The sequence below is a fragment of the Aeromonas sp. sia0103 genome (assembly GCF_963895295.1).
In the GTDB taxonomy this organism is placed as follows: Bacteria; Pseudomonadota; Gammaproteobacteria; order Enterobacterales; family Aeromonadaceae; genus Aeromonas; species Aeromonas encheleia.
In genome coordinates, this window is sequence record NZ_CAWQKG010000003.1 from 1 (window position 1) to 55,957 (window position 55,957).

53 protein-coding genes, 1 tRNA gene and 1 pseudogene (1 of these 55 cut by a window edge) are annotated in these 55,957 nt (G+C 63.2%); 31 read left to right on the forward strand and 24 right to left on the reverse strand.

Going from position 1 to position 55,957, the window contains the following annotated elements; genetic code table 11:
• The first annotated feature begins 8 nt into the window (after positions 1-8).
• A tRNA-Asp gene (locus tag AACW18_RS01045) sits at positions 9-85 on the forward strand.
• Between the two features lie 118 nt (positions 86-203).
• On the opposite strand, the gene AACW18_RS01050 is transcribed toward AACW18_RS01045, so the two are convergent.
• Complete coding sequence (locus AACW18_RS01050) at positions 204-536, reverse strand: cupin domain-containing protein (protein WP_042653433.1); 333 nt, start codon at positions 534-536, stop codon at positions 204-206.
• A gap of 214 nt (positions 537-750) precedes the next feature.
• On the opposite strand from AACW18_RS01050, the gene AACW18_RS01055 reads away from it, so the two are divergent.
• The 4 genes from AACW18_RS01055 to dhaM all read left to right on the forward strand — a co-directional run bounded on the left by AACW18_RS01055 (position 751) and on the right by dhaM (position 4,776).
• Entirely contained in the window at positions 751-2,109 is a 1,359-nt protein-coding gene (locus tag AACW18_RS01055; protein WP_218389900.1) for an NCS2 family permease, read from the forward strand.
• A 239-nt stretch (positions 2,110-2,348) separates the two neighbouring features.
• Positions 2,349-3,419 (forward strand): dihydroxyacetone kinase subunit DhaK, encoded by a 1,071-nt coding sequence (gene dhaK / locus AACW18_RS01060; RefSeq protein WP_218389901.1) that lies wholly within the window; start codon positions 2,349-2,351, stop codon positions 3,417-3,419.
• Between the two features lie 9 nt (positions 3,420-3,428).
• A complete protein-coding gene (gene dhaL / locus AACW18_RS01065) occupies positions 3,429-4,058 on the forward strand; it encodes a dihydroxyacetone kinase subunit DhaL (RefSeq protein ID WP_218389902.1) in 630 nt (209 codons plus the stop codon).
• A gap of 1 nt (position 4,059) precedes the next feature.
• Positions 4,060-4,776 carry a dihydroxyacetone kinase phosphoryl donor subunit DhaM gene (dhaM, locus tag AACW18_RS01070; RefSeq protein WP_218389903.1) on the forward strand — a complete coding sequence of 239 codons (717 nt, stop codon included), beginning with the start codon at positions 4,060-4,062 and terminating at the stop codon, positions 4,774-4,776.
• A 100-nt stretch (positions 4,777-4,876) separates the two neighbouring features.
• Here dhaM and dhaR read toward each other — a convergent pair whose 3' ends face one another.
• Both dhaR and AACW18_RS01080 read right to left on the reverse strand, forming a co-directional pair.
• Complete coding sequence (dhaR, locus tag AACW18_RS01075; protein WP_218389937.1) at positions 4,877-6,778, reverse strand: dihydroxyacetone kinase operon transcriptional regulator DhaR; 1,902 nt, start codon at positions 6,776-6,778, stop codon at positions 4,877-4,879.
• Positions 6,779-6,851: 73 nt separating this feature from the next.
• A complete protein-coding gene (locus AACW18_RS01080; RefSeq protein WP_339381437.1) occupies positions 6,852-7,124 on the reverse strand; it encodes a LysR substrate-binding domain-containing protein in 273 nt (90 codons plus the stop codon).
• Positions 7,125-7,129: 5 nt separating this feature from the next.
• On the opposite strand from AACW18_RS01080, the gene AACW18_RS01085 reads away from it, so the two are divergent.
• From AACW18_RS01085 to AACW18_RS01095, 3 genes and pseudogenes are all read left to right on the forward strand, one after another.
• The gene (locus AACW18_RS01085; protein WP_256351991.1) at positions 7,130-7,279 is read left to right on the forward strand and encodes a hypothetical protein; all 150 of its coding nucleotides are present in this window, start codon (positions 7,130-7,132) and stop codon (positions 7,277-7,279) included.
• 51 nt (positions 7,280-7,330) lie between these two features.
• Complete coding sequence (locus AACW18_RS01090; RefSeq protein WP_218330053.1) at positions 7,331-7,471, forward strand: hypothetical protein; 141 nt, start codon at positions 7,331-7,333, stop codon at positions 7,469-7,471.
• 52 nt (positions 7,472-7,523) lie between these two features.
• Positions 7,524-7,772: pseudogene (locus tag AACW18_RS01095) on the forward strand (agmatine deiminase family protein); the annotation flags it as partial.
• Positions 7,773-7,839: 67 nt separating this feature from the next.
• Here AACW18_RS01095 and AACW18_RS01100 read toward each other — a convergent pair.
• The 3 genes from AACW18_RS01100 to AACW18_RS01110 all read right to left on the reverse strand — a co-directional run bounded on the left by AACW18_RS01100 (position 7,840) and on the right by AACW18_RS01110 (position 11,215).
• Entirely contained in the window at positions 7,840-8,544 is a 705-nt protein-coding gene (locus tag AACW18_RS01100; RefSeq protein ID WP_218292735.1) for an SDR family oxidoreductase, read from the reverse strand.
• 204 nt (positions 8,545-8,748) lie between these two features.
• On the reverse strand, positions 8,749-9,837 hold the full coding sequence (ydiK, locus tag AACW18_RS01105; protein WP_042653424.1) for an AI-2E family transporter YdiK: 1,089 nt from the start codon (positions 9,835-9,837) through the stop codon (positions 8,749-8,751).
• 10 nt (positions 9,838-9,847) lie between these two features.
• Entirely contained in the window at positions 9,848-11,215 is a 1,368-nt protein-coding gene (locus AACW18_RS01110; protein ID WP_218389904.1) for a bifunctional NUDIX hydrolase/phosphatase PAP2 family protein, read from the reverse strand.
• Positions 11,216-11,400: 185 nt separating this feature from the next.
• On the opposite strand from AACW18_RS01110, the gene AACW18_RS01115 reads away from it, so the two are divergent.
• Positions 11,401-11,781 (forward strand): hypothetical protein, encoded by a 381-nt coding sequence (locus AACW18_RS01115; protein ID WP_042653423.1) that lies wholly within the window; start codon positions 11,401-11,403, stop codon positions 11,779-11,781.
• Between the two features lie 80 nt (positions 11,782-11,861).
• On the opposite strand, the gene AACW18_RS01120 is transcribed toward AACW18_RS01115, so the two are convergent.
• The gene (locus AACW18_RS01120) at positions 11,862-12,944 is read right to left on the reverse strand and encodes a hypothetical protein (RefSeq protein ID WP_218389905.1); all 1,083 of its coding nucleotides are present in this window, start codon (positions 12,942-12,944) and stop codon (positions 11,862-11,864) included.
• 223 nt (positions 12,945-13,167) lie between these two features.
• Between AACW18_RS01120 and AACW18_RS01125 the strand changes: the two genes are divergently transcribed.
• Positions 13,168-13,485, forward strand: coding sequence for a YnjH family protein (locus AACW18_RS01125; protein ID WP_042653421.1), 318 nt, complete (start codon positions 13,168-13,170; stop codon positions 13,483-13,485).
• Between the two features lie 502 nt (positions 13,486-13,987).
• Here the strand turns inward: AACW18_RS01125 and AACW18_RS01130 are convergent.
• Positions 13,988-15,433: a catalase gene (locus AACW18_RS01130; RefSeq protein ID WP_218389906.1), complete on the reverse strand. Its 1,446-nt coding sequence runs from the start codon at positions 15,431-15,433 to the stop codon at positions 13,988-13,990.
• Positions 15,434-15,596: 163 nt separating this feature from the next.
• On the opposite strand from AACW18_RS01130, the gene AACW18_RS01135 reads away from it, so the two are divergent.
• A complete protein-coding gene (locus AACW18_RS01135; protein ID WP_218389938.1) occupies positions 15,597-16,085 on the forward strand; it encodes a GNAT family N-acetyltransferase in 489 nt (162 codons plus the stop codon).
• Entirely contained in the window at positions 16,082-16,957 is an 876-nt protein-coding gene (locus AACW18_RS01140) for an AraC family transcriptional regulator (protein ID WP_218389907.1), read from the forward strand. Before AACW18_RS01135 ends, AACW18_RS01140 begins: the two co-directional genes overlap by 4 nt.
• 161 nt (positions 16,958-17,118) lie before the next feature.
• On the opposite strand, the gene AACW18_RS01150 is transcribed toward AACW18_RS01140, so the two are convergent.
• Positions 17,119-18,030, reverse strand: coding sequence for a DMT family transporter (locus AACW18_RS01150; RefSeq protein WP_042653417.1), 912 nt, complete (start codon positions 18,028-18,030; stop codon positions 17,119-17,121).
• A 318-nt stretch (positions 18,031-18,348) separates the two neighbouring features.
• Positions 18,349-18,789, reverse strand: coding sequence for a DUF2214 family protein (locus AACW18_RS01155; RefSeq protein WP_218389908.1), 441 nt, complete (start codon positions 18,787-18,789; stop codon positions 18,349-18,351).
• Between the two features lie 167 nt (positions 18,790-18,956).
• On the opposite strand from AACW18_RS01155, the gene AACW18_RS01160 reads away from it, so the two are divergent.
• Positions 18,957-20,519, forward strand: a complete 1,563-nt coding sequence (locus AACW18_RS01160) for a sensor domain-containing diguanylate cyclase (RefSeq protein ID WP_218389909.1) — start codon at positions 18,957-18,959, stop codon at positions 20,517-20,519.
• Between the two features lie 15 nt (positions 20,520-20,534).
• Here AACW18_RS01160 and AACW18_RS01165 read toward each other — a convergent pair whose 3' ends face one another.
• The 6 genes from AACW18_RS01165 to AACW18_RS01190 form a co-directional block, all read right to left on the reverse strand.
• Positions 20,535-21,194 (reverse strand): HAD family hydrolase, encoded by a 660-nt coding sequence (locus AACW18_RS01165; RefSeq protein ID WP_218389910.1) that lies wholly within the window; start codon positions 21,192-21,194, stop codon positions 20,535-20,537.
• Between the two features lie 73 nt (positions 21,195-21,267).
• Positions 21,268-22,275, reverse strand: coding sequence for an ABC transporter ATP-binding protein (locus AACW18_RS01170; RefSeq protein ID WP_218389911.1), 1,008 nt, complete (start codon positions 22,273-22,275; stop codon positions 21,268-21,270).
• Positions 22,276-22,281: 6 nt separating this feature from the next.
• Positions 22,282-23,058 carry an ABC transporter permease gene (locus AACW18_RS01175; RefSeq protein ID WP_218389912.1) on the reverse strand — a complete coding sequence of 259 codons (777 nt, stop codon included), beginning with the start codon at positions 23,056-23,058 and terminating at the stop codon, positions 22,282-22,284.
• Positions 23,051-23,947 carry an ABC transporter permease gene (locus AACW18_RS01180; protein WP_218389913.1) on the reverse strand — a complete coding sequence of 299 codons (897 nt, stop codon included), beginning with the start codon at positions 23,945-23,947 and terminating at the stop codon, positions 23,051-23,053. Before AACW18_RS01180 ends, AACW18_RS01175 begins: the two co-directional genes overlap by 8 nt.
• A complete protein-coding gene (locus AACW18_RS01185; protein WP_218389914.1) occupies positions 23,947-24,786 on the reverse strand; it encodes an alkaline phosphatase family protein in 840 nt (279 codons plus the stop codon). Before AACW18_RS01185 ends, AACW18_RS01180 begins: the two co-directional genes overlap by 1 nt.
• A gap of 9 nt (positions 24,787-24,795) precedes the next feature.
• Complete coding sequence (locus tag AACW18_RS01190; RefSeq protein ID WP_084228333.1) at positions 24,796-25,842, reverse strand: ABC transporter substrate-binding protein; 1,047 nt, start codon at positions 25,840-25,842, stop codon at positions 24,796-24,798.
• Between the two features lie 239 nt (positions 25,843-26,081).
• Between AACW18_RS01190 and AACW18_RS01195 the strand changes: the two genes are divergently transcribed.
• Complete coding sequence (locus AACW18_RS01195; RefSeq protein ID WP_218389915.1) at positions 26,082-26,867, forward strand: UTRA domain-containing protein; 786 nt, start codon at positions 26,082-26,084, stop codon at positions 26,865-26,867.
• Positions 26,868-27,022: 155 nt separating this feature from the next.
• On the opposite strand, the gene AACW18_RS01200 is transcribed toward AACW18_RS01195, so the two are convergent.
• A complete protein-coding gene (locus tag AACW18_RS01200) occupies positions 27,023-27,787 on the reverse strand; it encodes a helix-turn-helix domain-containing protein (protein ID WP_042653407.1) in 765 nt (254 codons plus the stop codon).
• 442 nt (positions 27,788-28,229) lie between these two features.
• Positions 28,230-29,144 (reverse strand): LysR family transcriptional regulator, encoded by a 915-nt coding sequence (locus tag AACW18_RS01205; protein ID WP_218389916.1) that lies wholly within the window; start codon positions 29,142-29,144, stop codon positions 28,230-28,232.
• Between the two features lie 255 nt (positions 29,145-29,399).
• Between AACW18_RS01205 and AACW18_RS01210 the strand changes: the two genes are divergently transcribed.
• The 9 genes from AACW18_RS01210 (at position 29,400) to AACW18_RS01250 (ending at position 42,935) form a co-directional block, all read left to right on the forward strand.
• Positions 29,400-29,732: a hypothetical protein gene (locus tag AACW18_RS01210; RefSeq protein WP_218330031.1), complete on the forward strand. Its 333-nt coding sequence runs from the start codon at positions 29,400-29,402 to the stop codon at positions 29,730-29,732.
• A 30-nt stretch (positions 29,733-29,762) separates the two neighbouring features.
• Entirely contained in the window at positions 29,763-30,449 is a 687-nt protein-coding gene (locus tag AACW18_RS01215) for a pirin family protein (RefSeq protein ID WP_218389917.1), read from the forward strand.
• Positions 30,450-30,533: 84 nt separating this feature from the next.
• Positions 30,534-30,926, forward strand: a complete 393-nt coding sequence (locus tag AACW18_RS01220; protein ID WP_218292719.1) for a DoxX family protein — start codon at positions 30,534-30,536, stop codon at positions 30,924-30,926.
• Positions 30,927-31,155: 229 nt separating this feature from the next.
• Positions 31,156-34,551 carry an exodeoxyribonuclease V subunit gamma gene (gene recC, locus AACW18_RS01225; RefSeq protein ID WP_218389918.1) on the forward strand — a complete coding sequence of 1,132 codons (3,396 nt, stop codon included), beginning with the start codon at positions 31,156-31,158 and terminating at the stop codon, positions 34,549-34,551.
• A complete protein-coding gene (recB, locus tag AACW18_RS01230; RefSeq protein WP_218389919.1) occupies positions 34,551-38,171 on the forward strand; it encodes an exodeoxyribonuclease V subunit beta in 3,621 nt (1,206 codons plus the stop codon). The genes recC and recB overlap by 1 nt, the downstream gene beginning before the upstream one ends.
• Positions 38,168-40,237 carry an exodeoxyribonuclease V subunit alpha gene (gene recD / locus AACW18_RS01235; protein ID WP_218389920.1) on the forward strand — a complete coding sequence of 690 codons (2,070 nt, stop codon included), beginning with the start codon at positions 38,168-38,170 and terminating at the stop codon, positions 40,235-40,237. The genes recB and recD overlap by 4 nt, the downstream gene beginning before the upstream one ends.
• Before the next feature lie 20 nt (positions 40,238-40,257).
• The gene (locus tag AACW18_RS01240) at positions 40,258-41,016 is read left to right on the forward strand and encodes a tetratricopeptide repeat protein (protein WP_218389921.1); all 759 of its coding nucleotides are present in this window, start codon (positions 40,258-40,260) and stop codon (positions 41,014-41,016) included.
• A gap of 409 nt (positions 41,017-41,425) precedes the next feature.
• Positions 41,426-41,905 carry a GNAT family N-acetyltransferase gene (locus AACW18_RS01245; protein WP_218389939.1) on the forward strand — a complete coding sequence of 160 codons (480 nt, stop codon included), beginning with the start codon at positions 41,426-41,428 and terminating at the stop codon, positions 41,903-41,905.
• A 379-nt stretch (positions 41,906-42,284) separates the two neighbouring features.
• Entirely contained in the window at positions 42,285-42,935 is a 651-nt protein-coding gene (locus AACW18_RS01250) for a hypothetical protein (RefSeq protein ID WP_218389922.1), read from the forward strand.
• 100 nt (positions 42,936-43,035) lie between these two features.
• Here AACW18_RS01250 and AACW18_RS01255 read toward each other — a convergent pair whose 3' ends face one another.
• Entirely contained in the window at positions 43,036-43,434 is a 399-nt protein-coding gene (locus AACW18_RS01255) for a VOC family protein (RefSeq protein ID WP_218389923.1), read from the reverse strand.
• A gap of 75 nt (positions 43,435-43,509) precedes the next feature.
• Here AACW18_RS01255 and AACW18_RS01260 point away from each other — a divergent pair, with 75 nt between their 5' ends.
• The 3 genes from AACW18_RS01260 to AACW18_RS01270 all read left to right on the forward strand — a co-directional run bounded on the left by AACW18_RS01260 (position 43,510) and on the right by AACW18_RS01270 (position 46,151).
• Complete coding sequence (locus AACW18_RS01260) at positions 43,510-44,412, forward strand: helix-turn-helix transcriptional regulator (RefSeq protein WP_218389924.1); 903 nt, start codon at positions 43,510-43,512, stop codon at positions 44,410-44,412.
• A 184-nt stretch (positions 44,413-44,596) separates the two neighbouring features.
• Positions 44,597-45,604, forward strand: coding sequence for a sensor domain-containing diguanylate cyclase (locus AACW18_RS01265; RefSeq protein ID WP_218330023.1), 1,008 nt, complete (start codon positions 44,597-44,599; stop codon positions 45,602-45,604).
• 127 nt (positions 45,605-45,731) lie between these two features.
• Positions 45,732-46,151 (forward strand): hypothetical protein, encoded by a 420-nt coding sequence (locus AACW18_RS01270; protein WP_218292712.1) that lies wholly within the window; start codon positions 45,732-45,734, stop codon positions 46,149-46,151.
• Positions 46,152-46,314: 163 nt separating this feature from the next.
• Here the strand turns inward: AACW18_RS01270 and AACW18_RS01275 are convergent, their stop codons facing one another.
• Positions 46,315-46,671, reverse strand: coding sequence for a hypothetical protein (locus tag AACW18_RS01275; RefSeq protein ID WP_218292711.1), 357 nt, complete (start codon positions 46,669-46,671; stop codon positions 46,315-46,317).
• Between the two features lie 201 nt (positions 46,672-46,872).
• On the opposite strand from AACW18_RS01275, the gene AACW18_RS01280 reads away from it, so the two are divergent.
• Together AACW18_RS01280 and AACW18_RS01285 are read left to right on the forward strand one after the other, a co-directional pair.
• A complete protein-coding gene (locus AACW18_RS01280; RefSeq protein WP_218389925.1) occupies positions 46,873-47,595 on the forward strand; it encodes a response regulator in 723 nt (240 codons plus the stop codon).
• Between the two features lie 10 nt (positions 47,596-47,605).
• The gene (locus tag AACW18_RS01285; protein WP_042653434.1) at positions 47,606-48,991 is read left to right on the forward strand and encodes an ATP-binding protein; all 1,386 of its coding nucleotides are present in this window, start codon (positions 47,606-47,608) and stop codon (positions 48,989-48,991) included.
• A 291-nt stretch (positions 48,992-49,282) separates the two neighbouring features.
• Here the strand turns inward: AACW18_RS01285 and cspE are convergent, their stop codons facing one another.
• Entirely contained in the window at positions 49,283-49,495 is a 213-nt protein-coding gene (cspE, locus tag AACW18_RS01290; RefSeq protein ID WP_025328559.1) for a transcription antiterminator/RNA stability regulator CspE, read from the reverse strand.
• Positions 49,496-49,893: 398 nt separating this feature from the next.
• Positions 49,894-50,178, reverse strand: a complete 285-nt coding sequence (yjbD, locus tag AACW18_RS01295) for a DUF3811 domain-containing protein (protein ID WP_042653393.1) — start codon at positions 50,176-50,178, stop codon at positions 49,894-49,896.
• Positions 50,179-50,724: 546 nt separating this feature from the next.
• Here yjbD and AACW18_RS01300 point away from each other — a divergent pair.
• Positions 50,725-50,847 (forward strand): hypothetical protein, encoded by a 123-nt coding sequence (locus AACW18_RS01300; protein WP_126623417.1) that lies wholly within the window; start codon positions 50,725-50,727, stop codon positions 50,845-50,847.
• 48 nt (positions 50,848-50,895) lie between these two features.
• Here the strand turns inward: AACW18_RS01300 and AACW18_RS01305 are convergent, their stop codons facing one another.
• Positions 50,896-51,666: a substrate-binding periplasmic protein gene (locus AACW18_RS01305; protein ID WP_218389927.1), complete on the reverse strand. Its 771-nt coding sequence runs from the start codon at positions 51,664-51,666 to the stop codon at positions 50,896-50,898.
• A gap of 170 nt (positions 51,667-51,836) precedes the next feature.
• A complete protein-coding gene (locus AACW18_RS01310) occupies positions 51,837-52,418 on the reverse strand; it encodes a single-stranded DNA-binding protein (RefSeq protein ID WP_218330020.1) in 582 nt (193 codons plus the stop codon).
• A gap of 517 nt (positions 52,419-52,935) precedes the next feature.
• On the opposite strand from AACW18_RS01310, the gene AACW18_RS01315 reads away from it, so the two are divergent.
• Positions 52,936-53,574: a LuxR C-terminal-related transcriptional regulator gene (locus tag AACW18_RS01315; protein ID WP_218389940.1), complete on the forward strand. Its 639-nt coding sequence runs from the start codon at positions 52,936-52,938 to the stop codon at positions 53,572-53,574.
• Positions 53,575-53,669: 95 nt separating this feature from the next.
• Positions 53,670-55,957 carry the 5' portion of an excinuclease ABC subunit UvrA gene (uvrA, locus tag AACW18_RS01320; RefSeq protein ID WP_218389928.1) on the forward strand. 541 nt of this gene lie beyond the right edge of the window, so only the first 2,288 of its 2,829 coding nucleotides appear in the window; the start codon lies at positions 53,670-53,672; its stop codon lies off the right edge, out of view.

Genomic DNA, 55,957 nt, shown 5'->3' on the forward strand with positions numbered 1-55,957 from the left:
CAAATTGCGGAGCGGTAGTTCAGTTGGTTAGAATACCGGCCTGTCACGCCGGGGGTCGCGGGTTCGAGTCCCGTCCGCTCCGCCAATGATTAAGAAGCCCAGTCGAAAGACTGGGCTTTTTTTCATGCCTGCAATTTGCCAAATCCCCCTCGATTTCACCTTCACACTGCCTTGCTTGGCGGCACGTTTGCCTCGACCGCCCATCAGTAGAATACGCAGAGCCAGATGGTGGGCGTCTCGGGGTGGGTCCACTCCACCCGATGTTTCTGGCGGGCGGGAATATTGATGTGATCGCCCGGCCCCAGCAGCACCAGCTGCTGTTCATCGGTTTGCGGATCGGAAAACAGCAGGCTGGCCTCACCCTGCACGATCAGCACCCATTCGTGTTCATCTTGATCGTACCACTCGCCAGGTGCGGTCTGATGCCCCAGGGAGACGATGCGCTCTATCCGCAGATGATTGGTGCTCACCAGATCCTGAAAGAGTTCGGCAGGCAGAGGGGAGGGAATATCGTTCAGCAGATTGCGAGTGTGCATGGGTCATCTCCAGTCTGGCGGAAGGGGTCCTTGCAGTATAGGAGTCTCTTTCTGGCGGATCAGTCCATTCAGGGGATGGCAATGAGTGACGACTGGCACCCTTCTTCTCGACTTTGTGGAAAAAGTCGGAGAAGTCGCTGCAATCTGGGTGAATTCTTGCTATTTTGCGCAGCCATAAAAGCAAACGATTTCCTTCACACTTTTAGGATGAGTTATGGCAACGCAAGATATGGCCGCCCAAGCAGGAAGAGGCAGCTTTTTGGATTCCTATTTTTCCATTTCCGAGCGCGGCAGCAGCGTGCGTCAGGAACTGTTGGCCGGGCTGACTACCTTCCTGGCCATGGTGTACAGCGTCATAGTGGTACCCAATATGCTGGGTGTCGCGGGCTTTGAGCAGGGGCCTGTGTTCGTCGCCACCTGTCTGATCGCCGCCTTTGGCTCCCTGCTGATGGGGCTCTGGGCCCGCCTGCCGATGGCCATCGGCTGCGCCATCTCCCTCACCGCCTTTACCGCCTTCAGCCTGGTGCTGGGGCAGGGGCTGAGCATCCCGGTTGCGCTGGGTGCCATCTTCTGGATGGGGGTGCTGTTTACCCTGATCAGCGTCACCGGTGTGCGTCAGTGGATTCTGGCCAACCTGCCATCCGGCATCGCCCACGGCACCGGCATCGGCATCGGCCTGTTCCTGCTGCTGATCGCCACCAACGGCGTCGGCATGGTGATCAAGAACGAGGGGGCCGGTCTGCCGGTGCAGCTCGGTGAGGTGACCTCCTTCCCGGTCATCATGACAGTGCTGGGGCTGGCCGCCATCTTCGGGCTGGAGCGCCGCAAGGTGCCGGGCGGCATCCTGATGGTAATAGTCGCCATCTCTGTGCTGGGTCTCTTCTTCGACCCCAAGGTGACCTGGCAGGGCTTCTTCGCCATGCCTAGCCTGACCGGCGAGAAAGGTTCCCTGGTCGGTAGCCTGGATCTGATGGGGGCACTCAACCCTGTCGTCATCCCGACCGTGCTGGCCCTGGTGATGACGGCCGTGTTCGATGCCACCGGCACCATCCGTGCCGTCGCGGGTCAGGCGGGTCTGGTCAACGAGCGTGGCCACATCATCAGTGGCGGCAAGGCCCTGACCGCCGACTCCGTCAGCAGCATGGTGGCCGGTATGGTGGGCGGTGCCCCTGCCGCCGTCTACATCGAATCGGCCGCCGGCACCGCCGCCGGTGGCAAGACCGGCCTGACCGCGACCCTGGTCGGCGTGCTGTTCCTGCTGATGATCTTCCTCTCCCCGCTGAGCTATCTGGTGCCGGCCTACGCCACCGCACCGGCGCTGATGTACGTCGGCCTGCTGATGCTGGGTAACGTCACCAAGCTGGACTTCAGCGACTCGGTCGATGCGCTGGCGGGCATGCTGTGCGCCGTCTTCATCGTGCTCACCTGCAACATAGTCACCGGCATCATGCTGGGCTTCGTGGCATTGGTGATTGGCCGCCTGTTTGCCGCCGAGTGGAAGAAGCTCAACGTCGGCACCGTCATCATCGCCCTGGCGCTGGTGACCTTCTACGCCGGTGGTTGGGCCATCTAACCTACCCAGATATCTCCAGATATAGCGAAGGGCCCTGCGGGGCCCTTTTTCATGGCTGTGAGACGGCTAACAATTTTCTCCCTGCTTGCTTCATGGGGTTTCAGAGTGAAACGCCGGGCCCGCTTTTTCTGTTTCAGATCCGAACCGAACGGGCCGTCATTTTTATCCCGCACTATCCCGTTAGACTGGCTCCATCAACCATTTGCCCACCCGTGTGGTGGCAAGCCAAGGAGTGAGCGATGAAGAAGCTGATCAATGCCGTCGATGCCGTGGTCCGTGAACAACTGATGGGGATGGCCGCCGCCCACCCCGAGCTCAAGGTCCGTATCGAACCCCACTACATCACCCGTGCCGATTCCCCCGTGCCGGGCAAGGTGGCGCTGGTGTCCGGTGGTGGCAGCGGCCATGAGCCGATGCACGGCGGCCTGGTGGGCAAGGGGATGCTGGATGGCGCCTGCCCCGGCGAGATCTTCACCTCCCCGACTCCGGATCAGATGTACGAGTGCGGTCAGGCGGTCGACGGTGGCGCCGGGGTGCTGTTCCTAGTGAAGAACTACACCGGTGACGTGCTCAACTTCGAGACTGCGGTGGAGTTGCTGCACGGCGATGGCATCCAGGTCGGCTTCTCCCTGATCGATGACGACGTGGCGGTGAAGGACAGCCTCTATACCGCCGGCCGTCGTGGCGTCGCCACCACAGTGCTGTGCGAGAAACTGGTGGGGGCCGCCGCCGAGGCTGGCTATGACCTGGCGCGCTGCGAGGCGCTGGCCCGCCGCATCAACAACCAGAGCCGTACCATAGGCGTGGCCCTGCACGCCTGTACCGTGCCTGCCGCTGGCAAACCCTCCTTCACCCTGGGGGACAACGAGATGGAGTTCGGGGTCGGTATCCACGGTGAACCCGGCATAGCGCGTCGTCCCTTCACCGATCTCGATACCCTGGTGGATGAGATGTTCAGGGAGCTGGCGGACAACAGCCCCTATGGCCGCACCCTGCGCCACTGGGACAGAGCCTCCGGCAGCTGGCAGGAGGAGCACAGCTTCATCGAGCCGCTGAATGAGGGAGACAGGGTCATAGTGCTGGTCAACAGCCTGGGGGGCACCCCCCTCTCAGAGCTGTACGGCGTCTATGGCCGACTCGCCACCCTGTGTGAGGCGGCGGGTATCCATCCGGTGCGCAACCTGATCGGCCCCTACTGCACGGCCCTCGACATGACCGGCATCTCCATCACCCTGCTCAAGGTGGATGACGAGCTGATGACCCTGTGGGATGCTCCCGTCAATACCCCCGCCCTGCGTCGCGGCTGCTAAGGAAAGTCCATGTTAAGCAAACATCAAATCGTCAACTGGCTGCTCGATTGCGAGCACATCTTCACCGAGCAGCGTGACTATCTCACCGCCCTGGATACCGACATCGGCGATGGCGACCATGGCCTCAACATGCAGCGCGGTTTCACCAAGGTGGCCGAGAAGCTGCCCGCGGTGGCGGACAAGGATATCGGCCAGGTGCTCAAAACCACCGGCATGACCCTGCTCTCCTCCGTGGGGGGCGCCAGCGGCCCGCTCTACGGCACCTTCTTCATCCGGGCGGCGGCCAGCGCCGACGCCTGCCAGAGTCTGACCCTGAGCCAGCTTGGCAAGATGCTGGCCGACGGGGTGGAGGGGATAGTCTCCCGCGGCCGTGCCGAGCCCGGCGACAAGACCATGTGCGATGCCTGGTGGCCGGCGCTGGCGGCCCTGCAGCTGGCGCAGCAGCAAGCGCTGCCGCTGGCCGAGGCGCTGGACAAGGCGGTGGTGGCCGCAGCGGCCGGTGCCGAGGCGACCATACAGATGCAGGCCCGCAAGGGGCGCGCCAGCTACCTTGGCGAGCGCAGCATAGGCCATCAGGATGCCGGGGCCACCTCGACCCTGCTGCTGCTGACCGCCCTGCGTGACAGAGCGAGGCTGTAGCATGATAGGCATAGTCGTAGTCTCCCACAGCGCCACCCTGGCGGCCGGATTGCAGGAGCTGGCAGCACAGCTGGGCAGCCCGGCGCGGCTGCTGCTGGCGGCCGGGGTCGATGACCCCGCGCACCCCATAGGCACCGACGCCATCGCCGTGATGAGTGCGATAGAACAGGCGGATGACGGCAGCGGCGTGCTGGTGTTGATGGATCTCGGCAGCGCCCTGCTGAGCGCCGAGACAGCCCTCGAGCTGTTGCCCCCCGAGCTGAGCGCCCGGGTGCGGCTCTGCCCGGCGCCGCTGGTCGAGGGTACCCTGGCCGCCGTGGTGGCGGCTGGCGCCGGTCTGGGTCTGGATGAGGTGGCGGCCGAGGCGCTCGGGGCATTGGGCCCCAAGCAGGCCATGCTGCCCGCCAAAGAGGCTTCGGCAGTGATCGAGGCGGCACCGCTGGCCGATGAGGGTTGGCTGCGTTGCGAGGTGGTGGTCGACAACCCCCATGGCCTGCATGTGCGCCCGGCCGCCCGTCTGGTGGCGGCCCTCAAGCCCTTCGCCGCCGAGTTGCGCCTCCTGCGCGGCGACAAGGAGGTCAATCCCCGCAGTCTGACCCGGCTGGCCATGCTCAACGTACGCCAGGGGGACAGGCTCAGCCTGCTGGCGCGGGGGGAGGATGCCGACGCCGCCCTTGCCTGCTTCCGGCAACTGGCCGACGAGCGCTTCGGCGACTGACTCTCACCGCCTATCCTCTTGCTCAGGCCCCGCCACCGCGGGGCCTTTTTTTGCTCTCTCTGCCGGTTGTTACCGGGCCGAATCGCGACCCGAGCCGCCGTCAGCCGTGATAGTCGGCGGGATCCAGGCCGATGAGCTTGAGCCGCCGCCAGAGGGTGGTGCGGCCGATGCCCAGCTGCTGCGCCATCAGGCTGACCTGGCCCTTGCAGGCGTGGGCGCAGCGCAGGATGGCCTGGCGCTCCAGCTCTGCCAGGGTGAGTCGCGGCTGTCCCACCACCTCGTCTTCCTGTTGCTGATAGCCGTGACGGATGGCCGCCGGCAGCGCCTCCGGCGGGATAGGCCCGCCGCTGCCGTGGAGCTGGGCGTGCTCGACGGCACTGCGCAGCTCCCCCAGGTTGCCGGGCCAGGGGTAGGCCAGCAGGCAGTCGAGGGCCGCCGGGCTGAACTGGCGGACGGGCTCGCTCCCCTGCGCCGCCAGCTGCTGGCGGATGAGGGCGGGCAAGTCGGCCCCGCGCTCGCGCAGGCTCGGCAGCCACAGCTCGCACCCTTGCAGGGCGTAGAGCAGCTGGCGACCGAAGAGCCCCTCCTGCACTCGTTGCTCCAGCGCTGCGCTACTGGTGGCGATGATCCGCACCTTGAGCGGCAGGATACGGGCCGAGTCGAAGCGCTGGATGCGGCCGGTCTTGAGCAGTTGCAGCAGGGCCGCCTGCATGGGGGCGGGCAGATACTCCACCTGCTCCAGCACCAGGGTGCCACCGTGGGCCAGCTCGAACTTGCCGGCCCGCTCCTGCCCCGCCTCATCGGAGCCCATCAGCTCCAGCGCCATCCGCTCGCTCGGCAGCGCCTGGCAGTTGAGGCTGATGAGGGGCCCGGCGGCCCGCTCGCTGCCAAAGTGGATGGCCTCCGCCAGCTGCGCCTTGCCCACCTCTTCTTCCCCGCGCAGCAGCATGGGCCCCTGACTGCGGGCCGCCTGGCGGGCGTGGCGCAGCAGCTTGCGCATGGCGCTCGACTCCCCCACCAGGGCCGAGAGCTCGGGCACCGTCTGGCGCAGCTGGTTGATGGCGCGTAGCCTGTCGATGGGATGGAACAGGGCGATAAAGCTGACCCCGTCGGGCCCGGGCAGCGGCTTGAGGCTTATCAGCGCACTGATGAACTCCCCTGTCTGCTCGCCTAGCCGCTCCAGAGTCACCTCCACGTGGCTGAGCGGGGTCTGGCCCTGGATGGCGAGCAGCAGGCGCTGGGGCAGCAGCAGGTGCCGCTCCAGCGGCTGGCCGAGGCAGAGATCCGGATCTAGCCGCAGTCGCCGGGCCGCCAGCGCGTTGAGGTAGCGCAGCTTGCCTTGCGGATCCCAGGCCAGCACACCGTCGTCCATGCCATCGAGCAGGGCGTAGAGTTCGCTCAGGTGGTGCTGGGACTCCTGCATCAGGCGCTCCATCTGCAGCAGATGAGCCAGCTCGCGACCGGCGCTGACGGTGAGCGCCAGATCCCCCTGGGTCGCCGCGTCCACCTTGCAGACCAGGGCTATGATGGCGACCTGGCGGCCGTTGCTGTTGTAGACCGGGCTGGCGCAGCAGTGCCAGGGATGCAGGGTCTGGTTGAAGTGTTGGGGGCCGCTGACGCACAGCGGCACCCCCTCCAGCGCCGCCAGATTGATGGCATTGGTGCCGATGCGCCCCTCGCTGAAGAAGGCGCCGAGACCAAAGCCCAGCGCCTCGAGTTCCGCAAGCGTCTCGCCGTGGCCGGTGCGGGCCAGCAGGCAGCCGCTCTCGTCGGTGAGCAGCAGGGCGCAGGGGCGCCCCTCCATGAATTCGTAGAGATCCTCCATCGCCATCTCGCCTGTGGTGAGCAGATCCCGCTTGCGTTGGCGCAGGCTGTGCAGGGTCTGCCCCTTGGCGCTGTGGGGCGGGTGCCAGAGGTGGCTGCTGGTCTGATGGGCGCAGCGCAGCCAGGAGGCCTGCAGATACTCAGGCCAGGGCTGCAGTGGCTGGGGGTCGGATGACAGGGTCACATCGATATCCGGCAAGGTAGAAGCCGTCCATTTAACCACGCCGCCCTCGCCGATTCAGTGATGCGCTTCAGAGCCTCGCAACCTCGGCTTCCCCGATGAGGGCCGCGGCCTTGGCAAACTGCTGACTCAGCCAGTGGCAGAGGGTGCGGCACTGGGGCGTCTGCTCGCTCTCCTGATGCACCAGCATGCTCCATTGGGGCCCTTTTACCCTATAGGACGAGAGCGGCAACAGCAGCCCCTGTTGCCTGGCCAGCTGGGAGAGCCGCTCGCTCACCAGCGCCACACCGAGCCCGGCACTGGCGGCATCCAGCAGCAGGCCGGGATCGGAGAAATTGAGCACCCTGGGTGCGCAACTGCAGATCCTCACCTCCCTTCAGGGTCCAGTGGTGCCAGTCCATCTCCCGCTCCCCGTGCAAGGTGGTGCGCTCCGCGGCCGGTTGTGCCAGCACCGCCGGGGTCGCCACCGGCAGCAGCCTGTCCTCCAGCAGCAGCTGATGGCGACACTCGGCCTGGGGTACCAGATCGCTGCGCAACGCCAGATCCATGGTGAATGCCACCATGACCGGCAACCCGGATATCTATCTGGATGAGGCCAGCTATGAGCGACTCATTCCAGGCCAGGATATTGCACAATCCCGGATGCGTGCCCGCATGCGAGCCTGGACTCGTTTCAAGAGCAGCCTCTGAATCTGAAGGAATAAAGAGATGTCATCCCGACGCCAAGTATTGAAACAGCTGGCCGCCCCCGCTGGGTGGGCGGGACAACCGCTTCAGCCGCAGCCGGGACTTTGCCGCCGGCTACATCAACTACCTGCCGATCAACGGGGCCGTCATAGTGCCGGAGTTCGGCGACGAGGCGGCCGACCGCCATTGCCAGGATCTGCTGGCTCGCCTCTACCCGGGCCGCAAGATAGCGCAGGTCAACATAGATCCGGTGGCCGCAGGGGGCGGCGGCATTCACTGCATCACATTGCATCAGCTGGCCTGAAGGCGGCCCCGACGGTTGCAGGGGGCCAGCAGGGTTTCGTGCAACCCCAAGTCCTCGCCCCTAGGCTTCAGATCCCCGTCATGCCCAGCTCATCGAGCTGTACATGGGCGGGTTGGCGCAGGGTATAGAGCACGGCCCCTGCCAGGTCCTCGACCTGCAGCCAGCCGGGCTTGCGCTCGCTGGGGCAGGCCGGTGGCGGCACCTGCACCAGGCCGGGGCAGAGGCTGTGCACCCGGATGCCCTGCTGCTGGACCTCTTCCCGCAGCGCCTTGGCAAACCCCAGGACGGCAAACTTGGCGGCGCAATAGACGTTGGCCCTGGCATAGCCGTGCTTGGCGGCCTGGGAGGCGATGTTGATGATGGTGCCGTGCTGGTGGGCCAGCATGTCCGGCAGGCAGGCCTGGGTCAGCAGGAAGGTGCCCTTGGCGCAGGTGTTCATCACCCTGTCCCATTCCGACTCCGGCAGATCCTGCACCAGATAGTCGCTGCCGACCCCGCTGTTGTTGATGAGCAGGTCGATGGGGCCGAGTCGTGCCCTGGCCTCGGCATGGCGGGCCCGCACCTGGGCGCTGTCGCAGAGATCCAGCGCCAGGGGCAGGACTCTCACCCCATGCCGCGCGCTGAGCCTTGCCGCTTCCTGCTCCAGCAGGGCCTGGCGACGGGAGACCAGTATCAGTTCGACCCCCTGAGCGGCCAGTGCCTCGGCGATGGCCAGCCCTATGCCGCTCGCGCCACCGCTGATCAGGGCGCGTTTTGCTCTCAGTTCGTTCATGTCGTGTTCCTCCAGGATGAGCAGGCATTGTGGCGGGAGGCACGGGTGGAGGGTAGGGGACAAAGGGTGGTGGCTCGAACCCTGGTTCGGATTTTGGCGAGCCGATTCGAACTTTGGTTCTATGGGGTCATGAGGCCGGCGAGCGCACTCGGTTCTTTGCTTAAAAAAACACGCCGCCCAGGGGGCGGCGTCTTCATGCAGGGGTCAGTCCGCCCTGGGTGGCACGGGCGCCTCTATGGCGACGGGCTGATCCTCTTCCTTGATCCAGGCATCCAGCAGGGTGTAGGCCACCGCCAGCACCACCGGGCCGATGAACAGGCCTATGATGCCCATGGCCAGCAGGCCGCCGATGACGCCGACCAGGATCAGGATGAGCGGCAGATCGGCCCCGCGCTTGATGAGGAAGGGGCGCAGGAAGTTGTCCATGGTGCCCGCCAGCAGTGACCAGACCAGCAGGAAGGTGCCCCAGGTGGTATCGCCGCTCCAGAAGAGGTAGCCGACGCTGGCCAGCAGCACCGGGAAGGGGCCGATCTGGGCCACGATCAGCAGGAACATCAGCACCACCAGGATCATGGTGTAGGGGATGCCGGCAATCAGCAGTCCCAGGCCGGCCACCGACGATTGCACCAGGGCGGTCACCACCACCCCCATGGCGACGGCCCGGATGGCTTGGGAGGCGAGGACGACGGCGTTGTCGCCACGCGGGCCCGCCAGCCGATGGGCGAAGCGGCGAATGCCGTCGGCGGCCTTCTCCCCCGAGTGGTAGAGCAGGCCACAGATGGCCACCGTCAGCAGGAAGTGGACCAGCAACAGGCCGAGATTGCCCGCCTGGGAGGCGAGCCAGCGCGCGGTCTGGCCGAAATAGGGGGTCAGCTTGGTGAACAGCACCTGACCGCCGCTCGCCAGGATCTGCTGCCAGAACTCATACAGCTTGCCGCCGACCAGCGGGAACTGTTGCAACCAGAGCAGCGCGGGGGGCGGGGAATGGCTGATGCGGGTGCCCAGCTCGATCAGCATGGGGGCCTTCTCCGCCACATTGGCCAGCGCCATGAACAGTGGGATGACGAACATCAGCAGCAGGATGCAGCTCATCAGCAGGGCGGCCAGGGCGCGCTTGCCCCACAGCAGCCGCTGCGCCATCTGCATCAGCGGCCAGGTGGCGATGGTGATCATGGTGGCCCACACCAGGGCGGGCAGGAAGGGGCGCAGCACCATGAAGCACGAGATGATGAGCAGGCTGAGAAACAGCAGGCCCAGGGTGATCTTGGCCAAATCCACTTTTTTCATATGTATTGCTTTCCCTTTAACGAGGGGTTGGGCCCCGGCGAGCGGAGCCAGTATTCATGACAGTCAGCAGCCACCAGAGGCCGGCGCTCAGCCAGAGCCCCAGGCAGCCATAGAGTAACCCTTGTCCGGCCAGGATCAGCAGGGAGCTGCTGGTGAGCATTGGCATGGCGAGCAGGCCCCCGCCGATGAGGAGCCCCCCCGTCAGGGCCAGCAGCATGCAGCCGATGGCGGGAACCGGGTTTCGTTCGAGTGGTAGCAGATTACCCGATACCAGCCCCAGCGTGAACATGGCGAGTCCGGCCAGGGCGCTGGACTGGGTCAGCCAGCCCGCCAGCAGGCTGATCAGGATCAGCAGGCCCCAGCAGGCATGCCGCCTCGCCAGCGCCGCCAGCGGCGAGCGCAGGGCCAGCAGCAGGGCGCCGAGGCCAAGGCCGGCCACCACATCCGAGAGGAAGTGCACCCCGAGCCAGATGCGGGCCAGCCCCGCCAGCGCGGCCAGCAGCAGGGCCAGCGCCATGCCATGCCAGGCCTTGAGGGATGGCAGCGCGCTCAGCACCAGACCCCAGAACAGCAGGGTCGAGGCGGCGTGACCACTGGGCATGCCGAAGCCCTGGGCGCTGCGTTGGCCCAGATCGGGTTGCAGATGGAAGGGCCTGGGCCAGCCGATCCCCTCCTTGAGCAGCTGCACCAGCAGGGTGAGCAGCACCATGGCGAACAGCAGCCGGTAGAGCCGCGGCCAGCCCAGCAGCGGCAGCAACAGGCAGAGCAGCGCCAGCTGGACGGGGGCGGCCCCGAGCAGATTGCTGGCCTCAAGCCAGAGCGCGTCCGGCCCCAGCCACCGCTGCAGGCGCTGGATCAGCGGCAGCTCGGCCCTGTGCAGGGCGCTCCCCCCGGCGCTGAAGTCGGGCAACCACTGCACCTGGCTATCGGCCACCTGCGCCAGCCTGGGGACTAGCCAGTCGAGTTGCGTCGGGAAGCGACGCTGGTCATGGGGGAGTGAGGCCGGCTCGATCAGCCTGGCGTTGAGGATCTCGCCGCCGAGGTTGGGGGCCCGCAGCAGGGAGACAAAAGCCGATCCGTGCTGGGCCTGGATGGGAGTCAGTGTCTGGCAGGCGAACAGCATGGCCCGTTGCCACTGCCCCAGCTCCCCGGTGATCCGGCCGCGCAGCCCCGTCTCCTCGAACAGCTCCCGCAGGGCCGCCTGGGCCGGGGTCTCGCCCGCATCTATATAGCCTCCGCTCAGGCTGTAGCGATCGGAGATCCTGTCCTGCACCAGCAGCAGCGCCTGTTGATGCTTGATCACGCAGGCGGCGGCGCTGGGGGCGGCCTGGGCGCCGAACAGCGGGAAGAGCAACAGGAGCAGCAAACAGCAGGTTCGGATCATGGCGGCCGACGGGTGGGGATGAATGGCGGTAAGCCTCACAGAAATCAGATACTTGGGCAATGATTTCCTGCCATATATGGCCTGGTTTGAACCCGCTCCGGGCGGACAAGGATTGCCGTGCGCCGAGGCAGTCCCTAGTATTGGCAGCTATTGTTCTTTTCATTCAACACTTCTTGGGGCCTTCCATGAGACAGATTGGTTTTTTCTTAGGGGTAGCCATCGGCGTCATTCTGATACTGTTCGGTAGCATCGTCATCTTCCAGGCCCTGCCCGCCGCCCTGGACGTGCTGGAGATGCCGAGCCGCATCCCGTTCGTGCGCGAGGTCTACACCTGGCTGATGACCAGTGCCAACGGCCTCACCAGTCAACTGGAGCAGAACTTCCTGGAAGCGTTCCAGACGGTGCTCAAGCTGATACTGCTCATCACCTTCATGTGGGTCTGCGTCAAGCTGGTCAACATGGGGGTGTTGATCATCCGGGCCGGGGTCGACCTTATCCGCACCGCCATCGAGCACAGTGAAGACAAGGTGGTCAAGCCCACCGAGCAGGATCGCCATCTCCCCTGATCCGCCGAGGCAGTGCAGACAAGCAACAGGCCACCCTAGGGTGGCCTGTTGGCATTGTGGGGCTGGTGTGCCGTGGGTGCTCAGTTGAGCAGCTTCTCCAGCTCGGCTTCGGCATCGGCCCTGGCCTGCTCGCTCTGCTGCTGCGTCCCCTTGTCAGCCTGCGGCGCGCTGGCGGCACCGGCCGCTGGCTTGGCAGCCCCGGTCAAGGCCTTGCTGGCCTGCTGCTGCGTGGTGGTAGCGGCACTGACCGCCGGCTTGGCGGAATCGGTCACGGCCTGATTGGCCTGTTGCAGGGGGCTGGTGGCACTCTTGCTGGCCTGCTGCTGCACCGTAGCGGTCGCGCCACTCACCGCCTGGGTGGCGGTATCGGTCAGGGCCTTGCTGGCTTGTTGCTGCACCGCATTGGTGGTGCCGCTCATTGCCTGCCTGGCGGAATCGGTCACGGCCTGATTGGCCTGTTGCAGGGGGCTGGTGGCACTCTTGCTGACTTGCTGCTGCACAGTACCGGTGGCGCTGCTCACCGCCTGGGTGGTGGCGTCGGTCAGGGCCTTGTTGGCCTGTTGCTGCACCGCGTTGGTGGCACCGCCGACCGCCTGCTTGGCGGAGTTCGTCACGGCCTGGGTGGCACTCTGTTGCATGGCGCCCACCACATTGCCCAGCAGGGAACCGCTCGAACCGGTCAGCACCTTGCCGACGTCACCGAGGGCGGTGGCCTGGCTCTGCCATCCCTGCATCGCACTGGGCCAGCTCGGGGTCGCCGCGGTCAGGTTTTCACCGAACACCTGGGTCGCGCCATCGCTCTTCTGCAGCATGACGGAGAGCTGGTTGGTATCGGCGTTCCACACCATGCCAGCCTGCTTGGCGATATCCGGCACCGGGGCGTAGCGGGAGACGACGTAGAACAGCGGACCCTCCTGCTGCAACTCGTTGGCCGTCTTGAGCAGTTGCATGGTGTTGTCGTAATTCGGCCCCAGCATGGCGGTCATCCTGTCCTTGATCAGCGGCTGCTCGAACAGGTTGACTTCGTTCGGATCGAAACCGACCAGCGGCTTGAGCAGCGCCCACATCAACTGGCTGGTGGGGCTCATCAGCAGCAGGGGGGCAACGCAGGCGGACAACATCAGACTCAGGCAGGTAGCCTGCAGCAACGGCATGATACGCATTGACAACATATCCAAGTAATTATTTGATTAATAAGGGTATATATTGCCATATCCCGACAATATCACCTGAACTGGAGCGCCGCTTCCTGGCGGGATGCGGCGGTCGCTGGCAGGCTACCATATTGCCCCCGGAATGCCAGATGAGCCGATATTTATTGGTCAAGTCGGCGACAATGATGGTCGCTTTAGTGGATCTCCCCCTCGTCGTCACAGGTTTCATCTCATGCTCAGAACCGCGTTTTATCTGTTTGCCCTGACGGGTCTCACCCCCGTGCTCGCCGCCCCGGCCGCCAACTCCCTCAGCCATGGGGTGGGGGCGGAGCTGGTGCTGCCGCTTGGCGCCTTGCCGGAGCGGGTCTGCTGGTATCAGGATCAGAAATACTCCCTCGGTGCCCGCATCCAGCAGGGCGACGGCTGGCTGGAGTGCGGCCCGCAAAACGCGCAGGAGAGCAACGGCCCCCTGGCCTGGCGCGAGCCTGTGGTGCGTCTGCCCGCCGCCGAAGGGGCCGCCAATAGAGAGACGATCAGCGTGGGCCAGTGAGGCTTTTCTTGATCCAGCTACAGACATGGAAGTGATCTCTGTCGCATAATGCGGCTCTTTCTTCTCTTGGCTGGGACCTAAGAAATGGCTCGTCGCTCTTCCAATATGCAACGTCGTCGCAGTAGTTGGTGGTACAAACGCCTGTTGGTACGGGAACGGGCAGAGCGCGAAGCGCGTTCCGTTCGGGATTGAAACAGCATCGGTAAGCGGAGCCCCAGGGCTCCGTTTTTTATTCCTCAGACCGGGCGTCGCTCTTCCTCCCTTTATCCAATCCAACGTCGTCGCAGTAGTTTGTGGTACCAGCGCCTGTTGGGTCGGGAACGGGCAGAGCGCGAAGGCGCTGCGTTCGGGATTGAAACAGCATCGGTAAACGGAGCCTCAGGGCTCCGTTTTTTATTCATCAGGCGCAGCAGGCAAGTCTGGGCTGCGCGCCAAGATAAAAAATAAGTGCATAAAAAGGGGGGGCCTGATGGCCCCCCCTTTTATATTGCATGCCGGCGGCCTAACGCTGCAAGGCGGCCAGCGCCAGCTCGACCCGCTTGGCGTATTCCGGATCGGCCTGCTCCAGGTGCCTGAGCTGGACCGCGACTATGGCGTCATCCTCCACCTGGATGAGGGAGCGGGCCAGGTTGGCGGCGAGGCGCGAGCGTTGCCCCTCGTCCATGAGGCGGAACAGCTGGCCCGGCTGGCTGTAGTAATCGCTGTCGTAGTCGCGGAAGTCGTAGTGCAGGGCGGCCCCTTCCAGGCTCAGTGCCGGCTCGTGCTGCTCGCTCGGCTGCTGGGTACCGAAGCGGTTCGGCTGGTAGTTCGGGCTGGCGCCGCCGTTGCCGTCGCTGCGCATGGCGCCATCGCGATGGGCGCCGCTGAACGGGCAGCGGGGGGCGTTGACCGGCAGCAGGCCGTGGTTGACCCCGAGGCGGTAGCGCTGGGTATCGCCATAGGAGAACAGCCGACCCTGCAGCATGCGATCCGGCGAGAAGCCGATGCCGGGCACCACGTTGGCCGGGGTGAAGGCCGCCTGCTCCACGTGGGCGAAGTAGTTGTCCGGGTTCTGGTTCAGCTCCAGCACCCCGACCGGGATCAGCGGGTAGTCACCGTGAGGCCACACCTTGGTGAGATCGAAGGGGTGGATGTGGTAGCTGTGGGCCTCCGCCTCCGGCATCACCTGCACATAGACCTTCCAGCGCGGGAAGTCGCCCCGCTCGATGGCGTTGTAGAGATCCGCCTGGCTGCTCTCCCTATCCTGACCGACCACGGCGGCGGCCTCTTCATCCGTGTAGAAGCTGTGACCCTGCTCGCTCTTGAAGTGGAACTTGACCCAGGAGCGCTCGTTGGCGTCGTTGATGAAGCTGAAGGTGTGGCTGCCGTAGCCGTTCATCTCCCGCAGGCTCTTGGGGATGCCGCGATCGCTGAACAAGATGGTGACCTGGTGCAGGGATTCAGGGTGACGGGACCAGAAATCCCAGGCGGCGGTGGCGCTGCGCAGGTTGGTGCGCGGATCCCGCTTCTGGGTGTGGATGAAGTCCGGGAACTTGAGCGGGTCGCGGATGAAGAACACAGGGGTGTTGTTGCCCACCAGATCCCAGTTGCCCTGCTCGGTGTAAAACTTCAAGGCGAAGCCGCGCACGTCGCGCTCGGCATCGGCGGCGCCCTTCTCCCCGGCCACGGTGGAGAAGCGCAGGAACACCGGGGTCTGCTTGCCGACGCTGTTGAACAGGTCGGCCTTGCTGAACCGGCTGATGTCGTGGGTCAGGGTAAAGGTGCCGTAGGCGCCGGAGCCCTTGGCGTGAACCACTCGCTCCGGGATCCGCTCCCGATCGAAATGCGCCAGCTTCTCCATCAACCAGATGTCTTGCATCAGCACAGGGCCACGGGGGCCGGCGGTGAGGCTGTTGTTGTTGTCGACGACGGGGGCGCCATTGGCGCTATGCAGGCTCTTGTCAGTCATGGGGCATCTCCTTGTGATGATGGAGGCACGATACGGCAAGGGGCGCGAGCGGGGCCAATCGGTCAGCTCTAAGTGTTTGATAGGTAGCCCTAATGGAGTTGGCTACGGACACAAAGGGCGCTATTTTGGACGGACGTTCATGGATCAGGGAGGAGAGGGGATGATTGATATCAGGATTCGTCAGGCGGAGGCCGGGGATGCCCAGGGGCTGCGGGATCTCTATGCCATGCCAAAGGCTCAGGCAGGCACCCTGCAGATTCCCTATCCGACCCTGGCCATGTGGCAGCAACGGCTGGCGGAGCGTAGCGGCTACGGCTTGGTGGCCATAGTGGATGAGCTGCTGGTCGGCGATCTGGGGCTCTGGCTCGAGCCGAATCCACGTCGTCGCCATGTGGCTGGCATCGGCATGGGGGTCCGGGATGACTGTGCCGGCCGTGGCGTGGGCTCGGCCCTGCTGGGGGCGGCGGTGGATCTGGCGGATAACTGGCTCAACCTGCAGCGGCTCGAGCTGACGGTCTACAGCGACAACGCCCCCGCCATCGCGCTCTATCGCAAGTTCGGCTTCGAGCAGGAGGGCTGCGCGCCCGCCTATGCGTTCCGGCAGGGGCGCTTCGTGGATGCGCTCCATATGGGGAGAGTACGTGTAGCATGATCGACTATCGTGCCCGCCTGCGGCCCGCTATCCGGGCGCTGGAGCAGGATCCCGAGCTGAGCCTGACCGAGGTGGCGGCCCTGGCCTGCCTCTCCTGCTACCACTTTCACCGGATCTTCACCGCCGTCACCGGCGAGTCCCCCGGCGAGATGCAGCGCCGGCTGCGGCTGGAGCGGGCCGCGGTGGCGCTGCGTTACGGCCTGGCGCCGGTGACCAGCGTGGCCCTGGCGGCAGGCTTCGCCAGCTCCCAGGCCTTCGCCAAGGCCTTTCGCAAGCAGTTTGCCATGACCCCGGGTGAGGTGCGCAGCCACCCGGAGCGGCTGCCAAACAGCAAGGCTGGACACCTGGAGAGCAAGTATGGACACGCATCCGAGCCGGCCGCCGGTCATGATGAGGGGGTGTCAAACGAGAGGAGTTTCAGGATGAAAACCGAACAGATGAGTGGCCGCACCCTGGCCTATATTCGCGTCACCGGCCCCTATGGTGAGGGCTATGGCCCCGTCTGCCAGCGGCTCTATCAGTGGGCGGCGGCGCGCGGGCTGGCGGAGGCGGAGTGGATCTTCATCTACCACGACAACCCCGAGGTGACGGCGCCGGCCCTGTGCCGCACCGACATAGGGGTGACGGTGCCGGCGGGCACATCGACCCAGGGGGAGGTGGAGAGCCAGCTCATCCCCGCCGGCCGCTATGCCCAGTCCCGCTATCTCATCACGGATCGCAGCCAGTACGGCGTGCTGTGGCAGGAGCATATCGGCGAGGTGGTGGCCGCCGGGCTGGAGTTCAGCGACGGCCCCTGCTTCGAGCTCTATCACAGCATGAGTGACGATCCCCTGCGCGACGACGTCAGCTTCTGCTCCAGCGTCAGAGGCTAGGCCGCTCCCGACAGCAACGAGGCGCCCACGGGCGCCTCGTTGCATTCAGGACTGGCTGGGCACCTTGTCCCGGCGGGATTTCCACCACCAGCGCAGCCGGATCTTGTAGATGAGCATGCCCGCCAGCATCAGGTTGCAACCGGCCGATGATGACGCGCTCGTCAAGACTGGCTGGGCACCTTGTCCCGACGGGATTTCCACCACCAGCGCAGCCGGATCTGGGAGATGAGCATACCCGCCAGCATCAGGCTGCAACCGACGACGGCTCGCTCGTCCAGGGTCTCGCCGAGCAGCAGCACGCCCCCTATGGCGGCGAACACCGTCTCCAGGCTGAGGATGATGGCGGCGTGGGCCGGATGGGCGCCGCGCTGGCCAACCACCTGCAGGGTGTAGCCGATCCCGACCGACACCAGGCCGGCGTAGAGCAGCGCCTGCCAGCCCGCCACGGCGCCCGTCAGGGTCGGCGTCTCTATGACAAACGCCGTGCCAAGGCTGAGCAGGCCGCACACCACAAACTGCACCCCGGCGAGGCGGATAGGCGCGACCCGGTTCGAGTAGTGATCCAGCACCAGCAGATGGATGGCCCAGAACAGGGCGCCGGCGACCTGCAACAGATCCCCGTAACCCATGCTGAAGTCTTCGGTCACGCTGAGGTAGTAGAGCCCGGCCATGGCAATGAGGGCGCCGACCCAGGTGTTGGTCCCGGTCTTGTGGCGCAGGGCCAGGCCGATGACGGGCACCAGTATGATGTAGAGGCCGGTGATGAAGCCCGCCTTGGCGGCCGTGGTGTAGAGCAGTCCCACCTGCTGCAGGGAGGCGGCACTGAACAACACTGTGCCGGCGAGCAGGCCGCCGGTCAGCAGCAACCGGTGATCGCCGGACGGTTGCCCGGGTTGCGGCCGAGGCTGGCGCGATTTGAGCCACCACAGCAGCGGCAGCAGGGAGGCGGCGCCGAGCAGGAAGCGCAGGCCGTTGAAGGTGAAAGGCCCCATGTGATCCATCCCCAGGCGCTGGGCGACGAAGCCCAGTCCCCAGATGGCGGCGGCCATCAATAACATCATGTTCGAACGCATACGGATTCATCCCTGAGCAGGCGGTAGAAGAGGCACTCCTGAGCCCCCTTGCCACGATACCCTCGTGCGGGGGACTTTGTCGCCAGCGATTTGCATCTTTGGATCGAGGGGGAGGAGGTCAATCGCGGCACCATGGCGATGCAGGATCCCGATAGTGCTCAGCCATTGGCAATCCTGGCCAGCAAGGGCAACAGGGCGAGCAGCAGAACGGTGTGCAGGATCCAGAGTGTTCTCCGCTATTGGCGATCCTGGCCAGTAAGGGCAACAGGGCGAGCGGTAGCAGAATGGTGCGCAGGAGCCAGATCAGCCTGCAACGCTTCAGCCATTGGCAATCCTGGCCAGCAAGGGCAGCAGGGCGAGCAGCAGCAGGTTGCCGCGCAGGATCCAGATCACCCAGAACTGCTGCTGGATGGAGACCAGGGGCGGGCGCCCCTGGCGCAGGGAGCGGCGCCAGTGATGGAACAGCCGGCTCGGATAGCCGAAGCTGATGGCCATGCCGAAGAACAGCAGCAGCTTGGTGCGATAGCCGGGGTTGGCGAGCAGGGTGGCCGGCGCCACCGGGTGGGCGAGCAGCAGCAAGACGCCGGTGATGAAGATGAGCAACAGCGCCACCGCCGCCAGGCTGTCTGCCAGCAGCAGCTTGCGGACCTGATCGATGGACATGCCGCGCCGGAACAGGAAATAGACCGAGGTCACGGCCCCGGTCAGGGTGATCACGGCGCAATAGTGCAGCGCCATCAACAGATCCGGGTTCAACATCTGAGCGAGTTCCCTCTCGTCGACCTCATCACAAGCTTCCTTTTGGACGCCATCAGGCGGGGCTGATATTCTGACACTACATCACATCTTACGGTAGCCGGGGGCCTGGATTGGCCAAGCGCGACAAGCGGGTTGTTACCACGCAAAACTGGTCCCTGGTTGCTCGCATGCGACTGGGGCTGGTATTGCTGTTTCTGCCGGTGCTGATGCTGGGCAGTATCTACTACCTGCACATGGAACGCAGCCTGCAAAGCGAGTTGCAGCAGCGCCTGCTCACCACCAATCAGCAGTTGCAGCACACCTTCATCGAGCCCTATCTCAACGAGCTTGAACGCCAGTTTATCCTGATTTACGACCGGGTGAAGGTCGAGGACTTCAGCGGCCCTGTCTTGCTGAACCCGGAACATTATCTGCGGGAGTGGGCGCTCTACAAGGGCGTCATCGCCGATCTCAGCTATGCCTATGTGGGCACAGCTCAGGGCAACATGCTGATCTACCCCGCGCCTGAAGTACCCGCCGAGTACGATCCCAGGTCCCGCCCCTGGTACCAGCTGGCCAGCCAGCATGTGGGCCAGATGGTGTGGACCGAACCCTATCAGGGCTATGGCGACTATCAGAACATACTGATGGTCTCCCTGGCGCGGGCGCTGGTGGACAAGCAGGGCAGGGTGCAGGGCGTGCTGGCCATCGATGCCGTGCTGGCCCCCTTCTCGGCCCAGCTGAATCGCCAGCCGGGCTCGGGTTATCAGATGATCATCAACTCGTCCGGCAAGGTGCTGGCGGGGCCGGATCCCGATCGGCTGCTCAAGTCCATGCCCTCTCCCCAGTGGCGCGCCCAGTTCAGCCAGAATGAGGGCATCTTCCTGGATGCCGAGTCCCGGCAGTACGTGGCCTACCGTCGTCTGCCCCGCTGGAACTGGGTGCTGATCAGCGTCCAGCCCGCGGCCAGCGTGCAGGCCGTGGTGACGAGCGCCTCCCTCAACGTGCTGGGGGTGGTGGTGCTGGCCAGCGTGCTCTATGTGCTGCTGGCCCTGCTCTGGGCCCGCAACTTCAGACGCATGCTCGACGAGATCTCGACCATGATCCGGGCCAGCCGCCTGCGCCCCGACGATGTGCCTCAGGGGGGGATGCGCGAGCTCAGCCGGGTCTATGCCGAGCTGGCCGAGGTGAGCAAGGATTATCATGAGGTGCGCCAGCAGGCCAACATGGACAAGCTGACCGGCCTCTACAACCGGCGCTTCTTCGATGAGCGGCTGCAGCACCTGCTGCTCGAGCAGCAGCCCTTCTGCCTGGCCATGCTGGATCTCGACAACTTCAAGCGGGTCAACGATACCTACGGCCACCACACCGGGGACGTGGTGCTCAAGCGGGTGGCCGCGCTCGGCAACCAGCTGCTGGGGGATCATGGCTGGGTCTGCCGCTACGGCGGCGAGGAGCTGATGGTGCTGCTGGTCAAGTCGGATGTGCACTTCTGCCTGATGCTGCTTGAGCAGTTCCGGCTCGGGGTGACCTCGTTGGACTGGCGCGAACCCGGCCTCAGGCTGACCTTCAGCGGCGGGCTGGTGGCCAGTGCGTCCGGTCTGGATGCCAAGGGCCTGCTGGAGATCGTCGATGCCGAGGTGTATCGCGCCAAGCGGGATGGCAAGAACCGCATCTACCTCGGCCAGCCGCCCGGGCCGGCCGAGGACGTCTCGCCCCAGGGGAGCCTGCTGAGCAACGAAGAGACCTGAGGGTCTCTTCTGTTTTCAGGCCGCCAGCCGCCAGCTCAGGGTCGGCCAGCTCAGCGCCTCGGCGACCTGGCGCAGGCTGGGGGCGGGGTTGACCGCATGGGGATGGGCCACCGCCCGCAGCAGCGGCAGATCGTTGTGGGAGTCGCTGTAGCCGTGGCTCTCCTGCCAGAGTCCGGCCTGGCCGGCGAACAGCTGCTCGATGCGGGCCACCTTGCCCTCTCTAAAGCTCAGGGTGCCTCTGGTCTGGCCGGTCAGCATGCCCTGCTGCTCCTCCAGCAGGATGGCGACGCAGTGATCCATCCCCAGCATGCGGGCCATGGGCGCCACCAGATGCTCGCCGGAGGCGGAGATCAGCACCAGCTCGTCACCGCGCTTCCGATGCCACTCGATGCGGGCCAGCCCCTCCTGATAGATCCGTTCCCGCAGCACCCGCTCGGCGAAGTGCTGACACTGCTGATCCAGCCAGTGGCGGGACTTGCCCACCAGGGGCTGCAGGGTGAAGGCCATGTACTGGTGCATGTCCATCTTGCCCTGATGGTAGAGGGACATCATGGCCTGCTCCTCGGCGACCATGGCTGCCGGGGCCAGCTCCTGCGCCACCATGTGCTCCAGCCAGAGGCTGGCGGAATCCCCGGCAATCAGGGTCTCGTCCAAATCAAAGAGTGCCAGTGCCATATCGGCTCCTTGCTATTAAAACGGCGGTCACGCTGGCGGCGCAACCGGTGAAAAGAGAGTGCACGCCAAGGGGTTATGCTACCTCACACAGCTGATCCCGGGCGACCGTCAGGGTGACTGTGGTGCCCACCGCCAGCAGATCCCGGGCCGAGCGGTTGAGCAGATCCACCGTCAGCAGGCCCGCCGCGCACTCCACCTGGTAGCGGATGACGTTGCCGAGCAACTGCTGCTGGCGCACTATGCCGGGCAGGCTGGGATCCTGGCTCAGGGCGCCCGCCGGCAGCAGGTTGATGGACTCGGGCCGCAGGGCCAGCTGGGTATGAGTGCGCGGGCCGCAGAGGGTACTGGCCTGCTGCGGGGTCAGCAGGTTGTAGTGGCCGATGAAGCTCGCCACGAAGGCGCTGGCGGGTCTGGTGTAGATCTGCTCCGGGCTGCCGCTCTGCACTATGGCGCCCTCGTTCATCAGGAACACCCGATCCGACAGGGTCAGCGCCTCCTCCTGATCGTGGGTGACGAACAGGGTGGTCAGCTCGAGCCGCTGCTGGATCTCGCGGATCTGCAGGCGCAGGCTGCGACGGATGCGGGCATCCAGGGCCGACAGGGGTTCGTCCAGCAGCAGGATCCGTGGCCGCACCACCAGGGCGCGGGCCAGGGCGACCCGCTGGCGCTGGCCGCCGGAGAGCTCGCTCGGGTAACGGCGCTCGAAGCCATCCAGCTCCACCAGGCCGATCGCCTCCCGCACGCTGGCGGTCAGCTCCCGCCCCGGCTGGGGTTTCATTCTGAGGCCGAAGGCCACGTTGTCCCACACCGTCATGTTGGGGAACAGGGCATAGCTCTGGAACACCATGCCGATGCCGCGCTTCTGGGGGGCTTGCCAGGTGATATCCTCACCGGCGACCCGCACCTGACCGCCATCGACCGGGGTCAGCCCGGCCAGGGCCCGCAGCAGGGTGGACTTGCCGCAGCCGGAGGGGCCGAGCAGGGTCACCAGCTCCCCCTTGCGGATGCCGAATTCGATCCCCTCAAAGACCCTGGTCTCGCCGTAGGACTTGTGCAGTTGGCTTACTTCTAGATGGAACATGTTGGATCACCGATGGAATCTGTTCGCCGCCCAGGTGAGCAGCAGGGTCAGCAGGAAGTAGCTCATCACCAGCGCGCTGGTGAAGTGGCCCGAGGTGGATCTCATGTTGTAGAGATAGACCTGCAGCGTCTCATAGCGGGTGCCCACCAGCATGTTGGCGAACACGAACTCGCCGAGCAGGAAGGAGAGTGACAGGAACAGCGCCGCCAGCAGCCCCTTGCGCAGGCAGGGCAGCACCACCAGGGCGAAGGCGCGTCCGCTGCTGGCGCCGAGCAGGTGGGCGGCATCCATCAGATCCTTGAGCGGCACCCCCTGCAGGCTGTTGGCCAGTGCCCGGTACATGAAGGGCAGCACTATGGTGAACCAGGTGCCGATCAGGATCCAGGGCGTGCCGATGAGGGGTAGCGGGCCGCTTGAGTAGATCTGCAGCAGCCCCACCGAGGAGACCACGGGCGGCACCGCGAAGGGCAGCAGGATCAGCAGGTTCATCCAGGGATCCAGCCGGGGGAAGTAGTAGGCCACCACCAGCACGGTCGGCACCAGCACCAGGGTGCCTAGCAGCAGGGTCGCGAAGCAGACCAGCAGGCTGCGGCCGAAGGCGGCGAGGAAGCGCGGATCTCCCCACAGCTTGAGATACCAGTCGAGGGTGAGGCCATCCGGCAGCAAGGTTGCCCCCCAGCGGGTAGAGATCGAATACAGCAAGGTGGCCAGCAGCGGTAGCAACAGGGTGATGACCAGCGCCCCCAGCACCCACCTGGGCCAGCGCGGTGTCAGGTCATGCATGTTTGTTCCCCTTGTTCACATAGCTCTTTTTCAGCAGCCACTGGTTGGCGGCCGTCACCACTCCCAGCAGCAGCATCAGGATTACCGCCAGCGCCGCCGCCAGATTGGGCTCGAGGAAGATATCGCCTGAGACCAGGCTCGCCACCCGGATGGTCACCAGGTTGAAGTTGCCGGTGGTGAGGGCGTAGGCGGAGGCATAGGCCCCCACGGCGTTGGCGAACAGGATGATCAGGGTGCCGAGCAGGGCCGGGGTCAGCACCGGCAGCGCCACGTGCCACACATACTGCCGCTTGCTGGCCCCCAGCAGGGCGGCGGCCTGGGGCCAGTCATCCTGCAGCGCATCGAAGGCCGGGTAGAGCAGCAAGAGGGCGAGGGGGATCTGGAAGTAGCTGTAGATGAGGATGAGCCCAGCGCCCGAATAGAGGTTGAAGCCGTCGATCCAGCCCCAGGACTTGAGCAGCAGGGTGAGGGCGCCGTTGATGCCGAGGATGATGATGAAGGCGAACGCCAGCGGCACGCCGCTGAAATTCCCCGTCATGGTGACAAACGCCAGTAGCACCCGCTTGACCCGCTCGCCGCTGTGGCGCAGCGCCGCCGCCCCGAGCGTGCCAATGACCAGCCCCGCCAGGCTGGCGATGCCGGCGATGCGCAGGGAGTTGCCAAACGACTGCAGGTAGAAGGGGGAGCTGAGGATCTCCCGGTAATAACCCAGGCCCCAGCCATCCGGGGTCTGAAAGCTGCCTACCAGCACCCAGACCATGGGGGCGAGCTGGAACAGGATCAGCAACAGGGCGAAGGGCAGCAGCACCAGGGCTGGCAGCCAGTGGCGACGGACGGGGCGCGGGATCGCGTCTTGATCCGCCAGGATCCGCGTGCTGGCAGGCATCATCAGTGCACCTCCCGCAGGCAGGCTGCCTTGAGCAGTTGGGGGCCACGCGGCTTGTCGTGGGCAACCCCGAGCAGCTCGGCCATCAGGGCGCAGAGCTGGGTCTGTTGCAACTGCTGATCCGGCCCCTCGGGCCAGTGGCTCACGAAGGCGTCGCCAAACAGCCAGAGCGGCACGTTGCGCTCCTCGGGCAGGGTGCCGCCGTGGCTCAGATCCTCGTTCATGCCGTGATCCGCGGTGACCAACACCTGATAACCCTCCGCCAGCCACTGGGGCAGCAGGTCGGCCAGCAGGCTGTCCATGCGCCGCGCCTGATTGCGGTACTGGCGGGAATCGAGCCCGAATCGGTGGCCCGCATCATCCACCCCCATGGGGTGGATCAGCAGGAAGTCGGGGTCATGCTGGGTCCTGAGCCACTCGCCGTCCATCAGCAGATGGCTGTCGGGGTAGCCGTCGTCCCAGTAGAAGCAGCCGTGCTGGATCGGCAGCTGTTCGTCCTGGGTGAAGCGATCCCTGGCCACCTGCCAGGGGCTGCGATTGTAGAGCTCGCTCACCCAGTGATAGGCCGCGGCGGCGGTGCTTTTGCCCGCGGCCCGGGCGAGATGGAAGATGGATTCGTGCTGGCTCAGGCGACTCACTCCGTTGTGGGTGATGCCGCTGGCCACTGGCGGCACCCCGGTCAGGATGCATTCGTAGAGCGGCCGGGAGAGGGAGGGCAGGGCGCAGCTCAGGGTCGTGAACAGCCCGCGTTCCGCCTCCACCATGCCTGTGAGGTAGCCCATGGCATGGGCTACCTCGGCAGACAGGCCATCCACCAGTACCAGTATCACCTTGTGTTGCACTGGCACTCCTTACTGCATGTTGATCATGACGGTTTCCTGCCACTGGCGCGGCAGGGCCTTGGAGCTCTGCTCCCAGGCGGCATGATCGCTGACCGGTTTGGCGTTGGCGTATTGCTCGGCCGGCAGCAGCTTGGCCTTGACGTCATCCGGCAGCACCACGTTGCTGCGGATGGGGCGGGCGTAGCCGCGCGCCAGGTTGACCTGACCGGCATCGGAGAGGATGTATTCCCGCGCCAGCTTGGCGGCGTTGGGGTTCTTGGCCCATTTGTTGATGATGGTGGTGTAACCGGCGATGACGGAGCCGTCGCTCGGGATCACTACGGCAAACTTGTTCGGGTCTATCTGGTCGCGGTAGTTGAGGGCGTTGAAGTCCCACAGCACGCCCACCTCCACCTCACCCTTCTCGATGTTGGCGATGGTCGGGTCGTTCAGCGACAGGCGGCCCTGCTTGGCCAACTGGCCGAACAACTCCAATGCGGGCTTGAGATTCTTCTCGCTGCCGCCGGTGGCATAGGCCGCCGCCAGCACGCCGTTGTTGGCCTGGGAGGCGACGCCCACGTCCCCCAGGGTCACCTTGTAGTCACCGCCGAGCAGGGACTGCCAGCTGGTGGGGGCGGCCTTGACCAGATCCTTGTTGATCAGGAAGGCGATGGTGCCGGTATAGGCCAGCATCCAGTGGCCGTCCGCATCCTTGGCCCAGTTCGGGATGTCTGCCCAGGTGGAGGGCTTGTAGGGCTGGGTGACCCCCTGCTTGACCGCGACCGGGCCGAAGGCGCCGCCCACGTCGCCGATGTCGGCGGTGGCATTGTCCCGCTCGGCGGCGAACTTGGCGATCTCCTGGGCCGAGCTCATGTCGGTGTCCTGGTGCTTGATGCCGTAGACGCTGCCGATCTGCTGCCAGGTGTCCTTCCAGTTGGCCCAGCTGTCCGGCATGCCGATGCTGTTGAGCTGGCCTTCGCCGCGGGCGGCTTTCTCCAGATCCGCGATGTTGTCGGCGGCAAACAGTGGCTGACTGATGGCCGCCATGGCCAGTGCACTTGCGATCACGATTTTCATCATCCCATCCCTCTGGACTAGGTCAGTTAAGGTTCGAGAGGGATGCTAGAGGGGAAATATGACGGTGGCGGGGCGCTTTGATGGCAGTTTGATGACGGTTCCCGGCCGGGTTGCCAATGAGCGTCAACTCGACGATGGCGGGGCAACGGGATGGCCGCTTGATGACGGCGATCCTGTCATGGGGCTGTCATCCTGCCGGGTTACAACCCAGAGTCGATAGCGGCTGGTCTATGCCAGCCATGAGCCACAGGGACCCGACAGTGAGCAACCGCAGAGAGCCATCCAAGAGTGAACAGATTTGCCAGATCCTGCGCCGCTACATCGGCAGCGGCCAGCTGGGGGCGGGGCAGCAGCTGCCCGCCGAGCGCGCCCTGAGCGAGCGCTTCGCCACCACCCGCATCACCATCAAGGAGGCGCTTTCGAGCCTGGAGGCGGACGGCCTGATCTACCGGGCCGAGCGGCGCGGCTGGTTCGTGGCGCCGCCCAGGCTCACCTACGATCCCGCGATCCACACCCACTTCCACCAGTGGATTGGCGAGCAGCAGCGGGTGGCCGAGACCCGGGTGCTGGACCACGGCGGCGCCCTGGCCAGCAGCGAACTGTGCCACTGGATGGGGCTGGCCCCCTTCACCCCGCTCTACGAGATCCGCCGGCTGCGGTTGATCGACGCTCGCCCCGTGCTGCACGTCAGCCACCATCTGCTGGCCAGCCGCTTCCCCGATATCGCCGGCGCGCCGCTGGCGAGCTCCCTCACCGAGCTATACCAGCAGCGTTATGGCATAGGCCAGGGCGGGGCCAGTCTGGAGATCACCCCCTCGGCGGCGCGGGGCGCCATCGCCCGCGCCCTCAACCTGGCGGAGGGGAGCGCGGTGCTGCGGCTGGTGCGGGTCAACTACGACGAGCGGGGCGGGCTGGTGGACTGCGACATAGAGCACTGGCGCCCCGATGCGATCCGCATCAGCCTTGATACCCGGGCCCTGCAAGTCGCCAACGGGAGGCGCCTGCAGGAACCGATGCTGGATTAGGGACGCTCGGGGGCTATCCAGGCGACGCGGGAGGGTTCAATGGCGATCCGCATCAGCCTGGATGGCCGTGCCATGCCGCCGCCCGGCGAGGGGAGGCGGCAGACGCGGATAACAGGTGAGGAAGGCGCAGCGGATCCCGGCAGGATCCTGCGGGATCAGTTGTCGATGTTGGGGATCAGGTCGTCGAAGCTCTGGTAGCCGCAGTCGGCCAGCTGCAGCGACATGGTGTAGGTCTTGCTGCCCTCCCGCTGGCCGATGGCGGGGCGGTTGAGCTTGAGCTCCTGATGCCAGTACTCCTTCATGCGGTCGATCAGCGCCAGCGCCTCGGCCTCGTCCAGGTGGAGCTGACAGAGCGCCATGTAGTTGTTGGACTTGTGCATGTTCTCCACCAGATAGTCCCCCAGCACCGCCATGGCCTGCCTAGCCTGCTGGCGGGCGAAGCGGCTGTGTTGCTCGAAGCTGATGCGCTCGCTGATGAGGAAGTGGTAGCTGTTGTCGATGCCGAGCTGCAGTATGCCGAGCTTCTCCAGCTTGCGCAGGTAGAGGTAGCAGGAGGCGTCGGTCAGGCCATACTCCCGCTTCAGATCGATCAGGGTCTTGTCGCGCCAGAAGATGTTGGCGAGGAAGGCGTAGAGCCCGGGTTCCTTGTGGAATGCCTCATCCTGCTCCTGGGTGAAGACGGCGCGGCGGCTCTGGGCATCCTGGGTGCGGTCCAGCAACTCCTCGAAGGACAGTCCCACCAGGTGACAGATCTCCAGCAGGGTATCGAACGGCAGGGAGGGCTTGTTCATCATCCGCTTGATGGTGGCGATGGAGACACCCATGGCCTCGGCCAGGGTCTGGTAACGGATCCCCTTGTCGGTCAGGGTCTTCTTCAGGGTGTCGAGAACATGGTTGGCCAGGGTCTGGCTGTAGGTCATGCAACTATTCCTTTATCTGCATTTTTAGTCGTGTCAGAAAGTGAGTTATTTTTCTGTTTTGGGCTCAGATTTTGACACCTGTAAAAACCAGAGGAAATAAACCCGGTGAAAACGGCTGAAATGGCCTGACCAGTTATGAGGCAAGGTGGCAGATAATGACACTCTACGGTGCATATCCTTCAACCTTTCAACATTTTGCTGGTGATGCATAATACATCGCACATAATTCAACTCGAATCGGATTCATGACCTTCCTGGTTGAGAAAACGATTGTTTGCTTCCAATTTAAGGGTTTTTTTAACCGCAAGGTTTTATTCTTTCCTGGCATTGAGCGGAACTCGCAAGAGGTCCGCTTTTTCTTTTGTCCGAATCTGAGCCTGTCGTCAAGGATGGGGCGCATTTTTCGACACTTTCCCCCGGATCCGGGCTCAAACCATAGGGCTCACTCCCCCTTGCAGGGGAACAGCTTGGGGATCTCCCGCACCAGCCAGCTCTTGGCCTTGCCCATGGTATCCCGCCGCCAGGCCAGCACGACCTGGATCTGATGGCGATACTCCGGGCCTATCACCTTGAGGCGCCCCGCCTTGATGTCCTCCTCGATCCAGCTCAACGGCATGGTGCCCACGCCGATCCCGGCCAGCAGGGCGTCGCGTTTCTCGCTCATGGTGCTGACGGTGAGGCGCGGCTGCTTGTCGAGCAGCCGATAGGTGAGCACGGGTTTGCGCAGGGCCGAGTCGGCGATGGCGATGGCGCGGTAGCGGCGCAGGGTATCGTCCGCCAGGGGCTCAGGCTCCTGGTGCAGCGGGTGATCCGGGTGGGCGACATAGAGCATCACCTCCTCCTGCAGCGGCTGGTGCTTGATGCCGGTCAGCATGATGTCGGGGTTGAGGGAGGAGATGAGCAGGTCGGCGCGGCCATCTTCCAGGCACTCCCAGCTGCCCGCCAGCACCTCGGCCCGCAGCCGCAGCCGGGTGTCGGTGAGCTCGGCCAGGCGCTCCACCAGCGGGTAGAGTGCCTGCAGCGGCACCAGGGCATCGACGGCTATGGTGATGTCGGTCTCCCAGCCACGGGCCAGGGCCCGGGTCTCCCCCACCAGATGCTCGGCGGCCTCCAGCAGCATCCGGCCCCGCTCCAGCAGCATGCGCCCGGCCGGGGTGAACTTGGTGCGATGGCCGCTGCGATCGAACAGCATGGCGCCCAGCTCGTCTTCCAGCTTCTGTACCGTGTAGCTCAGCGCCGACGGCACCTTGCCCAGTTCATCGGCGGCCGCCGCGAAGCTGCCACGGCGCTCGATGGCATCCAGCACCCGGATGGCCTCCAGGGTCAGCGCCCGCTCCTTGTTCCCATCTTTGGCCATATCTCCCCTTCAATTTTTTTGAATATGTTTGCCAGATTATCTCGCTAACAAGTTAAGACAAGCGACTCTATTATTCAATCACCGCTCGGACAGGATGGTTCAGCGACCAAATAAGTGCAGTTCAAGGCTGTGACCCCTCTCAAACAGGTGGTCAGTCGTCAGTAAAAGAACAACATAATATTTGAATAGTCTCTTGCATGGAGGCATTGGCCCAGGCCGAACGGCCTATCAATGACATAACAATTCAAGAGAGAAATGAGCATGAAAAACGTAATCAAGATGCTGGCCGTCGCAGGCCTGATGACCGCTGGTGCCGCCCAGGCAAGTGTCCCCGCCGACTTCAACGCCGCGCCTGGGGTCCTGTTTGTCAACTGGCAGGCCAGTGCCGCCGTCGACGGCCCTGCCAACCCCATGCTGGAGGTGCGTGACGAGTCTGGCGATGTGCTGGCATCCGTCCACGCCAGCCTGACGGGCACCCAGCAGGTGAAGATCCCGAGCCGCACCCAGGGCAACCTGACGGTCAGCCTGGGTGATCAGAGCAGCAGCTACCGCATCCCGTACGGGGTGGGTGGCGGTCGCCAGCGTTAATCAACCGTATCGATATTTGAGGAGCACACCATGATGAAATTGAGAGCCGCAGAAGAGCGAGGTCATGCCAACTTTGGCTGGCTGGACGCGCGTCACAGCTTCTCGTTCGGGCACTACTATGACCCGGACTGGATGGGACACTCGGTCTTGCGGGTCATCAATCAGGATCTGGTGTCGCCGGGTGGCGGATTCGCCACCCACCCTCATGCCAACATGGAGATCCTGACCTGCGTGCTGAGAGGCACCATAGAGCACAGGGACAGCCTCGGTCATGCCGAGCAGATCCCGGCCGGGGATTTCCAGCTGATGAGCGCAGGGTCCGGCATCCGGCACAGCGAGTACAACCCCTCGCAGACCGAGCCACTCTCCCTGTTGCAGATCTGGATCGAGCCGAATGAATACGGCACTACCCCAGGCTATCAGCAGAAGAAGGTAGAAGCCCAGCCCGGGCTGACGCTGGTGGCGTCACCCGAGGGTGAGGAAGGATCCTTCAGGATCCGCCAGCAGGCCAAGGTATGGCGACTGCAACTTGCCGCAGGGGAGACCCTCGAATGGGCATTGCAAGGACGGCATGGTTACCTGCATATGATCTCGGGGGAGCTGACTGGCAACGGTCTGGCTGCCCGACCCGGCGATGGCCTGCTCAGCCGTGACGAGCAGGCCTGGGTGCTCACCGCCTCCCAGGCCAGTGAGGCCCTGTTATTTGATCTTCCCTGATAAATAAATCTTGGCGAAATGAATGAGTTAACAATTCGGTCTTACACTATTAACACAGTTATGGGTAATCAAAGGAATCTGATGATGGACAAGATGAAAGACGTGGCACTGCTGGTGAGTCGTGTATTGCTGGCGCTGATGTTTGTGATTGCGGGCTGGGGCAAGATCGGCGGTTATGCCGGTACCCAGGGTTACATGGAAGCCATGGGCGTGCCCGGGGCCGTGCTGCCGCTGGTGATCCTGCTGGAGCTGGGTGGCGGTCTCGCCATAGTGCTGGGCCTGTTTACCCGTAGCATCGCCGTGCTGCTTGCCGGTTTCACCCTGATGGCGGCCTTCCTCTTCCACTATCAGCCTGCCGAACAGATGCAGATGCTGATGTTCATGAAGAACCTCTCCATCGCCGGTGGCTTCCTGGCCCTGGCGGCGGCCGGTGCGGGGGCCTTCAGCCTGGATGCCCGTCTCGGCAAAAACTGGTAATAGCCTGATAGTTCGAGTTTTCCAACGCCTTTGGCCGGTGCAGCAGCACCGGCTTTTTTATGCCCGCCAGAGCCCCCTATCCGGAATTGTGCCGACGCCGTGATCGGCGGCCGCAAGCGCCTTTTGCATCTTCCCCCCCGATCCCCGACAATCCCATTTCGTGTGAAGTGACGAGAATGACTCACATTTTCTCGCGCGCACCCCTCTTTCGAATTGGCGGGAGTCGTCCATGTTTACCCTCTACCACTCCAATCAGCTGGATCTGCTCAAAGAGTTGCTGGTGAACCGCATCCGGCAGGCCCCCCTCTCTCACCCCTTCCAGCGGGAACAGATCCTGGTGCAGAGCCCCGGCATGGCCCAGTGGCTCAAGCTGGAGCTGGCCAAGGCCTTCGGCATCGCCGCTAACATCGACTTCCCGCTGCCCGCCAGCTTCATCTGGGAGATGTTCACCCAGGTGCTGGCGGATGTGCCGCGCCAGAGCCCCTACAACAAGGGCTCCATGAGCTGGCAGCTGATGACCATATTGCCGGCCCTGCTGGAGCGCCCCGCCTTCGCCCCCCTTGCCGCCTATCTGGGGGGCGCCGAGGAACAGGATCCGCAGGCAGATCCCCGGCAGGAGCCCGAACAGGTGCGGCTGTGGCAGCTGTGCCAGAAGATCGCGGATCTGTTCGACCAGTATCTGGTCTACCGGCCGGACTGGATCGCCCGTTGGGAAGAGGGTGAGGGTCTGGGGCTGGAGCTGGCGGGGGTGAGCGGCCAGGACTGGCAGCCCGAGCTGTGGCGCGAGCTGGTGGCCCGCACCCTGGCGCTGAGCCCGAGCGGCTATCACAGAGCCAACCTCTATGAGGAGTTTATCCAGGGGCTGCAACAGAGCGCCGAGCTGCCGGGCAGGTTGCCGGAGCGGGTGTTCGTGTTCGGCATCTCGGCGCTGCCGCCGCGCTATGTGGAGGCGCTGCAGGCCCTCGGCAGCCGGGTGGAGGTGCACCTGTTCATCACCAACCCCTGCCGCTACTACTGGGGGGATCTGCTGGATCGCAAGACGCTCGCCCGGCTGGCCAACAAGCTCAAGCCCGGCACCGACATCGAGACCCTGCAAGGGCCCGCCAACCCGTTGCTCGCCTCCATGGGCAAGCTGGGGCGGGACTATCTGCACCAGCTGATGGAGCTGGAGGTGCCCCAAATAGAGGCCTTCGTCGACATCGACGACCTCGATGCCAAGGGCAATGTCAGGCTGCTGCGCGCCATCCAGAAGGATGTGCTGGAGCTGGCAGAGCGGGGCGCCGGTCGGTTCGATCTGGACGGCAGCCAGCACAAGAGCCCGCTCGATCCGGCGGATGGATCCCTGCAGATCCACGCCTGCCACGGCCCGATGCGCGAACTCGAGGTGCTGCACGATCGGCTGCTGGGGCTGTTCGAGCAGGATCCGAGCCTCACCCCCAAAGACGTGGTGGTGATGATGCCGGATGTGAACAGCTACGGCCCCTACATCCAGGCGGTGTTCGGCGCTCGCGGCCAGATCCCCTTCGCGGTCTCGGATCGGGCGGCGAGTCAGGAGAGCCCGCTGCTGCAGAGCTTCCTCGCCCTGCTGCGGCTGCCCAATGCCCGCTTCGGGGCGGGGGAGCTGCTCGCCATCCTGGAGGTGCCCGCCGTGCTGCGCCGCTTCGAGCTGGATGACGGCGAGTTCAACCAGCTGCGGGTCTGGGTGCAGGAGACCGGCATCCGCTGGGGGCTGGACGATGCCTATCCGCTGCGCTTCGACTTGCCGCCGCTCAGCGGCAACAGCTGGCTGTTCGGCCTGCGCCGCATGCTGCTTGGCTTCGCCATGGGGGACGGCGAGCCGGTGGCGGGCATATTGCCTTACGCCGACATCGAGGGTCAGCAGGGGCTGGCGCTCGGCAAGCTGGCCTGGTTTGTGGATTCTCTCGCCGAGTTCCTGCCCCGCCTGCAGCAGGCGCAGAGCCTGCCCGGCTGGGTCGCCTGCCTCAACGAGCTGCTGGATCGCTTCTATCTGGCGGACGAAGAGGAGGAGCGGTTGCTGCAACTCATCCGCAGCCAGCTCGCCGAGTGGCAGGCCCAGCTGGGTGAAGCGCGTTTCGACCACCCCATCAGCCCTGAGCTGCTGCAGGACTACCTCGGCAATCAGCTCGGCGAGCAGCGCTCCAGCCAGCGTTTCCTGGCCGGTCAGGTGAACTTCTGCACCCTGATGCCGATGCGCTCCATCCCTTTCAAGCAGGTCTGCCTGCTCGGCATGAATGACGGCGTCTACCCGCGCACCCTGGCCCCCATGGGCTTCGATCTGATGGCCACGGCCTCCCGCCGCGGGGACAGATCCCGCCGGGACGATGACCGCTATCTGTTCCTCGAGGCGCTGCTCAGCGCCCAGCAGGGGCTCTATATCAGCTATCAGGGCTTCAGCGCCGAGGACAACAGTCCCAAGGTGCCCTCTGTGCTGCTGGCGGAGCTGGTCGACTATGTGCGCCAGGGCTTCGTGCTGGCGGGGGACGAAGCGCTCCCCGACGAGGCCTCCGGCGAGCGGCTGCTCGCGCACCTGGTGGTCGAGCACCCGCTCACCCCCTATAGCCATAGTTATTTCTACCCCGAGCCCGATTCTGAACATGAGTCGCGACTCTTTACCTATGCCACCGACTGGCTGCCGGCCCTCAATCCGGTGGCGGGGGCGAGCAACTTCCAGAGCGGCGAGCTGCCGCTGCCCCCCGAATGGGGCAAGGAGCAGGGGCTGGAGCTGGCCGAGCTGCTGCGTTTCTATCGCCAGCCGGCCCGCTACTTCCTCAACCGCCGCCTCAAGGTGTGGTTCGAGTTGAACGAGGCCAATATCGAGGACAGCGAGCCGTTCGAGCTGGACGGCCTGCAGCACTATCAGCTCAAGAGCCTGCTGCTGGAGGCCCACCTCAGGGAGGGCAACAGCCCGGAGCGGAGCGATAGTGTGAACAAGCGGCGCGAGCGGCTGCGCCTCTCCGGCCAACTGCCGCAGGGCTGGTTCGGCAACCTGCTGCTAGACGATCTGGACGAGCAGATGGGCGGCCTGGCCGAGCGCCTGCGCCCCTGGCTCGCCGGTGAAGAGGATGGCGGCAAGCAGGCGGTGGAGATCGACATCGCCCTGGCCCAGGGCCAGCTGCAGGGCTGGATCGACACCCAGCGGGGCCGCCAGCTGATCGTCAAGCCCGGCAGCTTCAACGGCAAGGATCTGCTGCTGGGCTGGGTTCAGCACCTCTGCCTCGCCCTGAGCGATGCCCCCGGTGACACCCTGCTGCTCGATGCCAAGCTGGGCTGGCGACTGCCCGCGCTGTCCGCCGACGAGGCGCGGCCCAGGCTGGCGGCGCTGGTGGCGCTCTGGCAGCAGGGGATGAAGCGGCCGCTGCCCTTCTTCCCCAACACCGCCTGGGACTGGCTCAAGGCCATCGAGAAGGATCCGGACAAGCCGGAGGCCGCCGACAAGGCGGCGCTGGCCCGCTTCCAGGGCGGCTGGCAACTGATAGGTGAGGGCGAAGACCCCTATGTCGCCCGCTGTTTCCCCGCCCTCGACGAGGAGGTGCTGAGCCAGCTGCAAGGGCTGGCCCGCGAGCATCTGACCCCGCTGCTCAACTGCCTGGAGGAGCTGAAGTAATGGCCCAAGCACTCAATACCCTGCGCTTCCCCCTCCATGGCGAGCGGCTGATCGAGGCCTCTGCCGGGACCGGCAAGACCTACACCATCGCCGGCCTCTACCTGCGGCTGCTGCTGGGCCACGGCCCGTTCATCGAGGAAGGGGAGGAGGCGGGTCAGCCCAGCGCCCACGAGCGGCCGCTGTCGGTGACCGAGATCCTGGTGGTGACCTTCACCGAGGCCGCCACCGCCGAGTTGCGGGGGCGGATCCGCGCCCGCATCCACGAGGCACGCCTCGCCTTCCTGCGCGGCGAGAGTCCGGATCCGCTGCTGGCCCAGCTGTTGCTGGAAGTGGAGGATCACGAGCAGGCGGCACGCCGGCTGCTGGCTGCCGAGCGGCAGATGGACGAGGCGGCGGTGTTCACCATCCACGGCTTCTGCCAGCGGATGCTGAAACAGAACGCCTTCGAATCTGGCGCCCTGTTTGAAACCGAATTCCTGACCGACGACAGCCAGCTCAGGCTGCAGGCGGTGAGCGACTACTGGCGCGCCGAGTTCTATCCGGTGGACGAGGCGCTGGCCTATGAGGTGCGCGAGAAGTGGGCGAGCCCGGCCGCCCTGCTGCGGGACATGAGCGGCTGGCTGGACAACAGCGAGCTGGAGATACGCCCTCAACTGGGGGATGAGACCCTGGCCGAGCGTCATCAACAAGCCATGATCCGCATTGAGGCGATCAAGCAGGGCTGGCTCAGTCAGCTTGACGAGATCCGCCGCCAGACCGAGGGTCAGATCAAGCTCTATACCGGCAAGAACTACGAAGGTTGGCTCGGCAAGATAACCGACTGGGCACAAGACCCGACCACTGGCTACGCCTTGGCCAAGGATCTCGAGCGCTTCGGTCAAGAGGCATTGGAAGCCAAGCTGAGCAAGGGCAAGGCGCTGCCGACCCTGCCACTGTTCACGCAGATCGACGAACTGCTCGCGAGCCGCCCCGGCATCCGGGATCTGATCCTGCAGCGGGCCGCGCGGGTGGTGCACGAGCGGATGCGCATCAGCAAGCGTCAGGCCCATCAGCTGTCGTTTGACGATCTGCTCAAGGATCTCGACGGGGCGCTCGGCTCCAACCTCGGTGACCGACTGTGCGAGCGCATTCGCACCAGCTATCGGGTCGCCATGATCGATGAATTCCAGGATACCGACCCCCAGCAGTACCGCATCTTCCATCGGCTCTATGGCGGTCAGCGCGACACTGCGCTGCTGATGATCGGCGACCCCAAGCAGGCCATCTACGGTTTTCGCGGCGCCGACATCTTCACCTACATCCAGGCGCGGCGAAATGTGAGCGCCCACTACACGCTGGGTCGCAACTACCGCTCCAGCGGCGCCCTGGTGGCGGCGGTCAACGGCCTGTTCCAGCGGGCCAGGGATCCCTTCATCTACGAGGCGGACATCCCCTTCCTGCCGGTGGAGGCACAGGGCAAGGGCAAGGCGCTGCGACTCGATGGCCAGGTCGCCCCCGTGCTGCACTGCTGGCAGCTCGGCGGCCAGCCCACCTTCAACCGGGGGGATTACCAGAGCCTGATGGCCCGCGCCACGGCGGCGGAGATCCACCGGCTGCTCAGCCTGGCCCGGGGGGAGCAGGCGCTGATCGGCGACCAGCCGGTCAAGGCGGGGGACATCGCCGTGCTGGTGCGCACCGGCGCCGAGGGGCGGCTGGTGCAACAGGAGCTGGCGCGGCTCGCCATCGCATCCGTCTACCTGTCCAATCGCGAGAGCGTGCTGGCGCAGGTGGAGGCGCGGGAGATCCTGCTCATCCTGCACGCCTGCCAGAACCCGAGCGAGGAGCGCAGCCTGCGGGCGGCGCTGGCCACCGGCCTGTTCGATCTCGACGCCAGGGCGCTCGACACCCTGGCATCGGACGAGCGCGCCTGGGAAAGCACGGTGCAGGAGTTCGTGGAGTACCGCAAGATCTGGCACCGCCGCGGCGTGCTGGCCATGCTGCGGGCCCTGCTGCACGGGCGCAATCTCGCCTCCTCCCTGCTGGCGAGCCCTTACGGGGAGCGGCGCCTCACCAACTTCCTCCATCTGGGGGAGCTGCTGCAACAGGCGAGTGGCGAGCTGGACGGAGAGTATGCCCTGCTGCGCTGGCTGGGGGAGGCGATCGCGCACCCCAACGGCCAGGTGGCGGAGCAGGTACTGCGGCTCGAGTCCGAGCGCAAGCTGGTGCAGATAGTCACCATCCACAAATCCAAGGGGCTGGAGTACCCGCTGGTGTTCCTGCCCTTCATCTGCAGCCATCGCGCCGCCGAGACGCCGCTCTATCACGAGGCGGATGAGGCGGGCAATCACACCATTCTCGATCTGACCGGCGCCGAAGGCTCCCTGGCCGAGGCGGACAGGGAGCGGCTCGCCGAAGACTTGCGGCTGCTCTATGTGGCGCTGACCCGGGGCGTCTACGCCACCTGGCTCGGGTTGGCCCCGGTGCGCTCGGGCAGCGGCAAGTCCGAGACCACGGATCTGCACCACACCGCCATCGGCTACCTGTTGCAGAAGGGGGAGGCAGGCGACGCCAGCACCCTGGCCACCGCCTTGCAGGAGCTGGCCCAGGCGCTGCCCGGGGTGGCCGTCGGTGAGCCCTCGCTCCGCCGCCCGGCCCCGCTGGCACCCGAGCTGGTGCAGTTGGGCGAGCCCCAGGTGCGCCACTTCACCGGTAAGCTCGAGCGTGACTGGTGGATCAGCTCCTACTCCGGGCTGGCGGCCCAGGGCAACGGCCACAGCAAGGGGGTGCTGGCCAACCCCGGCTTCGATGACGAGGTGGCGCCCGAGGCGGCGGCCACGTTGCCGGAGGAGGCAGAGGCGCCCCAGCCCTCCATCTTCACCTTCCCCAAGGGCGCCCGCCCCGGCACTCTGCTGCACAGCCTGTTCGAGACCATCGACTTCCCGAGCGCCGGCGGGGACGAGCTGGCGCAGCACATCGCCACCCTGCTGGTGCAGGATGGCTTCGACGCAGCCTGGGCCCCGGTGCTGCAGCAGCAGGTGGAGGCGGTGCTAGATACCGAGTTGCCGCTTCCCTTGCAACAAGACGAGGGCGGCGAGCCGGTCCGGCTGCGCCAGCTCACCGATCGCCACAAGCAGGTGGAGCTGGAGTTCTTCCTGCCCATGGGACGGGTGACGGCGCCGGCCCTGACCGCGCTGTGCCAGCGGCACGATCCGCTGTCGAGAGGCAACAAGCCTCTCAGCTTTGCGGCGGTGCAGGGCATGCTGAAGGGCTTCATCGATCTGGTGTTCGAGTGGCAGGGGCGCTGGTATCTGCTCGACTACAAATCCAACCACCTCGGCATGAGTCCGGCGGATTACGGCCGTCCGGCGCTGGAGCGGGCCATGGCGGAGCATCGCTACGATCTGCAATACCAGCTCTACTCTCTGGCGCTGCACCGGCTGCTCTCCCTGCGCCTGCCGGGCTACGACTTCGACCAGCACTTTGGTGGGGTCTTCTATCTGTTCCTGCGCGGCATGCCGCAAGGGGGTGTCTTCCATACCCGCCCCAGCCGCGAGCTGGTGCTGGGGCTGGACGAATTATTTAGCGAGGGCGCGGCGCAGCCCGCTGCCGGTGCACAAGAGTGGAATGAGGTTGAATCATGAGCAGCGGGATGATCATCGAACGGCTGAAGACCTTGGCGCTGGCGGGCCGCATCCGCCAGCTGGATCTGCAGTTTGCCAAGCTGGTGGCCGATCTTGGCGGCAGCCCCGAGCTGGTGCTGGGGGCGGCGCTCACCTGCTTCGAGCTGGGGCGCGGCCACGTCTGCCTGCCGCTGGATCTGCTGGCGCATTCTGGTAACGGACAGGGAGCCTTGCGCCCGTTCGGGCTGGATCCGCAACAGAGCCGGGATCTGCTGGCGGATCTTGCGGATCCTGGCCGCTGGCCGAGCCTGTTTGCCGAGAGCCCCCTGGTTGGCACCGAGCAAGCGGGTCACGAAGGAAGCGAGGGTTATGCCCCCCGTTGGCCGCTGCGGCTCTGGCAGGGGCGGCTCTATCTCACCCGCTACCACGATCACGAGCAGGGGGTGGCCCGCCACCTGCGCGCCCTGAGCGAGCGAGCCGAATGGCCGGAGATAGCCCCGGCGCTGGCGCGGCTGTTTGCCCGCGATTATGGCCTGATCTTCGCCGCCCTGCTCAAGGCGCGGCTCGCCCCCGATTTTTCGGCGCGCCACTTTATCGAGAAGTATCTGGATCTGGTCTTTCCGAATGAAGTGGATTGGCCTGCCATAGAGGCGCTGCTGGCGAGCGCCCAGGCGGCGAGCGAGCTGAGTGCGCTGGATGCCCTGGTGCCCGAGGCGCTCTGCTGCAACGGCCAGAAGCTGGCGGCGGCCACCGCGGCGGCGCGCCCCTTCGCGGTCATCTCCGGCGGCCCCGGCACCGGCAAGACCACCACGGTCGCCAAGCTGCTCGCCATCCTGGTGGAGACAGGCCTGCAAGGGGGCAAGGCCCCGGCCGTGCGGCTGGTGGCTCCCACCGGCAAGGCGGCGGCGCGCCTGACCGAGAGCATAGGCGCGGCCCTGCAGGCCCTGGACTTGCCCCCCGCATGGGTCGATGCCATCCCCACCGAGGCAGGCACCCTGCACCGGCTGCTCGGGGTGATCCCCGGCCGCAGCCAGTTCCGCCACCACGGGGGCAACCCCTTGCACCTGGACTTGCTGGTGGTGGACGAGGCCTCCATGGTGGACCTGCCGATGATGGCGCGGCTGCTGGATGCGCTGCCGAGCCACGCCCGCCTGATCCTGCTGGGCGACAAGGATCAGCTCGCCTCGGTGGAGGCGGGGGCCGTGCTCGGCGATATCTGCAGCTTTATCGAGCAGGGCATCAGCCCGGAGCAGGCGGCCTGGCTCTCGCGCCAGACCGGCTATCGGCTGCAGGGCACGCCTACAGGCGCCCCGGTACGTGACAGCCTCTGCTTGCTCAGCAAGAGTTGGCGTTTCGACAAGCACTCCGGCATCGGCCAGCTGGCGCGCGCCTGCAACGCGGGCGACGCGGCGGCGGTGGAGGTGGTCTGGGGTGCGGGCTTCAAGGATATCAGCCTGCATCCCTGGGTCGGCGAGGCCTACGAAGGGCTGATCGCCCAGGGGGTGGCCGGTTACGGCAGCTATCTCAAGGCAGCCCGGGAGGGGCAGGATCCGACGGCGGTGTTCAAGGCATTCAACGGCTTCCAGATCCTCTGCGCCCTGCGCGATGGCCCCTTCGGGGTGGAGGGGCTGAACCAGCGCCTCGAACTGGCCCTGTCCAAGGCAGGCCTTATTCAGCGCGACGGCGACTGGTATGCCGGTCGCCCGGTGATGGTAGTGCGCAACGATCACGGGGTCGGCCTCTACAACGGCGACATGGGGCTCTGCCTGCCCGATGAAACCGGTCGGCTGAAGGTGTGGTTCGAGCAGCCGGATGGCAGCCTGCGCGCGCTGTTGCCAAGCCGGCTGCCACCCCATGAGACCGTCTATGCCATGACCATCCACAAGTCACAGGGCTCCGAGTTTGCCCACACCGTGCTGGTGCTGCCGGACAGCGCCAGCCCGCTGCTGACCCGCGAGCTGGTCTATACCGGCATCACCCGCGCCAAGGCCCGGCTCGCGCTCTACGGCGATCGCGCCCTGCTGGCCCAAGCGGTACGGAAAAAGACCGAGCGGTATTCCGGATTGGCGGAGAGGTTGGGGAACTAATGATAGTGAATCGTATAAATATGAAATTAATTCTGATGGTACTGACTTTTTATGTTAGTGCAAATTTCATTGCTAATTCAGCTGAGTCTTACTCTGATATTGAAAAAGAGATGTGTGCAAAACTGCCAGCGGTCATTAAAAAAGGTAATGAGTTATACAGGGTAGGGGAATATAATGAAGCAAGAGATTATTTTACTGAGCAAGTCTCGCTAAGTGAAGGTTGTGGATATGCCTATGGCAAACCAGATAAAACTGCGATTATCACAGCGTATAATAATGTTGCACTTTCTTATATAAAAGAAGAGGACAAACTGAAGGCTCTGGCATGGTTGTCATTAGCTCCAAACGATAAAAGGTCTAAATTCAACTACAGTCTGCTTAAAAAAATATCTGCCTCTGTTGGACATGATATGGTGGGAACCTATTGGGGGTATGCCGGTTTAGGAAGCTGGAATATTGCCTCTGTAGAGAAACATGATGATGACTACTTGATATCCTTGAACCTACTCTACTTTGGGCTAAGGGGAATGGCTTATGGTCCTAATATTGGCGACATATCTCAGGTCGTGACTATGAAGGATGGTAAAGGGATTATAAAGCTGACTGGTGAAGAGGGTAATTGTGAAATTTCTATAAAATTTAGCGACAAAGACAATGGTATTCTTGAATTTGATACAAATCCTGATAAAAGTGAGTGCGGGTTTGGGCACAACGTATATGCTAATGGGGATTTCATTAGAGTTTCGAATAAACCTACGCCATTTTCTATCGGTTATTGAGGTAGGGCGGAAAGTATTCTCCGTTAAATCTTGTATGCTGGTTTTTGCTTGCTCGGCAAAAATATGATTAGTTGAGAAGGTTGTGAGCGGGTATGGCGAAGTCCAACGTTTACCACATACTTTCTTTTTTCCTACCCCTCATCCCCAGCCCTTCTCCCACAAGGGGAGAAGGGCGCAAACAGATCGTCCGATTACGCTTCGCTAATCAAACCTAGGTGGCTGGCGATCATATTCTGGGTGCCGCCTTATCCCCTCTCCATGGAGAGGGCTAGGGGGCCGGGTTGGCACAATGCAACAAATCGTAGGGAGCAATGAACGAAGTGAATTGCACCACTGCTATTTATCTGCCAAAAAGGTGCAATGCGCTTTGCTTGTTGCGCCCTACCTACTCACGACAGGATCTCATTCATTGCGACTCGAATTTAAAACCATCGACTTGGAGCGGGATTACGAACGCTGTGTGCAGGCGCGCAGGGATGCCTATTTCTGCAGCTTCCATACCTATGATGGCTTTGCCGAGTTTATTTCCGGTTATCGGGAGCGGATCCACGAAAGGCTGGGGCAAGGTGAATGGCATTACTTGCATGTCTGGGCTGGTGAACAACTGGTGGGTCAGTTGGAATTTCGCAGCTTTTCCGATGAACCCGAGACGGGCTATGTGCAGCTTATCTATCTGTTTCCCGAGTATCGTGGCACCGGCTTGGCGGCAGAGTTGCAGGCGTATATCCGTCACCAGTTGTTAAGCGCGGGTTGCAGATGGGCGTTGCTATCCGTTAGTCGTACCAATTTGCGGGCGCTGAACCATTACCGGCGTTCGGGCTGGACATTTTTGCGTTCCAATCCAAAACACGAAGAGACGGATTTTTATCGACTTGAACTGGCAAAATAATCTCGTATGTTGGGCTTCGCAGGCTCAGCACCAACCTACCCGTTACATAAGTTGTGGCTGAACGTAGCGAAGCCCAACGTTTACCGCGTAATCTCATTTTTCCTTCCCCTCATCCCCAGCCCTTCTCCCGCAAGTGGAGAAGGGAGGTTTGGCCCCGTGGCTATATCCCGAATTCACACGTCATTACGAACTGCATATCACCGATGTTGCATTATCCCCTTGCCCTTTGGGAGAGGGCTGGGCGAGGGGAACGGGTTGCCCCAATACCCACTTCGTAAAATCAGGTAGGGTGCAATGAACGAAGTGAATTGCACCGCCCATAATTATCTTGCAAAATGGTGGGATACTTTTCGTTTTTAATGATAAATCAGGCAGTAAAATGACAATTCATAGTTTTAAAAGCGAACGGCACAAGAACATGCTGCTTGGGGGATGTTTTTTATTGCTGCTTGTTCTATGGTTTTCAATCTTACTATTCTCGCTCAGACTGTCACGTAAAACAGTTATTGCTGACACGGTTCCAGAGTTGCTCACCTATATAACTATAAGTGCGTTATTTGGATTGGTTGGTGCAATTTTCACTGCTTTTCGATGTCCCGGGCGTGACGCCTTAAAGCATATCACAAAAGCCTTTGGTAGTTGCTTTTTTATGATATTTATAACGTCATTGTATGGCTATGATATGTACGTCTATTTTTATCCAGATAAAGTGGTCAGTTATGATACGGAATATAAAGTGGTTCACCCCGGACCATCCAAAGGTAAATACGGTCGTTGTGAGGCGGGCTTAAAGATAAAAGATCAGCATACAGGGTATTGGTTCAATATTTGTTATAGTGATAATGAACTTGGAAAGGAGCGGATTGGGGATCATGGAGTGGTGTGGGTGAAAACACGGATCAATGAGGCCGGATCATACTTGGAAAGCTACAATGTATATTCAGAAAAATCTTATTTTTCTATCCCCTCATCCCCAGCCCCTCTCCTGCAGGGGAATAAGGGAATAATCTCGTTACCGCTACCCGATTAAGCTTAACTAATAGAGCCTGTATGGCTGGCGATCATATCCCCGGCGCTGCTTTATCCCCTCTCCCTTTGGGAGAGGGCAGGGTGAGGGGATCATTCAGGCATTAGATGGTCAACTCCAGCAGGTTTCCTTCCGGATCCAGGAAGGTGCTCTCGTAATAGCCGTCGCCGGTCCAGCGGGGGCCGTCCAGGTGTTTCACCTCGGCCCCTTTGAGCAGCTTGAGGCGGGCTGTCATCCTGTCCACCGCCTCAGTGCTGCCGAGGGCGAAGGCGATATGGGCCAGCCCCAGCAGCGGGTGAGGCAGAGTTAGATCCGCTGGAAACAGGTTGGGGCTGTGCATCAGCTCCAGACTGGCGCCCCCCTCGAAGCGCACGAAGTAGGAGCTGAACTGTTTGGCCGGGTTGTGGTAGCGCTCATTCGCCTGGCCGCCAAACAGGGTGCAGTAGAAGCTCTTGAGGGCGTCCAGATCCTGTGCCCAGATGGCGACGTGATGGATATGCATGGTGGGTCTCCTTTGTATTGATGCCCTCCATGCTATGCTCGGCGGCTATGGTCCGACATGGCTGAGCCCGTCCTGATGATGTCTGAAACTGCCAATCTGGAAGTGATTGAAGTCTCCCCCGACTGCCGCGAGCAGATCTGTTGCGACAGCCTGTTGCCGGCGCTGACCCAGGAGCGGGTGTGGCTGGCGGGCCACTCCCGTCTGCAGACCCACTATCGGATCGAACGCCGCTTCGCGGACGTGCACTGCTTCTTGATCACCCTGGGCGGCGAGGGGGAGGTGCTGATCGGTGAGCGCTATGAGCGGCTTGTCAGCGGGGAGTGGGCGCTGATCCCGGCGGGCCAGCCGCTCTGCTACCGGTTAGCAGAGACGCAGTTGCCGGAGCCGCAACTGCCCACTGGTGGTCAGTGGGAGCTGCTGTGGCTGCTGCTGCACAAGGGCTCCCCCTGGGATGCCTTCGCAAGCCACTCCAGACTGGGTTGCACCTCCCAGCAGGCCAGCCTGCTGCATACCCTGGAGAACCTCTACGCGGAGCAGGAGCGCCATCAGGACCCGCTGCTCAGTGCGCTGCTGGTGGAGCAGCTCGGCTTCTATCTGCGCCGCCTGCTGCAAAAAGGGGAGGGGCAGAAACGTGGCGAGCGGCTGGCGCTGCGCCTCGAGCTGTTGCTGAAAGAGGCGCTCGGCGAGTGCTGGGACATCAGCCGGATGGCCGGGGCGCTGCACCTCTCCGAGCGGCAGCTCTATCGCCTCTGCCAGCAGCACTTCGCGCTGGCGCCCATGGCGCTGCTGCAACGGCTGCGGCTGCAACGGGCCGCGCTGCTGCTCGCCAGTCGAAGTGAGCCGGTCAAGGAGGTGGCCAGACTGTGCGGCTTCAAGAACGAATACCACTTCTCCACCGCCTTCAAGCGCCAGCACGGGCTGGCCCCCAGCCATTATCGCAGTTTGCATCATCCTGGCTTTAAATCCGGACTACTCTGAGATCCTGCACCAGATGCGTGGGTATTCCACTCATTCAGGGCCATAATGGGCCTATAACCAGACAGGCCGGCCCAGAGCGAACCGGCAACGGGATGAGGCGGACAGTGCCTTGCCGGGTTCTGACTTCTACACTCAAGCTTTGCGCCCCCATGACCATGGGGATAGAGGACAAGGATAGTCTTTTATGCTGCCAGATACGGATACGATCAAGATATCGGATGTCAGCGAGGGGGTGGTACACGGCATCCTCGAGGTGATCAGCGAAGGGGTCTGGGACTGGAACGCCAACACGGGTTTCGTTTACCGCAACTCGGGTTGGTATCGGATGCTGGGGTATGAGCCACACTCCCTCGGCAATACGGTGTTCACCTGGGAGAACGTGATCCACCCCGATGATCTGACGCGGGTGATGGCCTGCTTCGATGCCTATCTGAGCGGGGAGGCGCCGCACTACAAGGTCGAGTACCGTTGCCGCACTCGGGATGGCGACTTCGCCTGGGTCGAGGATTATGGCCGGATCATCGCCCGCAACCCCGATGGCTCTGTGGCCCGCATGATAGGGGCCCATCGCGACATCCATGCCCAGAAGCTGCTCTATACCCGGCTGGAACTGCAGAATCGCTCGCTGGAGCAGCAAGTCGCGGAGCGCACCGCCGAGCTGCAGCGGCTCAATCGGGAGCTGCAGCGGCAGGTCGAAGAGAATCGCCGGCTGGCGGAGACGGACTCCCTGACCGGGGCCGCCAGCCGCTATCGGCTGGAGCAGGTCATCCGGCTGGAGTCCGAACGTGCCAAGCGCTTCAAGGATCATTTTTCCGTCATCGCCATGGACGTGGACGACTTCAAGCGGATCAACGATCGCTATGGCCATGCGGTCGGCGATCAGACCCTGATCGACATAGTGCGGCTGGCGCGGGACAACATCCGCGAGATCGATCTGATTGCCCGCTGGGGGGGCGACGAGTTTATGCTGATCCTGCCCAATACCCGGTTGCCGGATGCCCAGGTGGTCGCCGAGAAGTTGCGTCAGCGGTTGAGCCAGCTCAGCGTGGGTGAACAGGAGGGCATCACCATGAGCTTCGGCCTGGTGGAATATCACCTGAGCGAATCCCAGAGCCAGCTGATGGTGCGGGTGGACAGGGCGCTCTATCAGGCCAAGCTGTCAGGCAAGAATCAGCTCTGTGGCTGGCATTGACGGGGCCTTTTTGGCATCGATACGTTTACCTCCCCCCCCGGATGTGGCTTGACCAAGGGATCACCTTGACTCCGACTCTATGCACTGGTCTGATGCGCGCTCTTTCATTCCTGTGAGATGTATCTTAATGAAGAAGTGCCTCCTGATTGCCCTGACCGCCCTGCCTCTGGTTGCCCACGCCGGTCTGATGGATTCCCTGACCGATACCGTGACCAGCAGCCTCACCAGCAGCGCCAAGGAGATGGCGGGCAGCGCCATGGACAGCGCCTCCAACGAAGCGATCAAGAAGGCGTTGGACATCAAGGAAGGTGCCTCCAACAAGCAGGCCATCAAGGACAAGCTGGGCGCCCCGGCCAGCACCAGGACCGAAGCCGGTCAGGAAGTGTGGAGCTATGATCTGACCGCCCTGAACAAGGCTTCTCCCATGCTGGCGGAGACTTCCAAGACCCTGTTCAAGGATGCCGAAGCCGCTCAGAAGAGCGTCGTCATCAAGTTCGAAGGCGAGACCGTCAAGACCCTGAGCCTGGCCGACAACGCCAAGGCGTGAGTCTGACATCCGTGCATGAGAAAGGGGCCCTGTGGCCCCTTTTTGATTGGCGATGACAACGAACCGTGCAGATGGGCGACGCCACCTTAAGCCGCAGCCAGCTGGGCGGCGACACCAATAGCAGAGGGTGGCCTGGGCCACCCTCTCTCGTATCCGGAGCCGCTTACTTGTTGGCTTCGGCGAACTGCTTCATCACCTCGGCGTGCTTGGTCATGCCGTCGGCCCTCAGCTCCAGATTCTTGACGAACTCGGCCTTCTTGGCCGGGTCTTCGATCTTGTCATAGCGCTGCTGCAGGTGAGCCTGGATCTGCTCCGGGGTCATGTTCTGCATGCGGGCCATCTTGTCGTGACGGCCACCGTGGTGCTTGCCGCCCATCATGCCTGAGCCGTCCATGGGGCAACCGGTCGCTGCTGCGGCGGTGGGTTGGGCCGTGCTCACGGCTTCGCTGGCGGCGTAGGCGCCGAGCGGCAGGCCGAGGATCAGGGTGGCGGTCAGCAGGGTCTTGGTCAGTGTTTTCATGTGGTTACTCCTGTCGGATTGAGTTCTGGGTCGGCTCATTCGCCTTGACCCCAAGTAAACACCCGGGAGGTGTCTGAATTTTGCCAGTTGGAGCCTATTTTGTAGCAGAGTGTGGCATCTTGGCGCTCTGGCACACTTTGACACAACCCGCCCGATTGATTTTCGTATAATCGCCCCAGCTCGATAACGGGAGAGACAGTGATGAACCAAGGCAGTCCCCATATTCTGGTGGTCGATGACCACAGCGAGATCCGCGATCTGCTGAAGCGCTTTCTGGAACAACATGGCATGCGGGTCAGTTGTGCCCGGGATGGCAAGGAGATGAAGCGGCTGCTGGACGAGCGGGAGTTCGACCTGCTGGTGCTGGATCTGATGATGCCGGGGGAGGATGGCCTGACCCTGTGCCGCGAGCTGAGAGTGAAGTCCAATTTACCCATCATCATGCTCACCGCCATGGGCGAGGAGACGGACCGCATCATAGGGCTGGAGATGGGCGCCGATGACTATCTCGCCAAGCCGTTCAATCCCCGTGAATTGCTGGCCCGTATCAAGGCGGTGATGCGCCGCACTCAGGCCGAATCCCAGCCGGCGCCCGAGGCATTGACCCGGGATCTGCGCTTCGATCGCTGGCTGCTCGACATCAATCGCCGTGAACTGGTGGATGAGGAAGGGGTGGGGCTGAGCCTCTCCACCGCCGAATTCGACCTGTTGCGGGTGTTCCTCGAACGGCCGCAGCGGGTGCTGAGCCGGGATCAGCTGCTGGATCTGGCCAGGGGCCGTGAGACGGTGGCCTTCGATCGCGCCATCGATACCCTGGTGAGCCGCCTGCGCCGCAAGCTGGAGCGGGATCCCAAGAACCCCGAGCTGATCAAGACCATCTGGGGCGGCGGTTACCTGTTCGCCGCCGACGTGACCCAGGAGTGAGCCGGTGGCCATGATCAAGCGACTCTGCGCCAGGCTGTTGCCGAAGGGGCTGACCGGCCAGATAGTGCTGGTTGCCCTGGCGGGGCTGGTGTTGATCCAGCTGCTCAGCATCCAGATCTACCGCTCCGATAGAGAAGAGGCGCTCGGTTACGTCAACAGCCGCAATGCCATGCAGCGCATCGTCTCTGTGGTGCGGCTGCTGACCCTCTCTCCTCCTTCGCTCTATCACGAGATCCTCAAGGCGAGCCGCAGCGAGACCCTGCTGCTGCGCCTCGCCGACGAACCGCTGCAGCCTGACAATCGCAGCCCCCGTTTCGAGAAGCTGGTGCGGGCCAAGCTGGATTATCCGCCGCAACTGGCGGTGGAGATCAGCGCCGAGCTGAAGCAGGAGTTCCAGCGCAGCCAGGCCTGGCGGCACCACAATCGCATGATGAAGGATCGCAACGGCATGCCGCCACCCCAGGACATGCGGCTCTATGGCTCCATCCAGCTGCCCAATGGTGGCTGGTTGCAGTTCAGCTCCCTGGTGGACAAGGAGTCCGTCAGCTGGTCCTGGCAGACCACTCTCAACCTGATCCTGGTGGCGAGCCTGGTGATCGGCCTGATGATCTGGCTGTTCCGCCGCGCCACCCAGCCGCTCAAGCAGCTGGCCGCCAACGCGGACAGGCTGGGGCGCGGCGAGGATATCGAGCCGCTGCGTGAGGAAGGGCCGACCGAGATCCGTGAATCCATTCAGGCATTCAACCGCATGCATACCCGGCTCGATCGCTTCGTGCAGGACAGGACCCGGATGCTGGCTGCCATCTCCCACGATCTGCGCACCCCCATCACCAGCCTGCGCCTGCGCACCGAGTTTCTGGCCGAGGGAGAGGACAAGGAACGCATCCAGCAGACCCTGCAACAGATGGAGCAGATGCTGGCGGCGACCCTGAGCTTCGCCCGTGAGGAAGGGCAGCAGGAGGCGACCCGGGAGCTGGATCTGGTCAGCCTGCTGGAGAGCCTGTGTGACGACTATGCCGACACCGGCCAACCGGTTACCTGCCTGGCGGAGGGCAAGCAGGTCTATGCCTGCCGCGCCAATACCCTGCGTCGGGTGCTGCAAAACCTCATCGGCAACGCCATCAAGTACGCGGGCAGTGCCGAGGTGTCGCTGGAGCGAGGCGAGGGGGAGCTGTTTATTCGGGTCTGCGATCGGGGACCTGGTATAGATCCGAGCCGGCTGGAGGATGTGTTTAAACCCTTCGTGCGGCTCGATGAGGCTCGTAACACCGAATCCGGCAGTGTGGGGCTGGGGCTTGCCATCGCTCGTACTCTGGTACACCAGCACGGTGGGGAGCTCAGCCTGCATAACCGTGCCGAAGGCGGACTGGAGGCGAGGATCAGCCTGCCGCTGTGAGGGCCTATACCTTCATCCGATCTGACAAGAGGGCGCCCGGGTTGGCGCCCTCTTCGTATCCGAGATTACGCGAGGCTGACGACATGGTGTATGTGGGAAAGATCGAGTGAGTGGGGAGCACGCAGGGTGTGGTGCGAGGAACTGCGGGGCTGTGGTCTGTGACCGGTGTGAATGTGGGGGAGGAATAGACAGGACTGGCCGAAAATCAGGCAACAAAAAACCCGCCGAGGCGGGTTTTTTCAATTCTTGCAGAAGGTCTTTCCGATTAACGGGAAGGCTTCCTGGCTTGAATTACAGACCAACTACGTTGGCAGCAGCCGGGCCTTTCTGGCCTTGCTCGATGGTGAACTCAACGCGCTGACCTTCGTCCAGGGTTTTGAAGCTGGTGGACTGGATAGCGGAGAAGTGTACGAACACGTCTTTGCCACCGTCAGCCGGGGAGATGAAGCCAAAACCTTTTTCTGCGTTGAAGAACTTAACGGTACCAGTCATTTTGTTAGACATAATAATTTCCTTAATAGTGATATTGAAACGCCACGGTTGTGGCAATCCATGATTTTTCGTCAGCAATACGTATGGGGAGCACTAAAGAAGGAAATTATTTGATAAGAGCTATCTGGGACAACTCTAAACAAATCACTGCTTTAAAATGACTGCCTAACATAATCAGGTCTGAACTACCGAACCATCGAGGTTGATTAGAACACGCTCACCCTGATGTGGCAATCTTTATCTTGATATTAATTACCCAGTGACGCTGGCGTTGGGGTCTCTCTGATGAAAAATATCGTTGTTTAACAACTTGATAGAGGTTGATTCAGGTTAGGGAAGCATGGCGATATAATGTTCATGCCCGCACGCAGGGGATGCGTCCGGGCATGAATGCATGAATATAGAAGAGATTAGCGCTTGCTGCGGAACTTGTTGCTGACGGAGTCAATCCAGCTGAAAGTATCGGGCAACACCTGGTTCTTGGCACGTTCCTTGGCTTTCTCCCGCGCCAGCGCTGAGGCGACCTTGGCAACCTTGGCGCGCTCCGCTGCGATCAGCAGCCGCCCTTCCTCACGGATCTTGTTGCGCTCCCCATTGGTCAGGGTGTGATCGGCATTGGCCTGGGCTTTCTGCAGCAGCAGGGTGATCTCGGCCTTCTCGGCCTCGGTGAGGTCTTTCATTTCCAGTTTTTTCATGGCGCGCTCCTGCGGCAGGGGATAGCACACCCTAGCACACTCTGACGGTACATCTCTTATGCTATCGTCGCCTTGCCACCAAAAGGGCAGATTGAGGGCCATTTCCCACCATGTTCTCACCCTTTTATGGACAGTTTCCGGCGGCTTGTTGCTGATGGAACCCATTGCCCGGACCCGAGCAGGGCGGCTGGAGCTGCTCTGAACCCGATCAATCATGGGATAAGGAAAGAATGGGGCGACTGGGTCCCGTCACCGCTCTTTCAACAGACTGGCAGGTCATAGCGCCGGGAGATGTCCTGGCCCGGATTGGCAGTAGGTACTGCGGTGTGGGCGTCGTGGGGGGCTTTTCGGAGGTGCTGGCGGCGGGCGCGCCTGGCTGGCGATCTGCCGTTATTGTGTGAGGCTGGATCCTGGCCTGAGGTTAGGGGTATGCTGGTACCAGTGCGATCCCCGATCGTCACTGTTAGCGTACTGTGATCTATGATTCGGCTGACACGCTGGAGCCCCGGTTCCAACCTGTCTGGGTAACATTTTTGGAGTCTGATGATGAGTAACAAAGAACAGCATCACGGCAAAGATGCCAAGAAAAAACCGCAGATGTCACTGAAAGAGAAGCGCGATGCCAAACGGCAGAAAGCCGACCTGAAAAATGGCAGCGTGTTGAAGTAACGCTCCGCTACACTGTTGTTCCTCTGGAGCCAGTATCAAGCCAGCCCATCATGGGCTGGCTTTTATGTTTTCGGCCGATGAGCTCGCCTCATAGCTCGCCAAGATCCGTTCATAGCGCCCATCCTCTCTCATGCGCGCGAGCTGGCGATCGAACCACTGCTGCTGGGTGGCTCGACGAAAGGCAAAGTGATAGTGGGTGGGGGCGAACAGGGCATGTTGCCTGACCCGAACGGGGGCATGGCGCCCGCTGTCCGATTCACTCTCGCGTTGCTGCGCCAGATAGTAGTAGAACACCCTCTGCTCCAGGATCACGGCATCAGTGCGCCCCAACAGCAGCATCTGTACCTGGCTCTGCTGCCTGGCCACCTCTTCATAGCGAGGATTCTGAGCGGCCATGCTGGCGAAATCCTCCCCCAGGATCTGCCGTGCCCGCTGGAAGGCGCTGACACGCAACCCCTTCAGATCCGCGATCGAGTGGATGACCCTATCGTCCAGGGTAAAGACCCTGTTGTGGAAGGTGATCACCGGCTGCGACAGATAGGCGTGCTTCAGCATGCCGGGCTTCACGTTGATGATGGCATCCAGCTTGCCCTCTTCCAGCATGCGGAAGGTGCGCTCCAGCGGCAGGTAGATGAACCGGGGCTCGTAGCCACTGCCGGCAAAGGCCTGTGTCAGCAGATCCAGCTCGATGCCGCGGCCCTGGTGCTTGATCACGTAAGGCGGAATGGCGAAATTGACGCCCACCCGCAGTGGCTCGGCGGCCAAGGTGCCCATATGCAGCAGCAGGGTGAAGCGCAGCAGGCGGTTAAGGAAGCCCATGCTTGTTCTCAGGCGGATGACTCGGTCTGATGATACCCACAACGCCCAATGAGAGAGACCACACAGCCCCCATCGTCTCGGTAACGGGATGATGGGGACGATGGCTGCGTCAGAAGTAGGCAAAAAAAGGCCCTGAACAGTCAGGGCCTGGTAGTCAGTCACGTCGAGATCTAGAACGGAATGTCGTCGTCAAAATCCATCGGCGGTTCGTTGTAAACCGGCGGGGCAGACTGAGGTTGCTGCTGTTGCTGAGGACGGCTGTAACCGCCTTGCTGCTGCATGTTCTGCTGCGGTGCGGCAGCGGGGCGTGGCATGTTCTGCTGGGGAGCGGCCTGTTGCGGCTGGCCCCAGTTGCCCTGGGATTGCTGGCCACCCATGCTCTGACCGGCGCCGCCTTGCGGACGGCCACCCAGCATCTGCATCACGCCGCTGAAGCTGTCGACCAGGATTTCAGTGGTGTAACGCTCCTGACCACCCTGATCCTGCCACTTGCGAGTCTGCAGTTTGCCTTCGACATAGACCTGGGAGCCTTTTTTCAGGTACTCGCCAGCCACTTCGGCCAGCTTGCCCATGAACACCACACGGTGCCATTCAGTGCGCTCTTTCTGCTCACCGGTCTGCTTGTCGCGCCAGGATTCGGAGGTGGCCAGGGTGATGTTGGTCACGGCACCGCCACTCGGCATGTAGCGCACTTCCGGGTCTTGCCCCAGGTTACCGATCAGAATGACTTTATTGATGCCTCGACTGGCCATAATCTCTCTTCCACCCTTTATATACCGGCCGGGCCAAATGCCCGGACCAATTCAACATTTCGTTCGTGTTTGGTGAGATGCGCTCCACTGGATGGGGGATCTTCACTCATGTCATGGCTGCGCCCGATCTGGCCGAATAAATCACCAGCCGCTCGTCCCAGCGTTTGCCCGCAATAGTAACAGAGTTGGCGGGCATGAGGGCACATCTTCCTGCCCGGCGGGTGTCAATCCCGCCGTCGGATCCTTCATTAACTTACCCGAGGTGCGGGGTTGCCAGCAAGCGGCGCTACCCGTGAGAGCCCTGTCCACCCGGGAGGGCCATGCCTGTGCTGGCAGGTACTAGTAGACCCCCCAAATGGGGAGGGTATGCTAGTCATTTGTATTGATTGAGAAATTGGCAAGCTTCAAAGGAATCACAGTAGCGCCTAATACTTTTTTAATACTTCAGTCAGGAGGGGGGATTGGTACTCTCTCCCGTCGAAAAGCCCAGATCCGAATGTGCAAGGAAGTCTTCTTGATGACGCCCGAATACCCCTTAGTGCTGATCACCGAACATAACGCACAAGCCATCAGTTTTCAGCGTCACCTCGGCGAGCAGCTGGGCCTGGCCATCCTGCTGGTGGGAGAGCTGGATGCCCTGCCGGAACCGGCAGACACCGACAGCCAGCCCCTGTTCCTGATCGATCTGGATTACCTCAAGTCGACTCAGCAGGCGGACTGGAGCCAGACGCTTTGCAGTCGATTCGGTGGGGCCAGCACCGTGCTGCTCAATGCCCCCACCAGTACGGACCGGGAGCTGTTGCTGATGTGGCCGCACACCAGCGGACTCTTCTTCCGCCAGGACAGCCTGGATCGGCTGGTGATCGGCATCAGCAAGGTGCTGCAGGGGGAGTATTGGATCCCGCGCCACCTGCTCTGTGATCTGGTGGATTACTATCGCAAGGGGAGCGGCCAGCCGCTGCGTAACCAGACGCTGCTGACGGCCCGTGAACAGGAGATAGTCCGTCACCTGATGACGGGGGCCTCCAATACCGAGATCGCCGACAGCCTGTTTGTGAGCGAACACACCATCAAGTCCCACCTCTATAACGTGTTCAAGAAGTTGAACGTCAAGAACCGCTTGCAGGCGGTGAGCTGGGCCAAGGAATATCTCTGAAGAGCGGGGTCAGGGTGATAAAAGCCTGTCTATTCATCCAGTAGTCACTGTGCCATACTGGTTCGCTCTGGTTTGTGTATCGAGCGTGCAAGAAGATGGAAAAAATCGTGATTCGGGGTGCCCGCACCCACAATCTCAAGAACATCAATCTGACCCTGCCCCGCGACAAGTTGATCGTGGTCACCGGTCTGTCCGGTTCCGGCAAGTCCTCGCTGGCGTTCGATACGCTCTATGCCGAGGGACAGCGCCGCTACGTGGAGTCACTCTCCGCCTATGCCCGTCAGTTCCTCTCTCTGATGGAGAAGCCGGATGTGGATCATATAGAGGGGCTGTCACCGGCCATCTCCATCGAGCAGAAGTCCACCTCCCACAACCCGCGCTCGACCGTGGGCACCATCACCGAAATTTATGACTACCTGCGCCTGCTGTTTGCGCGGGTAGGCGAACCCCGCTGCCCGACCCACGCCATCCCGCTCGCCGCCCAGACCATCAGCCAGATGGTGGATCAGGTGCTGGTCCAGCCCGAGGGCAGCAAGCTGATGCTGCTGGCGCCCGTGGTACGGGATCGCAAGGGTGAGCACAGCAAGCTGCTGGAGAATCTGGCGGCGCAGGGCTATATCCGCGCGCGCATCGATGGCGAGGTGTGCGATCTCTCCGATCCTCCCCCGCTGGAGCTGCACAAGAAGCACACCATAGAAGTGGTGGTGGACCGCTTCAAGGTGCGCGCCGATCTGGCGCTGCGCCTCGCCGAATCCTTCGAGACGGCGCTGACCCTCTCCGGCGGCATAGTGCTGGTGGCCCCCATGGACGGGGAGGCGGGGGTGGTTCCCATGACCTTCTCCGCCAACTTCGCCTGTCCGGAGTGTGGCTACTCCATGTCGGAGCTGGAGCCACGCATCTTCTCCTTCAACAACCCGGCCGGCGCCTGCCCGACCTGTGACGGCCTCGGGGTGCAGCAATATTTCGATCCCGCCAAGCTGATCCACGACCCGAGCCAGAGCCTGGCGAGCGGTGCCATCCGCGGTTGGGACAAGCGCAGCTTCTATTACTTCCAGATGCTCAAGTCCCTCGCCGAGCACTACAAGTTTGATCTGGAGAGCCCCTGGGAAGATCTGCCCGCCAAGACCCAGGAGGTGATCCTGCGTGGCTCAGGTCGCACCGAGATCGAGTTCCGCTACATGAACGATCGCGGCGACGTGGTGGTGCGCAAGCACCCGTTCGAGGGGATCCTGCACAACATGGAGCGTCGCTACCGGGAGACCGAATCCAACTCGGTGCGGGAAGAGCTCTCCAAGTACATCGCCAACAAGTCCTGTACCAGCTGTGGTGGCAGCCGGCTGAGGGAGGAGGCGCGCCACGTGTTCGTGGATAACCGCAACCTGCCCGCCATCGCCGAGCAATCCATCGGCGACGCGCTGGCGTTCTTCGCCGGGATCGAGCTGACCGGCCAGCGTGCCCAGATCGCCGAGAAGATCCTGAAAGAGATCGTCGAGCGGCTCGGCTTCCTGGTCAACGTCGGCCTCAACTACCTCAGCCTGTCTCGCAGCGCCGAGACCCTGTCCGGTGGCGAGGCGCAGCGCATCCGGCTGGCCAGCCAGATCGGCGCCGGCCTGGTGGGGGTGATGTATGTGCTGGATGAGCCCAGCATCGGCCTGCACCAGCGGGACAACGAACGGCTGCTCAAGACCCTCACTCACCTGCGCGACCTCGGCAACACCGTGATCGTGGTGGAGCACGACGAGGACGCCATTCGCCTCGCCGATCATGTGCTGGACATAGGCCCCGGGGCCGGCGTCCATGGCGGCTCAATCGTCGCCCAGGGCACGCCGGAGGAGATCATCGCCAACCCCGCCTCGTTGACGGGGGATTACCTCTCCGGCCGCAAGCAGATCGCCATTCCCGCCGAGCGCACCCCGCTCACCGGCAAGTGGTTGAAGCTGAAAGGGGCGAGCGGCAACAACCTGCGCAACGTCAATCTGGATCTGCCCATAGGGGTGATGACCTGCGTCACCGGGGTCTCCGGCTCCGGCAAGTCGACCCTGATCAATGACACCCTGTTCCGCATCGCCCACCGGGAGCTGAACAAGGCCACCGAGTCGACCCCGGCGCCCTACCGCGAAGTGGAAGGGCTGGAGCACCTGGACAAGGTGGTGGACATCGATCAGAGCCCCATAGGCCGTACCCCGAGATCCAACCCGGCGACCTACACCGGCCTGTTCACCCCGATCCGCGAGCTGCTCTCCGGCACCCAGGAGGCGCGTTCGCGCGGCTACCTGCCGGGTCGCTTCTCCTTCAACGTCAAGGGGGGGCGCTGCGAGGCCTGTCAGGGGGACGGCGTCATCAAGGTGGAGATGCACTTCCTGCCGGATGTCTATGTGCCTTG

Excerpts from the sequence above, each read along its gene's own strand:
- AACW18_RS01150 (WP_042653417.1), bottom strand. The coding sequence starts at position 18,030 with ATGCGTTCGAACATGATGTTATTGATGGCCGCCGCCATCTGGGGACTG.
- yjbD (WP_042653393.1), bottom strand. The coding sequence starts at position 50,178 with ATGAAAAAACTGGAAATGAAAGACCTCACCGAGGCCGAGAAGGCCGAG.
- AACW18_RS01275 (WP_218292711.1), bottom strand. The coding sequence starts at position 46,671 with ATGAAAACACTGACCAAGACCCTGCTGACCGCCACCCTGATCCTCGGC.
- AACW18_RS01190 (WP_084228333.1), bottom strand. The coding sequence starts at position 25,842 with ATGAAAATCGTGATCGCAAGTGCACTGGCCATGGCGGCCATCAGTCAG.
- AACW18_RS01205 (WP_218389916.1), bottom strand. The coding sequence starts at position 29,144 with ATGGCCAAAGATGGGAACAAGGAGCGGGCGCTGACCCTGGAGGCCATC.
- AACW18_RS01200 (WP_042653407.1), bottom strand. The coding sequence starts at position 27,787 with ATGACCTACAGCCAGACCCTGGCCAACCATGTTCTCGACACCCTGAAG.
- AACW18_RS01140 (WP_218389907.1), top strand. The coding sequence starts at position 16,082 with ATGATCGACTATCGTGCCCGCCTGCGGCCCGCTATCCGGGCGCTGGAG.
- dhaK (WP_218389901.1), top strand. The coding sequence starts at position 2,349 with ATGAAGAAGCTGATCAATGCCGTCGATGCCGTGGTCCGTGAACAACTG.
- AACW18_RS01155 (WP_218389908.1), bottom strand. The coding sequence starts at position 18,789 with ATGTTGAACCCGGATCTGTTGATGGCGCTGCACTATTGCGCCGTGATC.
- AACW18_RS01165 (WP_218389910.1), bottom strand. The coding sequence starts at position 21,194 with ATGGCACTGGCACTCTTTGATTTGGACGAGACCCTGATTGCCGGGGAT.
- AACW18_RS01255 (WP_218389923.1), bottom strand. The coding sequence starts at position 43,434 with ATGCATATCCATCACGTCGCCATCTGGGCACAGGATCTGGACGCCCTC.
- recC (WP_218389918.1), top strand. The coding sequence starts at position 31,156 with ATGTTTACCCTCTACCACTCCAATCAGCTGGATCTGCTCAAAGAGTTG.
- AACW18_RS01170 (WP_218389911.1), bottom strand. The coding sequence starts at position 22,275 with ATGTTCCATCTAGAAGTAAGCCAACTGCACAAGTCCTACGGCGAGACC.
- dhaL (WP_218389902.1), top strand. The coding sequence starts at position 3,429 with ATGTTAAGCAAACATCAAATCGTCAACTGGCTGCTCGATTGCGAGCAC.
- AACW18_RS01125 (WP_042653421.1), top strand. The coding sequence starts at position 13,168 with ATGCTCAGAACCGCGTTTTATCTGTTTGCCCTGACGGGTCTCACCCCC.
- AACW18_RS01175 (WP_218389912.1), bottom strand. The coding sequence starts at position 23,058 with ATGCATGACCTGACACCGCGCTGGCCCAGGTGGGTGCTGGGGGCGCTG.
- AACW18_RS01130 (WP_218389906.1), bottom strand. The coding sequence starts at position 15,433 with ATGACTGACAAGAGCCTGCATAGCGCCAATGGCGCCCCCGTCGTCGAC.
- AACW18_RS01220 (WP_218292719.1), top strand. The coding sequence starts at position 30,534 with ATGGACAAGATGAAAGACGTGGCACTGCTGGTGAGTCGTGTATTGCTG.
- AACW18_RS01285 (WP_042653434.1), top strand. The coding sequence starts at position 47,606 with ATGATCAAGCGACTCTGCGCCAGGCTGTTGCCGAAGGGGCTGACCGGC.
- AACW18_RS01120 (WP_218389905.1), bottom strand. The coding sequence starts at position 12,944 with ATGCGTATCATGCCGTTGCTGCAGGCTACCTGCCTGAGTCTGATGTTG.
- AACW18_RS01240 (WP_218389921.1), top strand. The coding sequence starts at position 40,258 with ATGAAATTAATTCTGATGGTACTGACTTTTTATGTTAGTGCAAATTTC.
- dhaM (WP_218389903.1), top strand. The coding sequence starts at position 4,060 with ATGATAGGCATAGTCGTAGTCTCCCACAGCGCCACCCTGGCGGCCGGA.
- AACW18_RS01195 (WP_218389915.1), top strand. The coding sequence starts at position 26,082 with ATGAGCCACAGGGACCCGACAGTGAGCAACCGCAGAGAGCCATCCAAG.
- recB (WP_218389919.1), top strand. The coding sequence starts at position 34,551 with ATGGCCCAAGCACTCAATACCCTGCGCTTCCCCCTCCATGGCGAGCGG.
- AACW18_RS01270 (WP_218292712.1), top strand. The coding sequence starts at position 45,732 with ATGAAGAAGTGCCTCCTGATTGCCCTGACCGCCCTGCCTCTGGTTGCC.
- AACW18_RS01210 (WP_218330031.1), top strand. The coding sequence starts at position 29,400 with ATGAGCATGAAAAACGTAATCAAGATGCTGGCCGTCGCAGGCCTGATG.
- AACW18_RS01215 (WP_218389917.1), top strand. The coding sequence starts at position 29,763 with ATGATGAAATTGAGAGCCGCAGAAGAGCGAGGTCATGCCAACTTTGGC.
- AACW18_RS01100 (WP_218292735.1), bottom strand. The coding sequence starts at position 8,544 with ATGAACGAACTGAGAGCAAAACGCGCCCTGATCAGCGGTGGCGCGAGC.
- AACW18_RS01260 (WP_218389924.1), top strand. The coding sequence starts at position 43,510 with ATGATGTCTGAAACTGCCAATCTGGAAGTGATTGAAGTCTCCCCCGAC.
- cspE (WP_025328559.1), bottom strand. The coding sequence starts at position 49,495 with ATGTCTAACAAAATGACTGGTACCGTTAAGTTCTTCAACGCAGAAAAA.
- AACW18_RS01300 (WP_126623417.1), top strand. The coding sequence starts at position 50,725 with ATGAGTAACAAAGAACAGCATCACGGCAAAGATGCCAAGAAAAAACCG.
- AACW18_RS01180 (WP_218389913.1), bottom strand. The coding sequence starts at position 23,947 with ATGATGCCTGCCAGCACGCGGATCCTGGCGGATCAAGACGCGATCCCG.
- AACW18_RS01265 (WP_218330023.1), top strand. The coding sequence starts at position 44,597 with ATGCTGCCAGATACGGATACGATCAAGATATCGGATGTCAGCGAGGGG.
- AACW18_RS01160 (WP_218389909.1), top strand. The coding sequence starts at position 18,957 with ATGCGACTGGGGCTGGTATTGCTGTTTCTGCCGGTGCTGATGCTGGGC.
- AACW18_RS01055 (WP_218389900.1), top strand. The coding sequence starts at position 751 with ATGGCAACGCAAGATATGGCCGCCCAAGCAGGAAGAGGCAGCTTTTTG.
- AACW18_RS01280 (WP_218389925.1), top strand. The coding sequence starts at position 46,873 with ATGAACCAAGGCAGTCCCCATATTCTGGTGGTCGATGACCACAGCGAG.
- AACW18_RS01050 (WP_042653433.1), bottom strand. The coding sequence starts at position 536 with ATGCACACTCGCAATCTGCTGAACGATATTCCCTCCCCTCTGCCTGCC.
- recD (WP_218389920.1), top strand. The coding sequence starts at position 38,168 with ATGAGCAGCGGGATGATCATCGAACGGCTGAAGACCTTGGCGCTGGCG.
- AACW18_RS01310 (WP_218330020.1), bottom strand. The coding sequence starts at position 52,418 with ATGGCCAGTCGAGGCATCAATAAAGTCATTCTGATCGGTAACCTGGGG.
- AACW18_RS01110 (WP_218389904.1), bottom strand. The coding sequence starts at position 11,215 with ATGATCCGAACCTGCTGTTTGCTGCTCCTGTTGCTCTTCCCGCTGTTC.
- AACW18_RS01315 (WP_218389940.1), top strand. The coding sequence starts at position 52,936 with ATGACGCCCGAATACCCCTTAGTGCTGATCACCGAACATAACGCACAA.
- AACW18_RS01250 (WP_218389922.1), top strand. The coding sequence starts at position 42,285 with ATGACAATTCATAGTTTTAAAAGCGAACGGCACAAGAACATGCTGCTT.
- AACW18_RS01115 (WP_042653423.1), top strand. The coding sequence starts at position 11,401 with ATGAGACAGATTGGTTTTTTCTTAGGGGTAGCCATCGGCGTCATTCTG.
- AACW18_RS01305 (WP_218389927.1), bottom strand. The coding sequence starts at position 51,666 with ATGGGCTTCCTTAACCGCCTGCTGCGCTTCACCCTGCTGCTGCATATG.